The sequence below is a fragment of the Streptomyces sp. NPDC001480 genome (assembly GCF_042894725.1).
GTDB lineage: Bacteria > Actinomycetota > Actinomycetes > Streptomycetales > Streptomycetaceae > Streptomyces.
Genome location: NZ_JBIAVX010000007.1, coordinates 228632 through 285663, shown reverse-complemented (window position 1 = coordinate 285663; position 57032 = coordinate 228632). Strand labels below are relative to the sequence as shown.

Here is a 57032-nt window from a genome sequence, read left to right as displayed (position 1 = left end):
GTCATCCCCGCGCACCTCGCGTACGGCGACCGGGGTGCCGGTGGCCGGATCGCCCCGGGCGAGACGCTGATCTTCGTCTGCGACCTGGTGGGCGTTGCCAAGCGCTGACCGATCCTGGTCGAACGAGGGCCCGTGCTGTCCGCATGGGCCCTCGGTCTTGCATCGGCTTTTGCCGCGACGCTCCGGAGCGGTACGGTCATCGGTTGGAACCACCATAGGGAAGGCGAAGGGCGTCGATGGCCATTGCCAAGGCCGAGCGGCTGATGAACCTGGCGCTGTGCTTGCTGGGTACACGCCGGCCGCTCAGCAAGCGCGAGCTGCGTGACTCCATCGAGGCCTACGTCGAGGCGGGGAGGCCGGACAAGGGCGCGGCGGGATCCGACGACTCCTTCAGCCGGATGTTCGAGCGCGACAAGGACGACCTGCGCGAGCTGGGGCTGGTGATCGAGACCGTCGAGAACATCGACGGTGAGGTCGGCTACCTGGCCCGCCGCGACAGCAACCGTCTGCCGCCCATCACCCTGGACGCCGAGGAGGCCGCCGCCCTGGGTCTGGCCGCCAAGGTCTGGCAGCAGGCCCGGCTGGCCGGCGCGGCCAGCGGCGCCCTCCAGAAGCTGCGCGCGGCCGGCCTGCCCGAGGACGTCGACCCGTACGAGGCGCACGGCGCCCTGGAGCCGCGCATCCCGGTGCACGAGGCCGCCTTCGAGCCGCTGATGCTGGCCTGCCGCGACCGCCGCCCGGTCGTCTTCGAGTACCGCAAGGCCTCCGCGGCCCACCCGGAGCCCCGGCTTGTGGAGCCGTGGGCGCTGGAGTGCTGGCGCGGCCACTGGTACCTGGCGGGATGGGACCGCGACCGGGGCGCCGAGCGCGTGTTCAGGCTGTCCCGGATCACCGGGAAGGTGCGTACCCGGGGCAACGGTTTCACCGCCCCGGTCCCCGACGTGGTCACCGTCCGCGAGACCGTGGCGAGCTGGGCGGGCGAGATCGCCGATCGCACGGCCCTGATCCGGCTGCGTTCGGACGCCGGTTACCCCCTTCGGGCGAAAGCCACCTCGGTGCGGGAACTCGGGGACGGCTGGGACGAGTTGGAGATTCCGTACGGGCACGGTCTGGACGCCTGGCTGGTGGAGTTCGGTCCGGACGTGGTGGTCCTGGAGCCCGCCGAGCTGCGGGCCGACGTGGTGGACCGGCTGCGTGCCGTGGCCAAGGGCTGAGGGGGAGCGGAACAGTGGCAGGCAAACCGGTCAGGTCCGTGAACGCCATCGACCAGACCCGGCGGATGCTCTCCCTGGTGACGTATCTGCGTGAGCGTCCCGGTGCCCGGGTCGCGGACGTGGCGCGCGCCTTCGGGATCACCGAGGACGAGCTGGTCTCGGACCTCGACGTGCTGCCCATGTGCGGCACCAGTTTCCGCGGTGGCGACCTGCTCGACATCGACACCGACGGCGAGCGCATCTGGTGGCACAACCCCGCGGCGCTCGGCGCGGAGGCCGCGGAGCCGCTCAGGCTCGCCGCCGACGAGGCCACCGCCCTGCTGGTGGCCGCCCGGGCCGTCGCCACCCTGCCCGGTCTGCGGGAGGGCGACCGGCAGGCGTTGCTGCGGGCGACGGCCAAGGTGGAGGCCGCGGCCGGCGAGGCGGCCGGCGCCAGTGCCCGGCTGTCGGTGACGTTCGAGTCCGAGGGCGGTGTCTTCGCCGACGTCGACCGGGCGATCTCCGAGCGCCGCCGGCTGTGGATCCGCTACTACTCGCCCGCCCGGGACGAGGTCACCGAGCGCGAGATCGACCCCATCCGCCTGGTAAGCGTCGGCCACACCTATGTCGAGGCCTGGTGCCGCCGCTCCGAGGCCCGGCGTACGTTCCGGCTCGACCGGGTCGCCGAGATCAGGATTCTCGACGAGCCGTCGGCGCCGCCCGAGATAGAACTGCGGGACCTGTCCGAAGCGCTGGTGCAGCCCGCCGCCGAGGACCCGGAGGTCGTCGTCGAGGTCGGCCCCGGCGGCCGCTGGGTGGCCGAGTACTACCCGCACGACAGCGCGGATGAGCTTCCCGACGGCGGACTGCGTATTACCTTGCGCACCCCCGATCCGGCATCGCTCAGACGCCTGGCGCTGCGGCTGGGCCGCGACGGCCGGATCGTGTCGCCGCCCGAGCTGGCCGCCAGCGCCCGCCAGGCGGCGACCGAGGCGCTCGTGGCGTACGACGCGCCGCAGGCGTGACGAGTGCTGTTCTTGGCGGACCACCAGGAAAAGAGGAGCTGGGGCTTTGAGCGAGTCTGCGGGGTCCGGTGCGCGGGACATGACGGTCGCGGCGGCGTTCGCCGGGATGAAGAGAGTGGTCCCCGTGGTGTTCAAGGCGGGCTGCCCGGACTGCCGGGGCCGCTTCGAGCTCGCCGCGAGCGCCCTGCGCCTGGCGATCGGCGCCAGCAGCCGTACGACGTTCTACTCCTTCACCTGCCCCGAGTGCGGCGTGTCGGTCCGCAAGCCCGCGGGGGAGCGCATCGTCGAGCTGCTGACCGGGGGCGGGGTCAGGACCCTGCGGCTGCACTCCACCGTCTAGGCTCGGCGTCATGTTCTGGCCGATGTTCGCGGTAGCTGTGGGTTTCCTGGGACTTGCCGTCCTCGGTGTGCTGGCGGTCCGGGTCTTCCTGGAGGCGCAGCGCCTCGGCAGGCAGGTCACGGACTCCGCGAGCCGTATCAACAGGGCCGCCGAGGACCTGGAGCGGGCGTCCGCGAGCGCCGCCCGCGCTGTCGACTCGCTGTGAGGGCCGCTGTGGCGGTCCTGTGAGTGTTGAGACGCAAGCGTTTTGGGTCAGTTCGCCCTGTCACGCGGACGGCTGCGGCAGGTACCCTGCTGGTCGTGGTCCGGCTACGAGGCACGGTCCGCAGAGCAGGAATACGCACGGGGATTGTTCCACGTTCACCCCCGGGCGTTACGATCGCTGTCAGCACGATGTTCGGACATGTGTCCGACTGGTCGGACAGGCCCGTCGCCCCGCCTCGGTGAGAAGGTGAAGATTTATGTTCCGCAACGGACTTGAGCCGTGGCACCTGCTGATCCTCGTTGTGGTCATCCTCCTCGTGTTCGGTTCCAAGAAGCTGCCGGACATGGCGCGCTCGCTGGGCAAGTCCGCCCGCATCCTGAAGAGCGAGGCGAAGGCGATGAAGGAGGAGGGCAAGCAGTCCTCCACCGCCGAGTCCGCCGAGGAGCCCGCTCCCGCCCAGCGCACGATCCAGGCCGCTCCCGGCGACGTGACCAGCTCCCGCCCGGTCAACGAGCCGACGGACACGACCCAGCGCTGACGCGAGGACCGGGGGATCCGGTCCGTTGCACGAGATGAGGATGTGGGTTGCCCAAGTCCGCCCGCAAAAAGGAGAGGGATCCCGAGGGCCGGATGCCGCTCGCGGATCACCTGCGTGAGCTGCGCAACCGGCTTGCCAAGGGTGTCCTGGCGATCCTCGTTGTCACGATCGTCGCGGCCTTCTTCTACAGGGACATCATCGATGTCATCACCAGGCCACTGCTCGACGAGATCGGCTGTGACCAGTCCTTCGGGGAACTGGCCAAGGTCAAGAACGCGCACTGCGCGCACATCACCGTCAGCGGCCTGCTGGCACCGTTCACCCTGGCCCTGAAGGTCGCCCTGATGGCCGGTGTCGTGCTCGCGTCGCCTGTCTGGCTGTACCAGCTGTGGGCGTTCGTCGCTCCGGGTCTGCACCGCAACGAGAAGAAGTACGCCTACGCCTTCGTCGGCTTCGGCTTCCCGCTCTTCCTCGCCGGTGGCTACCTCGCGTTCCACGTGCTGCCCACCACGGCCAAGGTGATGATCGACCTCACGCCCAGTGGTGCCGAGAACCTGTTGCCGCTGGACGATCTGCTGGACCTGGTCACCCGCATGATCGTCGTCTTCGGTCTCGCCTTCGAGATGCCCCTGCTGCTGGTCATGCTCAACCTCACCGGCGTGCTGTCCGGGAGCCGCATGCTGGGCTGGTGGCGCGGCATGGTCATCGGCATCACCGTCTTCGCGGCCGTGGCCACACCCAGCCCCGACCCGATGACGATGCTGGCGCTGGCGGCGCCGATCTGGGGGCTCTACTTCATCGCCGTGGCCATCGCGCTGCTCAACGACCGGCGCCGGGCGCGACGCGAGGCCGCGGGACCGGGCGACGACGAGGCCTCCGAGCTGGACCTCACCCCGGAGGACATCGGCGAGGTCGAGCCGGTCTCCGCGGGCCGGGCGGTGCCCGAGCAGGCCGGCCCGGACCGGGTCAACGGATATGACGACGTGACCTGACCTGCCTTCACCGGCTCACGAGCGGTGCCCGCGTCCTCAGGGGACGCGGGCACCGCTCGTTGTGGTTGTCCCACGTTCCGGATAATGATCGTCCTGTTGTCAGTGGGGCCCGGTAACCTCGAATGCACGATGACAGAGGACCTCTCACCGGCCGAGCGGTACGCGGCAGCCCGCAGGCGGGCAGCCGAGCAGGCCACCGCACTCGCGTCCTTCCGCGAGATGTACGACTTCGGCCTCGACCCCTTCCAGATCGAGGCCTGCCAGGCACTCGAGGCGGGGAAGGGCGTGCTGGTGGCCGCCCCCACCGGCTCGGGCAAGACGATCGTGGGCGAGTTCGCCGTCCACCTCGCCCTCCAGCAGGGCAAGAAGTGCTTCTACACGACACCCATCAAGGCGCTGTCGAACCAGAAGTACTCCGACCTGTGCCGCCGCTACGGCACACAAAAGGTCGGCCTGCTGACCGGCGACAACAGCGTGAACCCGGACGCCCCGGTGGTCGTGATGACCACCGAGGTGCTGCGCAACATGCTGTACGCGGGTTCGCAGACCCTCCTCGGCCTCGGGTACGTGGTCATGGACGAGGTGCACTACCTCTCCGACCGCTTCCGCGGGGCCGTCTGGGAGGAGGTGATCATCCACCTGCCCGAGTCGGTGACCCTGGTGTCGCTGTCTGCGACGGTGTCGAACGCCGAGGAGTTCGGCGACTGGCTGGACACCGTCCGCGGCGACACCGAGGTGATCGTCTCCGAGCACCGGCCCGTGCCGCTGTTCCAGCACGTACTGGCCGGGCGCCGGATGTACGACCTGTTCGAGGAGGGCGAGGGCCACAAGAAGGCCGTCAACCCCGACCTCACACGGCTGGCCCGCATGGAGGCCAGCCGTCCGTCGTACCAGGACCGCAGGCGGGGCCGCGCCATGCGCGAGGCCGACCGGGAACGGGAGCGCAGGCAGCGTTCGCGGGTGTGGACGCCGGGCCGGCCCGAGGTCATCGAGCGGCTCGACTCCGAGGGCCTGCTGCCCGCCATCACCTTCATCTTCAGCCGCGCCGCCTGCGAGGCGGCCGTCCAGCAGTGCCTGTACGCGGGCCTGCGCCTCAACGACGAGGAGGCGCGGGAAAAGGTGCGCGCCCTGGTCGAGGAGCGCACGGCGTCGATTCCCACCGAGGACCTGCACGTCCTCGGCTACTACGAATGGCTGGAGGGCCTCGAGCGCGGTATCGCCGCCCACCACGCGGGCATGCTGCCGACCTTCAAGGAGGTCGTGGAGGAGCTGTTCGTCCGCGGCCTGGTCAAGGCGGTCTTCGCCACCGAGACCCTCGCGCTGGGCATCAACATGCCCGCCCGCTCGGTCGTGCTGGAGAAACTCGTCAAGTGGAACGGCGAGCAGCACGCCGACATCACCCCGGGCGAGTACACCCAGCTCACCGGCCGCGCCGGTCGCCGTGGCATCGACATCGAGGGCCACGCGGTCGTGCTGTGGCAGCGCGGCATGAGCCCCGAGCACCTGGCGGGCCTCGCGGGCACGCGCACCTACCCGCTGCGCTCCAGCTTCAAGCCGTCGTACAACATGGCGGTCAACCTGGTCGAACAGTTCGGCCGGCACCGCTCGCGCGAACTGCTGGAGACCTCCTTCGCGCAGTTCCAGGCCGACAAGTCGGTCGTCGGGATCTCCCGGCAGGTGCAGCGCAACGAAGAGGGCTTGGAGGGCTACAAGGCCTCCATGACCTGCCACCTCGGCGACTTCGACGAGTACGCGCGGCTGCGCCGCGAACTGAAGGACCGGGAGACCGAACTGGCCCGGCAGGGCGCGTCCCAGCGACGTGCCGAGGCCGCCGTCGCCCTGGAGAAGCTCAAACCGGGCGACGTCATCCACGTGCCGACGGGCAAGTACGCGGGGCTGGCGCTGGTGCTCGACCCGGGCCTGCCCGCCGGGCGGTCCAACGGCCACCGCGGCTTCGAACACCACGACGGTCCGCGCCCGCTGGTGCTGACCGCCGAGCGGCAGGTCAAGCGGCTGGCGTCGATGGACTTCCCCGTGCCGGTCGAGCCGCTGGAGCGGATGCGGATCCCGAAGTCCTTCAACCCCCGCTCACCGCAGTCCCGTCGCGACCTCGCCTCCGCGCTGCGCACCAAGGCCGGGCACATCCCGGCGGAGCGCGCCCGCAAGAAGCGCTCGCAGGCCGCCGACGACCGCGAGATCGCACGGCTGCGCACGGCGATCCGCGCGCATCCGTGTCATGGCTGCAACGACCGTGAGGACCACGCCCGTTGGGCCGAGCGGTACCACCGGCTGCTGCGGGACACCTCGCAGCTGGAGCGGCGGATCGAAGGCCGTACGAACACCATCGCGCGGACCTTCGACCGGATCGTCGCCCTGCTGACCGAGCTGGACTACCTGCGTGCCGACGAGGTCACCGAGCACGGCAGGCGGCTCGCCCGGCTGTACGGCGAACTCGACCTGCTGGCCAGCGAATGCCTGCGCGAGGGCGTCTGGGAGGGCCTGGCACCCGCCGAACTCGCCGCCTGTGTGTCGGCGTTGGTGTACGAGGCCAGGGTCGGCGACGACGCGATGGCGCCCAAGCTGCCGTCGGGCAAGGCCAAGGCGGCGCTGGGCGAGATGGTCCGGATCTGGGGGCGGCTGGACGCTCTGGAGGAGGAGTTCCGGATCACCCAGACCGAGGGTGTCGGCCAGCGCGAGCCCGACCTCGGCTTCGCCTGGGCCGCGTACATGTGGGCCAGCGGCAAGGGGCTCGACGAGGTGCTGCGCGAGGCGGAGATGCCGGCGGGGGACTTCGTGCGGTGGTGCAAGCAGGTGATCGACGTGCTCGGGCAGATCTCGGCGGCTTCGCCCGTGGAGGGCTCGACGGTGGCGAAGGCCGCGCGCAAGGCGGTCGATCAGTTGTTGCGCGGCGTGGTGGCCTACTCGTCCGTGGGGTGACGGACCGGCCGGCGGGTGCCGGCCTCTGTACGAGGTGATGTCCCCGGCTTCCTGTGCGCTCGGCTCGCACGGGAAGCCGGGGACATTGCTGTCGGCCTAGCCGGGATTCGTCACCGCTCGGACGGCTCTTCACTCGTTACGGTGAGTTATCTTCGCACGCCTGTCCTTGGCTACGTTCGGTGTGCGATTGTTGGCGCAGAGTGCAAATGGGTCCGAGCGTACTCCTGTGGCGTGGGCGATTTCAGGTGCTCGCCGAATATGACACGGCGATGATCCGGTCGGACTAAGCTCGCCCGCGGCGCACCGAGTTGAGGTGAATTCGTGCGTCTGTTCCCAAAGATGCCGAAGATCCTGACTGCTCCAGGAATCTTCCCTCCGTCATCTCCCCCGACACCCCGCCGATTAGTCACAGAGGCATACATGGTGAGTGTTCAATCCCCTCCCGGTGGCCGCGAACTGTCCTACGTACGCGTGTTGTTGCTGCCGGCCATATCGATGGCCGCGGCGACCGGAGCCGCCGTCGCCGTGGTCGCGGCGCCGGCCCGGACCGCGGTCGGCCTGTGCGGCGCCGTCGCCACACTGCTGGTGATCGCTGCGGCGGTGGAAGCGGTGCGCCGCGGTCGCAAGCTCCGTGAGGCGCGGGCGGAACACGCCCGTCACACCGCGTATCTGGAGCGGCGCCTCGCCGCCCAGGAAGCCGATCTCCTCCGCTTCCGCACGGAGATCGTGCCGACCGCGCTGTACCGGCTGCGCGCCGGTGAATCCCCCAGAGAGGTGGTTCGCAAGGTCCTCGACGCCGACCCGGAACTGCGTCACCTGCCCGACGCCCTGCGCGACCTGCTCAAGGCCCTGCTGAAGGTCGTGGACGAGGAGGAGACGGCACGCGACGCGGCACAGCAGGCGTTCGTGAACATCGCCCGCCGCGTCCAGGCCATCGTCCACCAGCAGGCCAACGAACTCCGCGAGATGGAGGAGGACCACGGCCGCAACCCCGAGGTCTTCGACGACCTGTTGCGCATCGACCACGGCACCGCGCTGATCGGCCGCCTCGCCGACTCCATCTCCGTCCTCGGCGGCGGCCGCCCCGGCCGTCAGTGGCCCAACCCCGTGGCGCTGTACAGCGTGCTGCGCGGCGCCATGTCCCGGATCCTCGAGTACCGCCGGATCGACCTGGCCTCCATCGCCCATGTGAACATCAAGGGCACCTGCGTCGAGCCGGTCATCCACGCCGCGGCCGAGCTCCTCGACAACGCCACCCGCTACTCGCCGCCCCAGACCAAGGTGCACGTCACCGCCACCGAGGTGCAGACCGGCGTCGCCATCGAGATCGAGGACGCCGGGGTCAGCCTCAACGAGGAGGCCCGGGCCCGGATCGAGAACATGCTGGAGGCGGCCAAGGCGGGCGTCGACCTCCAGACCCTCGGCACCACCCCGCGTCTCGGCCTCGCCGTCATCGGCCGACTGTGCTCGACGTACAACATGCAGGTCTCGCTGCGCGCTTCCGCGTACGGCGGCGTCCGCGCCGTCCTCATCGTGCCCAGCAGCATGATGACCACCGAGCCGGCCCCCGGCCTCGCCCACGGCATCGGCGCCACCGCCGTGCCCAAGGCCGAACTCGGCGCACTCGAGGGCCCCAAGCGCGCTCCCAAGAAGCGGCGCCCCACCAGCCCGCGCATCCCCGCCGGGATCTCCATGGAGGACGACGTCCCCGAGGTCACCGAGTGGACCGCCGGCGGCCTGCCGCAGCGCCGCAGCAGGATGAAGATCCCGCTCAGCCAGCGCCTCGCCGAACAGGCCGCCATCGAGCAGGCCGAACGCGAGGGCAAGCCCACCATCTGGTCGCAGCACAAGCCCGGCCCCGAGCCCGAGAAGAAGAAGGACGACCGCGAACCCGGACTGTGGGTCGAGGCCTTCTGGGAGGGGCTCAAGAAGGACAACCCGGGCCACCCGACCGACTTCACGCGGAACCCGACCGCATACCTGCACCTGATCAACGATTCGGCCACCACCCACCACACCGAGGCCGACGAGGAGGGGGACCTCAAGTGATCCAGCAGCGAGCGAACTTCGACTGGATGCTCAAGGAGCTCGCCGACGGCGTACCGGGCATCGAGATGATCGTGGTGCTCTCCGCCGACGGCCTGCGCATCGCCCGCTACGGCGGCGACCCCGACGCCGCTGACCGCGTCGCCGCGGCCTGCGCGGGCGTGCAGAGCCTGGCCGGCGCCGTTGCCCAGGAACTCCCCGGCAGCGACGGCGACATGAAGCTGGTCGTCATCGAGATCGACGGCGGCTACTTCTACCTGATGGCCGCGGGCGCCAACGCCTACCTCGCGGTCCTCGCCGACGTCGTGTGCGAGCCGGGCCGGATGAGCGGCATGATGCGCGACCTCGTCGTCCGCATCGGCGCCCATCTCACCAGTCCGCCCCGGCGGAACGGGCAGACCGTATGACTCCTCCGCGACGCAGACGGCGACTCCCGCAACCGGAACCACTGCCGGAACCCCCCGAGGCGGGCGAGCCGACGGGGGCCAAGAAGAACCCCGAGCGGTTGTACGTCATCACCGGCTCCGCCGACGGGGGACGCGCCGAGCTGGACCTGGTGACGTTAATCGTGGCGCGCGCCGACCCACCGCCCTCCGTCCCGCCCGAGCAGGCGGCGCTGCTCCGGCTCTGTACCGCCCCCCTGTCCGTGGCCGAACTGTCGGCCTACCTCAATCTGCCCTTCAGCGCGATGACCGTACTGATCACCGAGATGATCACGGCCGAACTGGTGCAGGCGCGCGTTCCGATCGTCCGCCAGGCGCTGCCCGACCGTTCACTCCTCGAAGCGGTGATGCATGGACTTCAAAAGCTCTGACACCATCCCGGGCCCACGGACCGCGGATCATCTGCCGCACACGGCCCAGGCCGCGGTGAAGATCGTGATCGTCGGCGGCTTCGGAGTCGGCAAGACCACCATGGTCGGCTCGGTCAGTGAGATCAAACCGCTGACCACCGAGGAGACCATGACCCAGGCCGGCATCGGTGTCGACGACAACTACGGCTCCGAGACGAAGACGGCCACCACCGTGGCCATGGACTTCGGCCGCATCAGCATCACCGACAAGCTGGTGCTCTACCTCTTCGGCACGCCCGGCCAGGAGCGCTTCTGGTTCCTGTGGAACGGCCTCTTCGAAGGCGCCCTCGGCGCCGTCGTGCTCATCGACACCCGCCGGCTGGAAGTCAGCTTCGACGTCATAGGGCGACTGGAGGAGCGCGGCGTGCCCTTCGTCGTCGCCGTCAACTCCTTCCCCGACGCACCCCGTTACCCCGTCGATGAACTGCGCACCGCGCTGGACCTGCCGCCGGAGATCCCCATCATCGAGTGCGACGCGCGCCGCCGGGCCTCCAGCCGCGACACGCTGATGACCCTCATGCGCTTCCTGCACTCGCTCGCCATGACCGGCGCCCTCACCTGACCCCCTTGCGACTTTCCCCACCCCCGGATCCATCCCTCGGAGCGACCACTGTGACGCCTGAACCCCACTCCCCGGCCGGCACGGACGATCCCACGCTCGGCCCGCCCCCCGGCTGCCCCGCGCACGGCGTCGGGCCCGGGGGACTGCACCGGCTGTACGGCCCGGACGCGGACGACCTGGGCGAGCTGTACGACAAGCTGCGGGCGGACTACGGCCCCGTGGCACCGGTGCTGCTGCACGACGACGTGCCGATGTGGGTGGTCCTCGGACACGCCGAGAACCTGCACATGGTGCGCAGCCCCTCGCAGTTCACCCGGGACAGCCGCATCTGGACCCCGCTGGCGGAGGGCATGGTCAAGCCCGACCACCCGCTGATGCCGCACATCGCCTGGCAGCCCATCTGCTCGCACGCCGAGGGCGACGAGCACCAGCGACTGCGGGCGGCCGTCACCGGCGCCATGTCGACCATCGACCACCGCGGCATCCGGCGCCACATCGGCCGCTACACCCAGGTGCTGGTCAACGAGTTCTGCGGGGAGGGCCGCGCCGACCTGGTCGGCCAGTTCGCGGAGCACCTGCCGATGGCCGTGATGTGCGAGATCCTCGGCATGCCCGAGGAGTACAACGGCCGCATGGTGCAGGCCGCCCGCGACGCGCTCAAGGGCACCGAGACCGCCATCGCCAGCCACACCTACGTCATGGACGCGCTCAGCAGGCTCACCAGCCGCCGCCGTGCCCGGCCGGACGAGGACTTCACCAGCCACCTCATCACCCACCCGGCCGGGCTGACCGACGACGAGGTCCGGGAGCACCTGCGCCTGGTGCTCTTCGCCGCCTACGAGGCCACCACCAACCTGCTCGGCAACGCGCTGCGCATGGTCCTCACCGAGCCGGGCTTCCGCGCCCAGCTCAACGGCGGGCAGATGACGGTGCCCGAAGCGGTCGAACAGTCCCTGTGGGACGAGCCGCCGTTCAGCGCCGTCCTCGGCTACTTCGCCAAGCAGGACACCGAGCTGGGCGGCCAGCGCATCCGCCGGGGCGACGGGCTGCTGTTCGCCCCCAGACCGGGCAACGTCGACCCGCGGGTACGCCCCGACCTGTCCGCCAACATGCAGGGCAACCGCTCCCACCTCGCCTTCGGCGGCGGCCCGCACGAGTGCCCCGGCCAGGACATCGGCCGTGCCATCGCCGACGTCGGCGTCGACGCACTGCTGACCCGGCTGCCGGACGTCCAGCTCGACTGCGCCGAGGAGGAGCTGCGCTGGCGGTCGTCGATCGCCTCACGGCACCTGGTGGAACTGCCGGTGCGCTTTGAACCGAAGCCGCAGCAGGACGTGATGCTCAAGCCCAGCCCCGCGCCGATCCCGCCGCAGCGCGCCACCTGGCAGGTCGGCACCACCCGTACCGAGCCCGTACCGGCCCCCGCCCCCGAAGCCGAAGTGCCGACCCCGCCGCAGCCGGCTCCCGCGCCCGCCGAACCGGCCCGCCGGGACGGCGTGTGGCAGCGCCTCAAGAGGTGGTGGCGCGGCCACTGACCGGCCTACCCGGCGGCCCACTCGGCGGGCGACGACCAGGCTCGCAGCACCCGGCCGCTGACGAAGCGGTGCTCCGTCCCCGTAACCGGATCGGTGAACTCCAGCCTCCGCGCGAGCAGTTGCAGCGGACGCCGGAAGTCGCCGGCCGGTACGGGGCCGGTCACCTCCGGGTACAGCGGATCGCCGAGGAGGGGCACGCCCAGGGAGCTCATGTGCACCCGCAGCTGATGCGTCTGGCCGGTGGCAGGGACCAGCCGGTACCGGCCCAGCCCGTCCCGCTCACGGTGCTCGGCCAGTTCCACCAGGGTCACCGCGTTCGGCTCGCCCGGCACCTCTTGCGCGGCCGGGATCCCGCGCTCCTTGACGATCCGGCTGCGCACGGTCCGGGGCAGGGCCAGCCCGGGAACGTACGGGGCGACCGCCTCGTACTCCTTGCGCACCTGCCGGTCGCGGAACAGCGACTGGTAGGCGCCGCGGTCCGCGGGCCGTACCGTGAACAGCACCAGCCCTGCCGTCAGCCGGTCCAGACGGTGCGCCGCCGTCAGCGTCGGCAGGCCGAGTTCACGCCGGAGGCGGGCCAGGGCGGTCTCGGCGACATGACTGCCGCGCGGGGTCGTGGCGAGGAAGTGCGGCTTGTCCACGACGACGATCCGCTCGTCCCGGTACACGACCTCCAGCGGGAAGGGCACGGGAACCTCGTCGGGCAGCTCGCGGTGGAACCACACGTACATCCCCGGTTCGTACGGGGCGTCTGCGGCCACCGGCCGACCGTCCGCATCGACGACCAGTCCCGCGTCCAGCATCCCCGCGACCATCCCGGGGGCGGCCCCGCTGAGCCGCTCGACCAGATGCTCACCCACGGTGGCCCACGCCCCGTCGAGCGGCAGCCGCACCCGCACCGGATCCACCCCGTTACGCTGCGGCAGGGGCGAGGGCGGGGTGCGGGTCTTGCGTCTCATCAGGGCACCAGCGTAGGCGCCGGCCCCGGACGCCGGGTCCCCGCCTGCCGCCGCCACTCGCGAGGCGTCCGGCTCAGGCCGCGGCCGCGCCGCCCTCCTGCTCGGCCTCGATGCGCGCGTTCCAGTCGCGCTTGGAGGCCTGCCAGCCGTCCTCGTTGTGGCCCAGACGCCAGTAGCCGGAGATCGACAGGTCCTCGCGCGGGACGGCGAGTTCGACGCGCAGCAGCCGGCGCAGCTCCTTCACGAAGGCCGCCTCGCCGTGCACGAAGGCGTGCATCCGCCCCTCGGGGAACTCCAGCGCCCGCACCGCCTCGACCAGCGCCGCGCCGACCGGCCGGTCGCCACGGTGCAGCCAGACGACCGCCACGTCGGAGTCGATCTTCTGCTCCTCCTCGGGTCCGGAGACCTCCACGAAGGCGTGGGCCCTGACGCCCTCGGGCAGCGCCTCCAGGGAGCGGGCGATCGCCGGCAGGGCGCTCTCGTCACCGGCGAGCAGATGCCAGTCGGCACTCACGTCCGGCGCGTACGCCCCGCCAGGACCCATGAAGCGCACGGTCTCGCCCGGCTGGACGCGCGCCGCCCACGGCCCGGCCAGGCCCTCGTCGCCGTGGATCACGAAGTCCAGGGCCAGCTCGCGCTGTTCGGGATTCCAGGCGCGCACCGTGTACGTCCGGGTCACCGGCCACTGTTCGCGCGGGAACTCCGCACGGATCCGCTCCACGTCGAAGGGCTCGGGATAGGTCACGCCCTCGGCGGGGAACAGGAGCTTCACATAGTGGTCGGTGCAGGTGTCCGCGGCGAAGTCCGCCAGACCCTCACCACCGAGCACCACCCGCTGCATGTGCGGGGTCAGTCGCTCGGTGCGCACGACCTGGGCGGAATAGGGCTTCCGCGGCTTGCGTCCCGGACGTTCTGCCATGACGGCCTCCCGGCTCCACTGGTTGGGCGCTCCATTGGTTAGGTTCGCCTAAGTTAGCATCCGGGGCAAGTAAACACCCCCTCCTTCAGACCAGGATGAGAGGGCACCCCCGGCAGGCCGAGGCCGTCGTGCGCGTCAGGCCCCGAGCGTCGTCAGCAGCCGCTGGAGGGAACCGCCCAGTCCCCAGCGCGCCGACAGCTCCTCCAGCCCCGCCGCGTCGCGTGGCGCGCGCGGCAGTTCCGTGTCGACGTCCGGCAGAGGGACGTCGGCGGCGACCCGGACGACCGTCGGCGCGACGGCGACGTACGGGCGGGCCTCATCCAGTCGCTTGCGCTGCGACGGCGTGAGCCTGGCCCCGGGGTCGTCGACCGCCGCCATGATCCCGGCCAGGTCGCCGAACTCGGCGAGCAGCTTGGCGGCCGTCTTCTCCCCGATGCCGGGCACGCCCGGCAGGCCGTCGCTCGGGTCGCCGCGCAGCAGCGCGAGATCCGCGTACCCGCTGCCGTCCACCCCATACTTCTGGCGCAGCCACGCCTCGTCGGTCAGCTGGAGCGTGCCGACGCCCTTGAGCGGGTACAGCACCCGCACCCCGCGGGCGTCGTCCACCAGCTGGTACAGGTCGCGGTCGCCGGTGACGATGTCGACCGGGCCCTCGGCGCGCGCGGTGAACGTGCCGATGACGTCGTCCGCCTCGTACCCCTCGACCCCGACCCGCGCGATGCCGAGCGCGTCCAGGACGGCCTCGATGACCGGCACCTGCGGGGAGAGCGTGTCCGGGACCTCCTCCTCGTCCGGCCCGGCCTCGTGCACCTCGGCGACCCGGTGCGCCTTGTAGGAGGGGATGAGGTCGACCCGCCACCGGGGCCGCCAGTCCGCGTCCATGCACGCCACCAGGCGGTCCGGCCGGTGGTCCTTCACCAGCCGGTCGATGAAGTCCAGCAGCCCGCGCACGGCGTTCACCGGCGTGCCGTCCGGTGCCTTCACCGAGTCCGGCACGCCGAAGTAGGCGCGGAAGTAGAGGGAGGCGGTGTCGAGGAGCATCAGTCGTCCGGTCACGCCTCGCCATCATGCCGTACCGGGCGGGCGGGTCTGTGAACTGGGCCACTGTTGTGTTTGCCTCCGGGGCACTTGGGCAGGCGCCGCCTCCGAGCGGAGATAGTTGCTGTTTTCAACGAGAGGTACGTGTGTCAGCCAGCCTTGAGGCCGAGCATCTGTACAAGGTGTTCGGCAGACGACCGGACCAGGCAGTGGAAAGACTGCGGCGGGGAGCCGACCGGGAGGAGCTGCGCGCCGACGGCACCACCGCCGCCGTGATCGACGCCTCCTTCACCGTGGACTCCGGTCAGATCTTCGTGGTGATGGGCCTGTCCGGATCCGGCAAGTCCACCCTGCTGCGGATGCTCAACGGTCTGCTGGACCCGACCGCCGGGCAGGTCCGCTTCGGCGGCCGGGACCTGACCGCGCTCACCGACCGCGAACTGCGCGAGGTCCGCGCACGGAAGATCAGCATGGTCTTCCAGCACTTCGCGCTCTTCCCGCACCGCAGCGTCCGCGACAACGCCGCCTACGGCCTCGCCGTGCAGGGCGTGCCCCGCGCCGAGCGCGAGCGCCGCGCCGACGAGGCGCTCGCCCTGTGCGGCCTGGCCGGCTGGGAGGACTCCTGGCCGGACGAGCTGTCCGGCGGCATGCAGCAGCGCGTCGGCCTGGCCCGCGCGCTCGCCACCGACGCCGAGCTGCTGCTGATGGACGAGTCCTTCAGCGCGCTCGACCCGCTGATCCGACGCGACATGCAGGACCAGCTGCTGACGCTCCAGCAGACCCTGAAGAAGACGATCGTCTTCATCACCCACGACCTCAACGAGGCCATGCGCCTGGGCGACCGGATCGCCGTCATGCGCGACGGCCGGATCGTGCAGACCGGCACCGCCGAGGACATCCTGATCCGTCCCGCCGACGACTACGTGGCCTCCTTCACCAAGGACGTGGACCGCTCCCGCGTCCTGACCGCCGCCGCCGTCATGGACACCGAGCTGCGCGGCGACGAGGCCGACTGCGGCTGTCCGTCCGCCACGCCGGACACACCGTTCACCGAGCTGTGCGCGCTCAGCGCCCGCCTCCCGCACCCGGTCGCGGTCCGCGACGACGCGCGCACGCTCGTGGGCGTCGTACCGAGGCAGCGCCTCGTCGGCTTCCTCGGCGACGCGTTCGACGAGCGGGACGAGATCACCGTCTGCGGCGGCGGGCAGGACGAGACGAAGAAGGTGACCGCCGGTGCCTAGGCTCCACCTCGGTGACTGGGTCGACTCCGGCGTCGACTGGCTGGTCGCCCATCTGTCCTGGCTGTTCGACGCGATCCGCGCGGTCGTGGAGGGCATGTACGACGGCATCGACGCCGTCCTGACCGCACCCGAGCCGCTGCTCCTGGCGGGCATCCTCGCGGTGCTCGCCTGGTGGCTGCGCGGGCTGGTCGCGGGAGTCCTCGCCTTCGCCGGGTTCGCGCTCGTCGACTCGCTCGACCTGTGGGACCGGGCGATGTCCACGCTCGCCCTGGTCCTCGTCGCCACGGTGATCGCCCTGGTGATCTCCGTCCCGCTGGGCATCTGGGCCGCCCGTTCCAAGGCGGTCAGCGCGGCCGTGCGCCCCGTCCTGGACCTGCTCCAGACCATGCCGTCGATGGTGCTGCTGATCCCGGCCATCCTCTTCTTCGGCCTGGGCACCGCCGCCGGCGTCATCGCCACGCTGATCTTCGCCCTCGCGCCCGGTGTCCGCATGACCGAGCTGGGCATCCGGCAGGTCGACGCCGAGCTGGTGGAGGCGGCCGAGGCGTTCGGCACCTCGCCCCGCGACATCCTGCTGCGCGTCCAGCTGCCGCTGGCGCTGCCGACCATCATGGCCGGCGTCAACCAGGTGATCATGCTGGGCCTGTCGATGGTCGTGATCGCCGGCATGGTCGGCACCGGCGGCCTCGGCGGCGCCGTCAACGAGGCCATCGGCCGGCTCGACATCGGCTTCGGCTTCGAGGCGGGCGTCGGCATCGTCGTCCTCGCCATCTACCTGGACCGCGTGACCGGTGCCCTCGGCACCCAGCTGTCCCCGCTCGGCCGCCGCGCCGCCGCGAAGGCCCGCGCGGCCACCGGCACCCGGGTCTGGGCCCACCGCCCGCGCCCGGCGGTCGCGGTCGTCGGCGTGGTCGTGCTGGCCCTGGTGGCCGGCGGCATGGGGGTCTTCGGCTCCTCCGGCACCTCCCAGGCCTCCGGCACGGACGTCGGCAGGGGCAAGGAGATCCGGATCGGCTACATCCCCTGGGACGAGGGCATCGCCTCCACGTACCTGTGGAAGGAGATCCTGGAGGAGCGCGGCTTCAAGGTGACCACCACCCAGTACGCCGCCGGCCCCCTCTACACCGGCCTCGCCACCGGCCAGCTCGACTTCCAGACCGACTCCTGGCTGCCCACCACCCACGCCGAGTACTGGAAGAAGTACGGCAAGCAGCTCGACGACCTCGGCAAGTGGTACGGCCCCACCTCGCTGGAGCTGACCGTCCCGTCGTACGTGAAGGACGTGAACTCCCTGGCGGACCTCAGGGCGCACGCCTCAGAGTTCGGCGGGAAGATCATCGGCATCGAGCCCAGCGCCGGCATGATGGGCCTGCTCAAGAGCAAGGTTCTCAAGGAGTACGGCCTGACGGGCGCGTACGAGGTCGTCGACGGCTCGACCCCCGCGATGCTCGCCGAACTCAAGCGCGCCTACGCGAAGAAGCAACCGGTCGTCGTCACCCTGTGGTCGCCCCACTGGGCGTACAGCGACTACGACCTGAAGAAGCTCCAGGATCCCCGGGGCGCCTGGGGCAAGGGCGACGGCGTGCACACCATCGCCCGCAAGGGCTTCGCCGCCGACAACCCCGAGGCCGGCAGGTGGCTGCGGAACTTCTCCATGACGGAGCAGCAGCTCACCGGCCTGGAGGCGCAGATCCAGAAGGCCGGCAAGGGCGAGGAGCAGGACGCCGTCCGCACCTGGCTGAAGCAGCACCCCGGGCTGGTCGACAAGTGGGCCCCGGTCGCCGGCCAGGGGACGAAGAGCCGGGCGGCCGGGTGACCTGACAGCACCCGGATCCGCTCGCGCGAGGGGTGGGCAGCACCGTTCCGGTGCCGTCCACCCCTCGTGGCGTACACGGCGCGGTGGACGGAACGAGCCCGGGCCCACCTACGGAAAGAATCCGGCCAACCACACAGCGCTACGGCCTTGCCCAAACCTCACCGTCCTCCCGGCCCGCGCCCCGGATGCGCCACCGTCGGCCAACTCTGCACCGCACCCCGGGACTTCACCATCCGGAGGCATGCTCCCGATCGAAGGCCGGCGGGGGCTCGTGCGCTGGCGCGATCTATGGGGGTGACGCCGACCCCGGATGACATCGATGTGACGGCCGCATGAAACGGTTTGCCGAACATGCGTAGGGTGCAGAGAAGTCATCAGAAGTGGTGCGCCCGATGCGGGGCACCCGGTCGGAATCGCGGCTAGCGAAGGAGGGAGCCGGAGCGATGGGCGACCACAAAGAACAGCAGCCCCTCCGGGTGGGCGCGGCCGTCCGGCGGCGCCGCCGCGCGCTGGAGCTCACCCTCGCCGTCGTGGCCGAGCGCAGCGGCCTGTCCGTCCCCTTCCTGAGCCAGATCGAGAACGACCGGGCACGCCCCAGCAGAAGCTCCCTGGAGAAGGTCGCCGACGCCCTGCGCACCACCGCCGTCGAGCTGCTCGCCGCCGCCGACCCGGCGTGCAGCGTGGACGTCGTCCGCGCCGAGGACACCGAGAACGGCTTCGACCCGCGGGTGCGCTCGCTGGTCCGCGGTCACCACCAACTGCACGCCTCGGAATTCACCGGAGACCACGACGCCGGCCGCGAATTCCAGCACCGCAACGACGAGTTGATGTACGTCGCCGACGGAGCCGTGGAGATCGAGGCGGAGGGCCGCGCCTACCGCCTCGGCCGTGGCGACACCCTCTACCTGACCGGTGGGGTGCGCCATCGCTGGCGGGCCACGGTCCCCGACACCCGGGTGATCGTCGTCGCGGTGGCGGAGCACATCGAGGCGGTCAAGGACCGCACCCGTTAGGGTTCGCCGCGTGCGGGTCGTCTCCCTCGTGCCGTCCCTCACCGAGGCGGTGGCCGTCACCCTGCCCGGCGTCCTCGTCGGCGCCACGGACTGGTGCGGCCATCCGGCGGACCTCGGGGTCACCCGTGTCGGCGGCACCAAGAATCCCCGGCTCGACCGCATCACCGCCCTCGCCCCCGACCTGGTGATCGCCAACGAGGAGGAGAACCGCGCGCCCGACCTCGACGCCCTGCGCGCGGCGGGCTCGACGGTCCTGGTCACCGAGGTGCGGGACGTACCGCAGGCCTTCCGGGAACTGGAGCGGGTGCTGACCGCGTGCGGGGCGCGGACCCGGCCGCGCTGGCTGGCCGAGGCCGAGGCGGCCTGGGCGGCGCCGCCGGTGCCGGCCCGCCGCACGACGGCGGTCGTGCCGATCTGGCGGCGCCCCTGGATGGTGCTGGGCCGGGACACCTTCGCGGGCGACGTGCTGGCCCGGCTGGGCGTCGACCACCTGTACGCCGGCCACCCCGACCGCTACCCGCGCATCCCCCTCGACGAACTGCGGGCCGCCGGCCCCGACCTGGTCGTCCTCCCCGACGAGCCGTACCGCTTCACGGCGGACGACGGACCCGAGGCGTTCACCGGCCTGCGCTGCGCGCTGGTCAGCGGACGACACCTGACCTGGTACGGGCCGTCACTGGCCGAGGCGCCACGGGTGCTGGCCGGGGCCCTGCGAGCAGCCGTCCGCTGACCAGCCCGCGCACCGTGCCGGCGCCCGCCACGAGCCACGCCGCGACGAGCAGGGCGTACAGGCCGACCGCGAGGGCCTCGTAGGCGGCGAGCCCGGTGTGCCGGGCCAGGACGGCGGAGCCGGTGACGCAGGTGCCCACGGGGAAGGTGAACGCCCACCAGGTCATCGCGAATCCCATGCCCTGCCGCCGGGCCCGCACGACGTGCGCGGTGGCGAGCGCCAGCCACAGCAGCGCGAAGCCCATGACGGGCACCCCGTACAGGACGGCGAGGGCGACGAAGCCCCGGCCGTAGGGGGCGGGCAGGACCCCGGGCGCGAGACCGGCGATGTTGCCGACGGCGGTGGTGGACTGCCCGAGCGGCCCCAGCACCAGGAACAGCGTCGGGGTCAGCGGGAGGGGGAGCGGCCCGGCGGTGACCAGCCGGGCGAAGACCAGCGGCAGCATCAGCAGCGTCGCGAGCAGGCTCAGCCCGAACAGCGCGAAACAGGCGAGCAGCAGCGTCTGGCGGGGCCGGCCCGGCGGCAGATGCGGCACCAGCTGCGGCCCGACCGCGGCCGACACCATGGGCGCGACCAGCGGCAGCAGCCACACCGGGGTGGCCTGACCCGGCTCGACGCGGTGGCGTACGGCCATGAGGTACGGCACGGCGACGGCGGCCGCCAGCCCGACGGCCGTCCCGGCCGCGAACAGCACGGCGTCGAGGGTGGCCGCCCGCTCGGTGCCGATCCACTCCCGGCCGGCCGCCAGGGCACCGCCGCCGACCGCCAGCAGGGCCATCGCGAGGCAGCCGTAGAACGGGACCGTCGCCGGGTCGAGCAGGTGGGCGCGGGCCTGGTCGCCGTGGTGGGCCCAGTGCAGGGCGCGGGCGGCGAGGAGGACCACCAGCATGACCAGCGAGAGGACCCAGACGCCGGCGCACAGCGGGCGCAGGCCGTCGACGTGGACGGGGAGCGCGGCACCGGCGGTGCCCACCACCGCGGTGCCCATCACGGAGGCGTACCAGTTGGGGCCGAGGTGGCGGACTGCCGCTGCGGTGACCATGGACCCACGGTCGCGTGAGCGGACGGCGACGACCAGGGAGTTCGCCCCTATGGGGGCATAAGCTGGTCTTATGAGCGAGGCGGGCGAGGCGAGCGGCACGGCGGAGGAACGACGAGGGGCTGGATCACTGGCGTACCGGGTGCCCGACCTGGGCGCGCTGGAACTGCTGCTGGCGGTCGCACGGCTGGGCAGCCTCGGGGCGGCGGCCCGGGAGGTCGGCATCACGCAGCCCGCGGCCAGCAGCCGGATCCGGTCCATGGAGCGCCAGCTCGGCGTGGCCCTCGTGGACCGCTCGCCGCGCGGGTCCCGCCTGACGGACGCGGGCGCCCTCGTCACCGACTGGGCGCGGCGGGTGGTGGAGGCGGCGGAGGCCTTCGACGTGGGCGCGCAGGCGCTCAGGGACCGCCGGGACTCACGGCTGCGGGTGGCGGCCAGCATGACCATCGCCGAGTACCTGCTGCCGGGCTGGCTGATCGCGCTGCGCGCCCGGCGGCCCGACACCGCGGTGTCGCTGCTCGCCGGGAACTCGGCCGCGGTGGCCGAGCGGCTGCTCGCGGACGAGGCCGACGTCGGCTTCGTGGAGGGGCTCTCGGTGCCGTCCGGCCTGGACTCCGTGGTGATCGCCCACGACCGGCTGATCGTGGTGACGGCACCCGGCCACCCCTGGGCGCGCCGCCGGCGCCCCCTCGCGGCGCAGGAGCTGGCGTCCACCCCGCTGATCCTCCGGGAGAAGGGCTCCGGCACCCGTCAGGTCCTGGACGCCGCCCTGGGCGGCCTGGCCCGCCCGTTGATCGAGCTGTCCTCCACCACCGCCGTCAAGGCCTCGGCGGTCAGCGGCGCCGGCCCCGCGGTACTGAGCGAACTCGCGGTGGGCGACGAGCTCTCCCTGCGCCGCCTCGTGAGCATCCCGGTGGACGGCATCGCGCTCCGGCGTGACCTGCGAGCCGTCTGGCCGACGGGCCACCGCCCGGCGGGCCCCGCCCGCGACCTCCTCACCCTGACCCGCTCCCGGCCCGACCACCCGGCCTGAGAGCCCGACCACCTCCCCGGCCCCGTGCGCAGCGCCCGGAACGCTCGGCGTCGCACGGGCGCACGACCCTCGCCGAGCGCGCTCCGGCTTCACCCGGCGGTGATGCTGGCGTGCGTGCGGCCCGGGGCGGGCGGGCCGGATCCGGAGGGGGCGGGCGCCGGGGGAGGCGGGCGTCGGAGCGGCTCGGGAAGCGGCTCGCCGCCGGGTCAGGAGCGGTTCGGGGCTGCCGCGCCGGACGCCGCCCGGACCAGCGCCCGCACGATCCGGAGGTCCTCGCCCATCTCCGGGTGCCACTGCACGCCCAGGACCCAGTCGGCGGACGGCAGTTCCACGGCCTCCACCGTGCCGTCGGCCGCGTACGCCGAGGGGACGAGACCCTCGCCGAGGCGGTCCACGGCCTGGTGGTGGTAGGTGGGCACGGTCGCCTCCTCCGGCACGATGTCGCCGTACAGGGTGCCCGGGACCGGCTTGACCGGGTGGCCGCCGAACACGCCGACCACCTCCGCGTGCCCGTCGAGGTGCTGTACGAGCGTGCCGCCGAGGGCCACGTTCAGCAGCTGCATGCCGCGGCAGATGCCGAGCAGCGGGACGCGCGCGGTCAGTGCCGCGTCGATCAGGGCGAGTTCCCAGGCGTCCCGCTCGGGCGCGGGCGGGCCAGTGCGCGGGGAGCGTTCGGCGCCGTAGCGGGCGGGGTCGACGTCGGGGCCGCCGGCGACGACCAGGCCGTCCAGCCGGGCCACCGTGGCCGCCGCGTGCGCGGGGTCGTCCGGCGGGAGCATCGCGGCCAGCCCGCCGGCCCGCTGCACCAGACGCGGATAGGCGGCGGGCAGCAGGGCGGCCTCCAGCTCCCAGACGCCCCAGCGCGCGCCCGTCTCCAGGTACGTGCTCACACCGATCAGCGGTCGTCCGGTCACGTGGGCCTCTCAGCCATAGAATGGTTCATTGCCATACCTTTGCAGAGCCTGTTCAGGCCAGGAAGCCCCGCAGCAGCGCCGCCGTCCCCGCGCAGTGCTCCCGCATCATCTCCCGCGCGCCGTCCGCGTCCCCGTCCAGCACCGCCTCGACCAGCGCGGTGTGCTGCCGCTGCGAGTGCTCCAGGTTGCGGACCAGCAGCGGGATGCAGTCCAGCAGGTCGTTCACCGTCGCCCGGACCGCCGCGTACCGCGCGGTCAGCGTCGGCGAGCCGCACAGCTCGGCCAGCGTGAGGTGGAGCAGGGTGTCCAGACGGCGGTAGTCGGCGAGTGGCGCGTCGTGCGTGCGGGCCAGCGCCCCGCGCAGCCGGTCCGCCTGCTCGCCGGTCAGCCCGTGCGCCGCGCACAGCCCGGCCGCGCCCACCTCCAGCACCTCACGGAAGCGGAGCACGTCCTCGATGTCGACCTCGGCGATCCGGCGCCGCAACTCGTCCTCGCCGCCCGCGTCCGTGCGCGGCAGCACGAACGTGCCGCCGTACCGCCCGCGCCGGGACTCCACCAGGCCCTGGTCCTGGAGCACCTTCAGCACCTCGCGCAGCGTCACCCGGCTGATGCCCAGCCGCTCCGCCAGCTCCCGCTCGGCGGGCAGCCGCCCCCCGCCCGGCACCAGGCCGAGCCGCACCACCTGGAGGATCTGCTCCAGCGCCTCCTCGAAGCCGTTGCCCGCCCGCACCGGCCGCAGCACCGGCGTGAGCCGGTCGCCGAGACCGCCGTCGGCATCCAGTGACATCCGGACGCGCCCCCTTCCCAAGCAATGGTTCTCGGCAATACCTTATGGTTCCCGGCCCGGCCGGAAAAGCGCGAAGAAGCGTGAAGAAGCCGAAGGAGGCTCTCCCGTGGCAGACCGCACACCCCCGCTCGGCGTCGAGGAACTGCACGCCCTCGTCGCAGGCGGTGAGATCGACACTGTCGTCCTGGCCTTCCCCGACATGCAAGGGCGGCTCCAGGGCAAGCGGTTCGCCGCCCGCTTCTTCCTCGAAGAGGTCCTCCAGCACGGCACCGAGGGCTGCAACTACCTCCTCGCCGTCGACACCGAGATGAACACCGTCGACGGCTACGAGATGTCCTCCTGGGACCGCGGGTACGGCGACTTCGCCATGCACCCCGACCTGTCCACCCTGCGCCGCGTCCCCTGGAACGAGGGCACGGCCATGCTGATCGCCGACCTCGCCTGGAACGACGGCTCCCCGGTGGTGGCCGCCCCCCGCCAGATACTGCGCCGGCAGCTGGAGCGGCTCGCCGAACTCGGCTACACCGCCCAGGTCGGCACCGAGCTGGAGTTCATCGTCTTCAAGGACACCTACGAACAGGCCTGGGACGCCGGCTACCGGGGCCTCACCCCCGCCAACCAGTACAACATCGACTACTCCGTCCTCGGCACCGGCCGCATCGAGCCGCTGCTGCGCCGCATCCGCAACGAGATGGCCGGCGCCGGCCTGACCGTCGAGTCCGCCAAGGGCGAGTGCAACCCCGGCCAGCACGAGATCGCCTTCCGCTACGACGAGGCCCTCGTCACCTGCGACCAGCACGCCGTCTACAAGACCGGCGCCAAGGAGATCGCCGCCCAGGAGGGCATGTCCCTCACCTTCATGGCCAAGTACAACGAGCGCGAGGGCAACTCCTGCCACATCCACCTCTCGCTCGCCGACGCCGACGGCACCAACGCGATGGCCGGACCCGAGGGGATGTCCGAGGTCATGCGCCACTTCCTCGCCGGACAGCTCGCCGCGCTCCGCGACTTCTCCCTGCTCTACGCCCCGAACATCAACTCCTACAAGCGCTTCCAGCCCGGCTCCTTCGCCCCCACCGCGGTCGCCTGGGGCCACGACAACCGCACCTGCGCCCTCAGAGTCGTCGGCCACGGCCGCTCCCTGCGCTTCGAGAACCGCCTGCCCGGCGGCGACGTCAACCCCCACCTGGCGGTCGCGGGACTGGTGGCGGCCGGCCTGTACGGCATCGAGCAGAAGCTGGAACTGCCCGACGCCTGCCCCGGCAACGCCTACACCGCCGACTTCGCACACGTGCCCACCACCCTGCGGGAAGCCGCCGACCTCTGGGAGAACAGCCCGATCGCCCGGGCCGCCTTCGGCGACGAGGTCGTCGCGCACTACCGCAACATGGCGCGCGTCGAACTCGACGCCTTCGACGCCGCGGTCACCGACTGGGAGCTGCGCCGCTCCTTCGAACGCATGTGAAAGGTCATCACGTGTCCGACCCGCACGAGCTGAAGGTCCTCAACCCCGCCACCGAGGAGGTCGTCGCCACCGTCCCCGCCGCCACCGCCGAGGACGTGGACGCCGCCGTCGCACGCGCCGCGCGGGCCCAGACGAAGTGGGCCGCCCTCCCGCCCGTCGACCGGGCCCGGCAGCTGCGCCGCTTCGCCGACACCGTCGACGCCCATGTGGAGGAACTGGCCCGGCTGGAGGTCCGCGAGGCCGGCCACACCGTCGGCAACGCCCGCTGGGAGGCCGCCAACGCCCGCGACCTGCTGCTGTACGCGGCCGGCGGCGCCGAACGCCTGCTCGGCAAGCAGATCCCGGCCCCCGGCGGCTGGGACGTCACCTTCCACGAACCCCTCGGCGTCGTCGGCGTGATCGCCCCCTGGAACTTCCCCATGCCCATCGCCGCCTGGGGTTCCTTCCCGGCCCTCGCCGCAGGCAACGCCGTCGTCCTCAAACCCGCCGAGACCACCCCGCTCACCGCCCTCCGCCTGGCCGAACTGGCCCTGGACGCGGGCCTGCCCGAGCACCTCCTCCAGGTGCTCCCCGGACACGGCCACACCGCCGGACGCGCCCTCGTCGACCACCCCGACGTCGCCAAGATCGTGTTCACCGGCTCCACCCGCACCGGCCGCGAGGTCATGGAGCGCTGCGCCCGGCTGGTCAAGCCGGTCACCCTGGAACTCGGCGGCAAGAGCCCGAACATCGTCTTCGCCGACGCCGACCTCAAATCCGCCCTGGACCCCTTCTCCTTCCTGGACAACTCCGGCCAGGACTGCTGCGCCCGCACCCGCGTCCTCGTCCAGGAGACGGTGTACGACGCGGCCCGCGACTTCCTCGCCGACGCGCTGGCCGCCGTGACCGTGGGCGACCCGGCCGACGAGAAGACCCAGATGGGCCCGCTGATCTCCCGTCAGCAGCTGGACCGCGTACGGTCCTACGTCCCCGAAGCAGCCCCGGCCCTGCGCGGCAGCGCACCTGACGGACCCGGCTTCTGGTTCCCGCCGACCGTGCTCACCGGCGAACGGCCCGACTCCGCCGCGGCCCGAGAGGAGATCTTCGGCCCGGTCGCCGTCCTGCTGCCCTTCACCGACGAGGAGGACGCCATCCGCCTCGCCAACGACACCCCGTACGGCCTCTCCGGCTCCATCTGGACCCGCGACATCGGCCGCGCGCTGCGCGTCTCCCAGGCCGTCCGCGCCGGCAACCTGTCCGTCAACTCCCACTCCAGCGTCCGCTACTGGACCCCCTTCGGCGGCTTCAAGCAGTCCGGCCTCGGCCGCGAACTCGGCCCCGAGGCCCTGACCGCCTTCACCGAAACCAAGAACGTCTTCATCAGCACGGAGGCCTGAGCCGCACATGACTGCCGAAAACATCTGCCGCCGCCTGGTCGGCCGCACCGCCGTCGTCACCGGAGCCGGCAGCGGCATCGGCCTCGCCACCGCACGCCGGCTCGCCTTGGAGGGCGCGCACGTCGTCTGCGGCGACGTGGACGAGGTCCGCGGCAAGGCCGCCGCCGAGGAGGTCGGCGGGCTCTTCGTGAAGGTCGACGTCACCGACCCCGAGCAGGTCGAGGCGCTCTTCAAGACCGCCCACGACACCTACGGCAGCGTCGACATCGCCTTCAACAACGCCGGCATCTCCCCGCCCGACGACGACTCCATCCTGGAGACCGGACTGGAGGCCTGGAAGCGCGTCCAGGAGGTCAACCTCACCTCCGTCTACCTGTGCTGCAAGGCCGCCATCCCCTACATGCGCCGCCAGGGCAGGGGCTCCATCATCAACACCGCGTCCTTCGTCGCCCGCATGGGCGCGGCCACCTCGCAGATCTCCTACACCGCATCCAAGGGCGGCGTCCTCGCCATGTCCCGCGAACTGGGCGTGCAGTTCGCCCGGGAGGGCATCCGCGTCAACGCCCTCTGCCCGGGCCCGGTCAACACGCCCCTGCTCCAGGAGCTGTTCGCCAAGGACCCCGAGCGGGCGGCCCGCCGCCTGGTGCACATCCCGGTCGGCCGGTTCGCCGAGGCCGAGGAGATCGCCGCCGCCGTCGCCTTCCTGGCCAGCGACGACTCCTCCTTCGTCAACGCCACCGACTTCCTGGTGGACGGCGGGATCTCGGGCGCGTACGTCACCCCGCTCTAGGCGGCCCCGGCGGCTCGCGGCGTACCGGGGCAGGGGCCGGTCACAGGAACGTGTGGCCCTCGCCCCGGTACGTCGGCACCGTCGCCGTCACCGCGTCCCCCTCGATCAGGTGCAGGACGTCGAACCGCTCGCACAGCTCACCGGCCTTCGCGTGCCGGAACCACACCCTGTCGCCGATCAGCAGATCGTCGGCGGGCGCGCCGAGCAGCGGGGTCTGCACCTCGCCGGGCCCCTCCTGGGGGTCGTACCGCAGCCCCTCCGGCAGGTACGGCACCGGCAGCCGGTCGCGGCCGGGGGCCCCGGAGGCGGGATAGCCGCCGCCGAGCACGGTGACGACGCCCACGCCCGGCCGCCGCACCACGGGCATGGCGAAGAGGGCGGCGGGGCGGCCGGTGAACGACGTGTAGTTGTCGAACAGGCGCGGCACGTACAGGCCCGAACCGGCCCCGATCTCCGTGACGGAGGACTCCGCCGCGGTGTGCTGCACACTGCCCGTGCCGCCGCCGTTGACGAACTCCAGCTCGGGCGCCACCGCCCGGACCGCCCGCACCACCGCGGCCCGCCGCTCGGCCAGTTCCCGGCGGGCGGTGGCCTGCATCAACCGGACGGCGCGGGAACGGAAGGGGCGGCCCGCGATCGCGTCCCCGACCCCGGCGATGTGCCCCTCGTACGCCATGATCCCCACCAGCCGGAAACCCGGCCGGCGGCTCACGGCCCGCGCCACGTCGGCCACCTGGGCGGGGGAGTGCAGCGGCGAACGACGCGCTCCCACCCGCACCCGCCCGCCCAGCAGCTTCAGCGAGGTGTCCAACTCCAGGCAGACCCGTACCACTTCACGGCCACCGGCACGGGCGGCGTCGATCAGGTCCAGCTGGGCGAGGTCGTCGATCATCACCGTGACGGCGGCGGCGAGCTTGGGATCGGCCGCCAGCTCCGCGTAGCCGGCCCGGTCGACGGACGGGTACGCGAGCAGCACGTCGTCGAAGCCGGAGCGGGCGAGCCACAGCGACTCGGCCAGCGTGAACGACATGATGCCGGCGAACCCGTCCTTCGCCAGCACCCGCTCCAGCAGGGCACGGCAGCGCACGGACTTGCTGGCCAAGCGGATCGGCTTGCCGCCGGCCCGCCGGACGAGATCGTCCGCGTTGGCGTCGAAGGCGTCCAGGTCCACGATCGCGAGAGGGGCGTCGAGGTGGGCGGTGGCCCTGTCGTAACGGGCCCGGTCGGAGGCGCGCGCAGTCATGCACGAAGCCTGCCAGACAGGATTACCGCAGGGTAGGGGGACGTTCCGGGCAGATGCCCCGGGCTCGTGGACTGGTTCCCGTTCGACCGTGGTCAAGCCGTAGAGTGACGCGCACACGCACAGTGGAACCACCCCGGCCGCTTGCTCAGCGCCGGGATGCCGGTCCGCGCGTGCGGGTATGCGTAATGGCACGAGGAAGCGGGGGGTGCATGAGCACGGAAGCGCGGCACGCCCCCGTCCCGCCACGCCCCTCCCACAACCCCACCCCGCCGGGCGGCGACGCCCCGGAAGGGGAGCCGCGGCCGGCGGGCGCACGGGAGAACGGTCCCACGCCGGGCCCCACCCCGACCCCGCCCCACCACCGCACGGCGCCGACCGGCACGGCCCCCGACCGCACCGAGCCCGGCGCCACCCCTCCGGCCCCGCGTCCGGCGGGCGGCGGCACTTCGCCCGGTCCGCGTCCGGCGGGCGATGGCACTTCGCCCGGTCCGCGCCCGACGGGAGATCGCGCTACGTCCGGTTCGCGTCCGACGGGCGGCGTGATGCCCCTGGGCTCCCGTCCGGCGGGCGGCGGTGCTTGCGAGGCCGGGCGTCCGGCGGCAGGCGATGCTTCGTCGTCGGGTGCGCGTGCGGCGGAGGGCGGGGGACCCTCGGGTTCCCGCCCGATGGGCGGCAGGGCTTCCGCGACCGGGCGTTCGACGGTCGGAGACGGCCCCTCCGCTTCGCGTCCGGCGGGGGGCGGCGCTCCGTCCGGTTCGCGTGCGGTGGACGGGAGCGCGTCTTCCGGTTCGCGTCCGGCGGGCGGTGGCGCCAGTGCTTCCGCCGGGTCGCGTACGGCGGCCGGCGACGGTTCCTCCGGCACGCGTACGGCGACCGGCGGGACGGGTGTCGGCTCGCGTCGGCCGAGTCCGTCGGTGCGGCCGAACTCCGGTGCGCCGGGGACCCGCAGCACCGGGGACGGGAAGGCCACGCGCCCCGGCTCGGGCGGCCCGGCTCCGCGGTCGGACTTCCCCTACGTCCGTCCCGCCTTCGCGGCGCGCAACCCCAGCCCGGCGGCGCCCGCGGCCCCGGCGGCCCCCGCGCCCCCCACGGCCCCGCCGCCACCCGCCTCGGCCCGTTTCCCCGACGCCCCGCCGACCGTAGGGCGTGAGCCGCGCAAGCCCGGCACACCCGCGGCGGACCGGATCCCGCCCAGGCCTGCTCGCCCCCCGGCCGAAACGCCCGCGGAGACGACCGCCCGGCTGCGCCGGCTCCTGTCGGCGACTCAGCCCGACGCGGCCGCCCGGAACACGCGCACCCCGACCGCCACCCCGACCGTCACCGCGCCCGTGCCGACCCCCGACCCCGCCCTCTCCTGGAGCGCGGCGGTGCCGCCCGTCGTGACCTTCGGGCAGGCCGAGGGGTACGACGAGCGCGGCCGACCCCGGCCGCTGGGCGCTCGGGTGCGCCCCCGCACCGCCGCTGCCGCCGCCTGCGTCGTGCTCGGACTCGGGCTCATCGGCGGTGCGGTGACCGGGAGTTGGCTCACCGGTGACGGCGGGGGCACCGGCCCCGCGAACGGCTACACCGCGGCCGCCGACCTGTGGCACAGCGTGCCCGTCGACCAGCTCTTCCCGCCCACCGTGGAGGGCACCGGCGCGGGCCCCGGCGGCGCCGACCGCACCTGGATACGGATCGCCGTCGCCCCGGACAGCGGCTGCGCGAAGGCCTTCGACCCGCTTCTCGAAAAGGCGCTCGCCCCCGTCGGCTGCCGGCGGCTGCTGCGTGCCACCTACATCGACGTCACCCAGAGCCACGTCACCACCGTCGGCCTGCTCTTCACCAAGGCCGACACCGCCGCCATGAGCTCGCTGGCCCGCCGCTTCCAGAGCGAGGGCCTCGGCGCCCGGACCGACCTGATGCCCCGTCCGTACGCCGCGAAGGGCACCGCCGCCGCGGCCTTCGGCGACAAGCAGCGCGCCTCCTGGACCATCTCCGTCCTCACCGACGCCCCGGTGGTCGCCTACGCCGTCTCCGGCTGGGCGGACGGCCGTACCGTCGACGACCCGCAGCCCGCGGCGCAGGCCATACGCTCAGGTGCCACCTCGGCCCCCGCCCAGGCGGGACTCGGCAACGAGGCGCAGGGCCTGGCCGACCGCATCGAACGGAGCCTGCGCAAGACCGTCAGCTCGGCCACGGAGAGCCCCTCATGAACCGTACGACCGGCGGCGCGGCCCTGAGTCTTCTCCTCGCCGGCTCGATCGCCCTCCTGCCGTCCACCGCGGCGTACGCCGACGGCATCCGCGCCCAGCAGTGGGCCCTTTCGGCGATGCACACCCAGGAGGCCTGGCGCACCACCAAGGGCAAGGGCATCACCGTCGCCGTCCTGGACACCGGCGTCGAGGACGACCACCCGGACCTGGTGGGCAACGTCCTGCCCGGCAAGGACATGATCAACTTCGGCGCCCAGCGAGGCGACCGCACCTGGGCCCGGCACGGCACCGCGATGGCCGGCATCATCGCCGGCCACGGGCATGGCGCCGGCGACGGCGACGGCGTCATGGGCATCGCCCCCGAAGCGAAGATCCTCCCCGTCCGCGTGATCCTGGAGGACGGCGACTCCGCCCGCGGCAAGGCCCGCGCCACCCGCGGCAACGCCCTCGCCGAGGGCATCCGCTGGGCCGCCGACCAGGGCGCCGACGTCATCAACCTGTCCCTCGGCGACGACTCCGCCTCCGCGCATCCCGAACCCAGCGAGGACGAGGCCGTCCAGTACGCCCTGAAGAAGGGCGCCGTCGTCGTCGCCTCGGCCGGCAACGGCGGCAAGAAGGGCGACCACATCTCCTACCCGGCCGCCTACCCGGGCGTCATCGCCGCGACCGCCGTCGACCGCTACGGCACCCGCGCCGACTTCTCCACCCGCCGCTGGTACGCCACGGTGAGCGCCCCCGGCGTCGACGTCGTCATCGCCGACCCGGACCACAAGTACTACGAGGGGTGGGGGACGAGCGCGGCCTCCGCCTTCGTCTCCGGCGCCGTGGCGCTGATCAAAGCCGCCCACCCCGGCCTGACCCCGGCCCAGATGAAGAAGCTCCTGGAGGACACCGCCCGGGACGCGCCCAGCGGCGGCCGCGACGACTCGCGCGGCTACGGCATGATCGACCCGGCCGCCGCCATCAAGGCCGCCGCCCGCCTCGAACCCGAGGGCATCCGGACCGCGTCCCACGGCGAGAAGTACTTCGGCTCCGGCCCGGACACCGTCGAGGCCACCGGCGGCGCGTCGGGCTGGGCGGGACCGCTGGCCGGCAGCACCGGCGGAGTGCTCCTGGTGGCGGCGGGCGTCCTGTGGCGGCGGCGCCGCGAGGAGCGGGGGCCGGACGGCTACTGAGGCCGCCGCCCGTCACCCCTGCCCGGACGCGGTGGACGAGGCCGACGACGTGGCGTCGTCCCCGGTGAACACCGACACCGTCGCCTTCGCCGCCGCCTCGACCAGCGAGATGCCCGTCGCCTGGCCGGCGTTGCCGTTCGACAGCACGGCGACCAGGTAGTCGTCGCCGCCCGCCGTGACGCGCCCGATGCTGTTGACGTCCCACAGGCCGGTCGTGCTGCGGGCCAGCCAGCCGTTCTTCAGCGCCCACGCGGAGCCGTCGGCCGCCGCCGAGACACCCCAGTCCTGGTCCGGCTCGATGGTCTTCATCAGCCCCTGGACATACGCCCGCGAGGCCTCACTCAGCTTCGAGTCGTCCCCGAACACCTGCTGGAGCAGCACGAGTTGGTCCGCCGCGGTGGTCTGGGTCAGCCCCCACAGCTCGCCTTCGCCGCCCGTGGTGTCCGTGAGCCCGAACCGCTTGTTCGCCGCGTCGAGCCCGTCCGCCGTCCCGATGGTGTGCCACAGGGCCGTCGCGGAGTCGTTGTCGCTGTTCTCGATCATCTTCGTGGCGTAGGCCTTCTCCGCCGCCGTGAGATGCCGGCCCGCGTCCTGGGCCTGCAACAGCAGCGTCGCCAGGATGTCGACCTTGACGATGCTCGCCGTGTCGAAGAGGGCGTCGCCGTACCTGGCGCTCGCACCGGAGTCGAGGTCCAGCACGGCCGTCGACACCTTCGCGCCCGACGGCACGGTGACCGCCTCCATGGCCTGCGCCAGCAGCGCCTCGCGGTCCGCCGACGGCTCCGCCACGGGTTCCACCGATGCCTCCCCACCCGCCGGGGCCGAGGAGGAGGCCGGCGGTGACGCCGCCGAGGATACGGGGCCGGTGTGCGCCCGCGCCTTCACGTACACGGTCCCCGCGGCCGTGCCGCCGGCTATCGCGACGGCGGCGAGCGCGGTGCAGAGGAGCGGACGACGCCGGGACGGGCGAGCGCGGCGGCGCCGGCTGGCTCTGGAAGACTCCATGCCCGCGATGCTCGGGGTGGGGGCTGTGCGCTCCGTTGGACGGAAGTGAGAACCGCGTCAGGGAAAACTGAGATTCCTGTGAAAGCCGTGAACCGCGGGGCCGCGGGGGCCGCTCAGCCGCGGCGGCTTCCCCCGGATAGGGTCGGTGACCGTGGCGAACAAGAACATTCCCGACCCCGGCTTCTCCGACGACGACGGCTCCGCCGACCCCCGGCTGAGCGCCGCGCTGGCCGCGTGGGCCGAGGACCGCACCGCCGTCGGACCCGTCCTGGAGGCGCTCAAGGGCGCGCGGCTGCTGGTTCCGGTCGTGGCGGTACTGGGGGAGGTCGAGGAGGACGAGAACGGGCTGCGCCGCGAGAAGACCAGCGACATGGCCGTGCCGACCCTGAAGGCCGGTTCCCGCACCGCCCTGCCCGCGTTCACCTCCACCGACTCGCTGGCCCGCTGGGACGCGGGGGCCCGGCCCGTCGCCGTGCCCCTGCACCAGGCACTCCAGGCCGCCGCGCACGAGAAGGCGGACACGATCGTGCTGGACATGTCCGGTCCGGTGCCGTTCGAGCTGACGGGCCCCGCGCTGCTCGCGCTGGCGGAGGGCCGTACGACGACCGACCCGCTGGCCGACCCGGCCGTCGTCGAGGCCGTACGGGCCGCCGTGGCCGCCGAGCCCGCCGTGCTCCGCGCCCACCTCGGCCCCGGCCGGGCGGACGGCACGCTCGCGCTGGTGCTCGACCCGGCCGCCGCCCCCGACGAGGCCGCGGGCGCGGTGGCGCGGCGCCTGGCCGCCGACGACACACTCAGGGCCCGCCTGGTGCGCGGTCTCGACCTGGCGCTGCTGCCGGCCGGGACGACGCCTCCGGGCGAGCCCTTGTACGTACGAGAGGGGCAGTAAATTTACTGGCCCTCGGCTAGCCGTAGACGGGCCCGGTGTACTTCTCGCCCGGCCCCTGGCCCGGCTCGTCGGGGACGATCGACGCCTCGCGGAACGCCAGCTGGAGCGACTTCAGGCCGTCGCGCAGCGGCGCGGCGTGGAAGGAGCTGATCTCGGTGGTACTCGCGTCCAGCAGACCGGCGAGGGCGGTCACCAGCTTGCGGGCCTCGTCCAGGTCCTTGTGCTTGTCGCCCTCCTCGGTCAGGCCCAGCTTCACTGCGGCGGCGCTCATCAGGTTGACGGCGACCGTCACGATCACCTCGACCGCCGGGACCTCGGCGATGTCGCGGGTCATCTCGTCGAAGTCGGGCTGCTCGGCGGGGCCGGAGGGGGAGGTCTCACTCATGCCCACACGATAAGCGGTCGCGTGCGGCGCCTTCCCGATTAGCCCTTCCTCGCCCTTGCTGCTAACCTTGTGTAACGACCGGCTGGACACTTGCGTGTCCGGCCCACAAGTGGAGGCTCCGATCTCCCACCCGACCGTCCCCCGGACGGCGGGTCACCCCGGTCAGGCGGCCACCATCGTTCCGTACGGACGATGGAGTCGCCCGAAAGTGCGCCCCGCGTTCACCGCGGCGGTGCTCCGGTAGTCATTGGAGCCCCGCCTGTGATCGGCCGGGGCATTTTTTGTGCTTCGGCGCGGTTAGGTCTTAACGCTAAAGACGTTACGCGGCTGTCCGCCAGACCGTCGCGTGGTGCTACCGAGGAGGATCCATCAGCGCCGAGCCCCGCATCAACGACCGGATTCGCGTTCCCGAGGTGCGACTTGTCGGTCCCAGTGGCGAGCAGGTGGGCATCGTCCCCCTGGCCAAGGCACTGGAGCTTGCGCAGGAGTACGACCTGGACCTGGTCGAGGTCGCGGCGAACGCCCGTCCGCCCGTGTGCAAGCTCATGGACTACGGGAAGTTCAAGTACGAGTCGGCCATGAAGGCCCGTGAGGCGCGCAAGAACCAGGCGCACACGGTCATCAAGGAGATGAAGCTCCGGCCGAAGATCGACCCGCACGACTATGACACCAAGAAGGGTCACGTCGTCCGGTTCCTCAAGCAGGGCGACAAGGTCAAGATCACGATCATGTTCCGCGGCCGCGAGCAGTCCCGCCCCGAGCTGGGCTACCGACTGCTCCAGCGTCTCGCGGAGGACGTCCAGGACCTCGGTTTCGTCGAGTCGAACCCGAAGCAGGACGGCCGAAACATGATCATGGTTCTCGGTCCGCACAAGAAGAAGACCGAGGCGATGGCCGAGGCCAGGCAGGCGCAGGAAGCCCGCAAGGCGGAAGCGAAGGCCAACCCCGGTCGGTCGCAGAACCCTGCCGAGGCCGAGGCAGAGGCCGAGGTCGAGGCGCCGTCCGAGGCGCCTGCCGAGGCGTGATCCCGGGGGACGCGAGTCCCCAGGATGTAACCGATACAAGAGCGACGCTCCGCCGTGCCCGGTTTTCGCGACCGGGCATCGGAGCGCCACCCGACGAGGAGAGAACGGCGCTATGCCGAAGAACAAGTCGCACAGCGGTGCCAGCAAGCGCTTCAAGGTCACCGGCTCCGGCAAGGTGCTCCGTGAGCGCGCCGGCAAGCGCCACCTGCTCGAGCACAAGTCGTCCCGCGTGACGCGTCGCCTCACCGGCAACGCCGAGATGGCCCCGGGCGACGCCGCGAAGATCAAGAAGCTTCTCGGCAAGTGACGCGGCGGCGCCGACCGAGCGCCGTGCGTCTGGACCGGGACCCAATCGTTTCCGGGTCGTGTGAGTACTCCCACGACCCCGCTACAAGGAGTTAACAAGTGGCACGCGTCAAGCGGGCAGTCAACGCCCACAAGAAGCGCCGGGCGATCCTCGAGCAGGCTTCCGGCTACCGCGGTCAGCGTTCGCGCCTGTACCGCAAGGCCAAGGAGCAGGTCACCCACTCGCTGGTCTACAACTACAACGACCGCAAGAAGCGCAAGGGTGACTTCCGTCAGCTGTGGATCCAGCGCATCAACGCCGCTGCCCGCGCCAACGGCATCACGTACAACCGCTTCATCCAGGGTCTGAAGGCCGCGAACGTCGAGGTCGACCGCAAGATCCTGGCGGAGCTGGCCGTCAACGACGCCAACGCGTTCGCCGCGCTCGTCGAGGTCGCGCAGAAGGCGCTGCCGTCGGACGTCAACGCGCCGAAGGCCGCGTGACGCTGCGCTGGCTTCAGCCGACGTGACCAAAGGACCCGCAGGCTGAGAGCCTGCGGGTCCTCCTGCTGTTGCCAGCGGCACCCGGCCGGCGCCGGTGAGCGTCACCCTGCGGTGACCTCAACCCGCTGCGCGTCGCAACGCCGAGTGCGGCACCGCCGAGAACCACCGTCGTGGCGGAGTGCCGCCGCGGCGGACAGAGGTTGCTGCGACTGACAGGGATCTCGCGGGCCTCCATGCGCCCGGACAACGACATCGGACCCCGAAGGTGAACCCATGCCCCCCGCCACCCCCGAGCTGATCTCACCCCGTTCCGCACGTGTGGCTGCCGCGCGGCGGCTGGGGAAGCGGAACTTCCGGGGGAAGGACCGGCTGTTCCTCGCGGAGGGGCCGCAGGCCGTCAGGGAGGCCGCCGGGCATCACGTGGTCGGCACCCCCACACTGGTCGAGCTGTTCGCCACGGTCGAGGCCGCGGAGCGGTACGCCGACATCGTCGGAGCGGCCCGGGACGTCGGGGCCCGTGTGCACCTCGCCGCCGAGGACGTCATCGCCGACATCTCCACCACCGTCACCCCGCAGGGGCTCGTCGGGGTCTGCCGGTTCCTGGACACGCCCTTCGAGGACGTCCTCGCCGCCGAGCCCAAGCTCGTCGCCGTGCTCGCCCATGTGCGCGACCCGGGGAACGCCGGGACCGTACTCCGGTGCGCCGACGCGGCCGGCGCCGAGGCCGTGATCCTCACCGACGCCTCCGTCGACCTGTACAACCCGAAGGCCGTCCGCGCCTCCGTGGGCTCGCTGTTCCACCTGCCCGTCGCCGTCGGCGTGCCCGTCGAGCAGGCCGTGGCAGGGCTGAAGAGCGCCGGCGTACGCATCCTCGCCGCCGACGGCGCCGGCGACCGCGACCTCGACGACGAGCTCGACAAGGGCACCATGGGCGACCCCACCGCTTGGGTGTTCGGAAACGAGGCCTGGGGGCTCCCGGAGGAGACCCGCGCGCTCGCGGACGCCGTCGTGCGCGTCCCGATCCACGGAAAGGCCGAGAGTCTGAACCTCGCCACGGCCGCCGCCGTATGTCTCTACGCGTCAGCCCGTGCACAGCGCGCCTCCGGAGGGTGCCGCTCCGTCACCCACAGCTAGTAGGGTGACCAGCTCGGGGCCCTGCGCCGTCTGAGAGGTGGGGTACGGGGATGAGTGTCGTCGGCACCAGCAAGGCGCCGGAAGGGCGGGACGTGCGACGCACACCCGCGTCCCGGCACGCCGACCCCGCCGAGCTCGGCATCGACCCGGACGACCTGCCCGACGGTCTCGTCGTCGCCGACGAGGACGGCCGCGTCACCTGCTTCAACGCCGCCGCCGAGCGCATCACCGCGGTCCGTGCCGCCGACGCCCTCGGGCAGCGCCTGGAGAAGGCCCTGCCCTTGGAGGACCTGGAGGGACGGCGCTGGTGGCAGCTCACCGACCCCTACGGCGGGCTCGCCATCCGGGTCCGGCAGCCCGAACGCAACCTGCTGCTCCCCGGCGTCCGGGAGGTCCTCGTCTCGGTCCGCTACGTGCGCGCCGAACCCACCGGACCGGTCCGCCGCGTCGTCGTCACCCTCCGCGACACCGAGGCCCGCCGCCGCACCGAACGCAGCCACGCCGAGCTGATCGCCACCGTCGCCCACGAGCTGCGCTCCCCGCTCACCTCCGTCAAGGGCTTCACCGCCACCCTGCTGGCCAAGTGGGAGAGGTTCACCGACGACCAGAAGCGGCTGATGCTGGAGACCGTCGACGCGGACGCCGACCGTGTCACCCGGCTCATCGCCGAGCTGCTCGACATCTCGCGCATCGACTCGGGGCGCCTGGAGGTCCGCCGCCAGCTCGTGGACATAGGCGCCGCCGTCGGACGGCACATCCAGGCCTACGTCGCCGCCGGACAGCCCGCCGACCGCTTCCTGCTCCGCATCGAGCAGCCGCTGCCCGCCCTGTGGGCCGACCCCGACAAGGTCGACCAGGTGCTCAGCAACCTCATCGAAAATGCCGTGCGGCACGGCGAGGGAACCGTCACCATTGACGTGACGCCCTCGGCATCCCCGCGGGAGGGCGAGGAAACCGGCACGTCGGTCACGGTGAGCGACGAGGGGCCCGGCATCCCGGAGGAGTCCATGAACCGCGTCTTCACCCGCTTCTGGCGGGGCAGCAAGCGCGGCGGCACAGGCCTCGGGCTCTACATCGTCAAGGGCATCGTCGAGGCCCACGGCGGCACCATCACGGTCGGCCGCGCCCCCGGCGGCGGCGCCGAGTTCCGATTTACGTTGCCCGTGGGGGCCCCGGCCTGTCTGGCCTGAGCCGCCCGCGGGCGCATTCGCGTTCCCCGGCCCCGTTAGACTCGGCCATTGGCACCTTTGTGTCCAAAACCAGAGACGGACCGTCCAGGTCCGGGTCCGGGTCGAAGACGGGGCACACCAGCCAGCCAATCGGAAGCACGGGAAGAGATGTCGGCACCGAATAAGTCGTACGACCCTGTAGAGGTCGAGGCGTTGAAACCGGAAGAGATCGAGCGCATGCGGGACGAGGCGCTCGCCGCCTTCGCCGCCGCGGACTCCCTCGACGCGCTCCACGAGGCCAAGGTCGCCCACACCGGCCCCGCCTCCCCGCTGGCCCTCGCCAACCGCGAGATCGGCGCCCTGCCCCCGCACGCCAAGGCCGACGCCGGCAAGCGCGTCGGGATGGCCCGCGGCGCCGTGAACAAGGCGCTCGCCGGCCGCCAGAGCGAGCTGGAGGCCGAGCGCGACGCCCGGGTGCTGGTGGAGGAGGACGTCGACGTCACCCTGCCCTACGACCGCGTCCCGGCCGGCGCACGCCACCCGCTGACCACGCTGTCGGAGCGGATCGAGGACATCTTCGTGGCCATGGGCTACGAGGTCGCCGAGGGCCCGCAGGTCGAGGCCGAGTGGTTCAACTTCGACGCCCTCAACATCGGCCCCGACCACCCGGCGCGCGGCGAGGCCGACACCTTCTTCGTGCAGGGGCCCGACGGCGGCACCGAGTCCGGCGTCGTACTGCGCACCCACACCTCGCCGGTCCAGATCCGCTCCCTGCTGGAGCGCGAACTGCCGGTCTACGTGATCTGCCCGGGCCGCGTGTACCGCACCGACGAGCTGGACGCCACGCACACGCCCGTCTTCCACCAGGTCGAGCTGCTCGCCGTCGACGAGGGCCTGACCATGGCCGACCTCAAGGGCACCCTGGACCACATGGTCCAGTCGCTGTTCGGGGCGGGCATGAAGACCCGGCTGCGGCCGAACTTCTTCCCGTTCACCGAGCCGAGCGCCGAGATGGACATGCTCTGCTACGTCTGCAAGGGCGAGTCCGTCGGCAACCCCGACCGGCCCTGCCGCACCTGCTCCAGCGAGGGCTGGATCGAGCTGGGCGGCTGCGGCATGGTCAACCCGCGGGTGCTCACCGCCTGCGGCGTCGACCCGGAGAAGTACAGCGGCTTCGCCTTCGGGTTCGGCATCGAGCGGATGCTGATGTTCCGCCACAACGTCGAGGACATGCGAGACATGGTCGAGGGTGACGTCCGGTTCACCCGGCCGTTCGGGATGGAGATCTGATGCGGGTCCCGCTTTCTTGGCTGCGGGAGTACGTCGACCTGCCGGCGACGGAAACCGGCCGCGACGTCCAGGAGAAGCTCGTCTCGGCCGGCCTCGAGGTCGAAACCGTCGAGCAGCTCGGCGCCGACCTCAAGGGGCCGCTGGTCGTCGGCCAGGTGCTGACCATCGAGGAGTTGGAGGGCTTCAAGAAGCCGATCCGCTTCTGCACCGTCGACGTCGGCCAGGCCAACGGCACCGGTGAGCCCCAGGAGATCGTCTGCGGCGCCCGCAACTTCGCCGTCGGCGACAAGGTCGTCGTGGTCCTGCCGGGCGCCACCCTGCCCGGCGGCTTCTCCATCGCCGCCCGCAAGACGTACGGCAAGACCTCCCACGGCATGATCTGCTCCGGCGACGAGCTGGGCATGGGCGACGACGGCAGCCACGGCATCATCGTGCTGCCGCCGGAGACCGAGGTCGGCAAGGACGCCATCGAGCTGCTCGAGCTGGTCGACGAGGTCCTCGACATCGCCGTCACCGCCAACCGCGGCGACTGCCTGTCCATCCGCGGTGTCGCCCGCGAGACGGCCATCGCCTACGGCCTGCCGCTGAGCGACCCGGCCCTGATCGACGTACCGGCCCCGAACGCCTTCGGCCACCCGGTCCAGGTCTCCGACCCGATGGGCTGCGACCGCTTCACGGCCCGCACGGTCACCGGCCTGAGCCCCGAAGCGCGCTCCCCGATCTGGCTCCAGCGCCGGCTCCAGAAGGTCGGCATGCGCCCGATCTCGCTGGCCGTCGACGTCACCAACTACGTGATGATGGAGCTGGGCCAGCCCCTGCACGCCTACGACCGGCAGCTGGTCCAGGGCACCATCGGGGTGCGCCGGGCCGAGGAGGGCGAGAAGCTCGTCACCCTCGACGGCGTCGAGCGCAAGCTGCACGCCGAGGACCTGGTCATCACCGACGAGCGCGGTCCCATCGGCCTCGCCGGTGTCATGGGCGGCGCCAACACGGAGATCGCCGACCACGAGGCCACCGAGAACGGTACGAACGCGTCCACCGACGTGGTCATCGAGGCGGCCCACTTCGACGCCGTGTCGATCGCGCGTACGGCCCGCCGCCACAAGCTGCTGTCGGAGGCGTCCCGTCGCTTCGAGCGCGGCGTCGACCCGCAGGCCGCCGCTGCCGCCGCCCAGCGCACCGTGGATCTGCTGGTGCTGCTCGCCGGCGGCACCGCCGAGGCGGGCGTCACCCAGGTCATCGCGCCCTCCGCGCCGCACACCATCACCGTCCCGGCCGACCACCCGGACAAGGTCGCGGGCGTCGTCTACGGCCGCGAGACGGTCGTACGCCGCCTCCAGGACGTCGGCTGCGACGTCTACGGGCAGGACGAGCTGATCGTCACCGTCCCGTCCTGGCGGCCCGACCTCGCCGAGCCCAACGACCTGGCCGAGGAGGTCATCCGTCTGGAGGGCTACGAGAACCTGCCCTCCACGCTGCCCAAGCTCCCCTCGGGCCGCGGCCTGACGCACCGCCAGCGGCTGCACCGCCGGGTCGGCCGGGCGCTGGCCGGCATCGGCTACGTCGAGGCGCCGAACTACCCCTTCGTCGCCGAGCAGATCCTCGACCAGCTGGGCCTGGCGGCCGACGACCCGGCCCGCCGCGTCGTGAAGCTGGTCAACCCGCTCAGCGACGAGGAGCCCGCGCTCCGCACGACGCTGCTGCCGGGCCTGCTGGGCGCCCTGCGGCGCAACGACGGCCGGGGTTCGCACGACCTGGCGCTGTTCGAGACGGGCCTGGTCTTCCACCCGCGTGAGGAGCAGCGCGTCGCCGGGCACCTGCCCGTCGACCGGCGCCCCACCGACGAGGAGCTCGCGCGGCTCGACGCCGCGCTGCCCGCGCAGCCGCGGCACGTGGCCGTCGTCCTCGCCGGGGCCCGCGAGCAGGCCGGCTGGTGGGGCAAGGGCCGCCCCGCCGACTGGGCCGACGCCGTCGAGGCCGCCCGCACCGTCGCCCGCGAGGCCGGTGCCGAACTCAGCGTCCGCAAGGGGCAGTACGGCCCCTGGCACCCGGGCCGCTGCGCCGAGCTCGCGGTCGTGGTGGACGGCACCGAGCGGGTCGTCGGCCACGCCGGTGAGCTGCACCCGCGGGTGCTGAAGGCGCTGGGCCTGCCCGAGCGCAGCTCCGCCATGGAGATCGACCTGGACGCCCTGGAGGCGGTCGGCGACGGCACCCCGCAGGCGCCGCGCATCTCCACCTTCCCGGTCGCCACGCAGGACGTCGCCCTGGTGGTCGACAAGCCCGTCCCGCACGCGGACGTCGAGGCCGCGCTGCGCGAGGGCGCCGGTGAACTCCTGGAGTACATCCGCCTGTTCGACGTCTACGAGAACGCCGAGCAGCTGGGCGAGGGCAAGAAGTCCCTGGCGTACGCGCTGCGGTTCCGTGCGGGTGACCGGACGCTGACCGTGGACGAGGCCTCCGCCGCCCGCGACGCGGCGGTCGCTCTCGCCGGCGAGCGCACCGGGGCGGTGCTGCGGAGCTAGCCGTGCAGCGCCCCCCACGGGGCGCTTCACCTGCATAAATGCAGGAGTCCGCCGAGTGCTCACTCATTCGGGTGAGAACTCCGGGCGATCCGGCCCTCCAGGGCCACGGCGTCGACAGAATCGGACCGGCCTCTCGGGGCCGGTCCGATCTGCTCCGTCAGGGCCTGCATGGGGGGCCATCGGCATGATCCGTATCAAGGCACGCGCACCCACCCACCAGGGGCACGTACACCGGCCCGACCGTCGGCCGCTGCGCCGCGCGCTGATGCTGCCCACGATCTGGGGCGCCCTTGCGGTCGGCTACAAACTGACCTGCCCGCTCGCCCAGCAGGACAGGCTCGGTGCCCGGATCGCCACCAGCGCCGTGTTCTTCGCGGTCGGCACCGGCCTGATCCTCCACGTCCGCCGGACGCTGCTGCGCGAGCTCAGTCAGGCCCGCCGGGTCGCGGGTGCCGCGCAGAGCGTGCTGCTGCGGCCACCGCCGCCGCGCGTGGACGGCCTGAGCGTCGCCGCCGCGCAGCTCTCCGCCGACCGCGGGGCGGCCATCGGCGGCGACCTCTACGAGGCGGTGGCCACCGAGCACGGCGTACGCGTGGTCATGGGCGACGTGCGCGGCCACGGCCTGTCCGCCATCGGCACCGTCGCCGCCCTCCTGGGCAGCTTCCGCGAGGCCGTCCACGACGAGCCCGCCCTCGACCAGGTCCTGCGGCGCCTGGACCGCGCCCTGGCCCGTCACCTCCGCGAGCGGGCCCGGACCGAACACCCCTCCAGCGGGCTGGATCCGGACACACCCGTCGCCGAGGAGTTCGTCACCGTACTGCTCCTGGAAATCACCCACGACGGCGAGATCCACGCCCTGAACTGCGGCCATCCGTGGCCGTACCTGCTCAGCGGGGCCCGGATCGAGCCCCTCGTGCGAGCGGACCCCCTCCCGCCGCTCGGCCCCTTCCCGCTCCCGTCCGACCTGCCCGCGCTGCACTGCGGCCGTCTGCTTCCCAGCGAGACCCTGGTCCTCTTCACCGACGGCGCGGAGGACGCACGCGACGCGGGGGGCCGGTTCTTCTCCCTGCCGACGGTGCTGGCGGAGGCCGCGGGAGGTCACTGCGTGACACCGCAGACGATCCTGCGCAAGGTCTTCACAGCCCTGCTCCGCCACACGAACGGCACGCCGACGGACGACGTCGCCCTGCTCGTACTGCGCAACGACCGCCCACCCCGTCCCTGGGCCGCGGGTGCCGACGCCGACGGCCAGGCCACCGCTTGTCGAGGGGGAGCCGGCGGCCCGGCCGGCCTCTTGCGAGGCAGTTAAGTCAACCGGCCGGACACACTGAGCGACACCGTGCACACAGCCCGGATTCGCGCACTCCGTTCACACCCCGTGTGAAGACGGACCCACTACCCTGACGAAGGTGGCGCTCACCGAGCCATCCGGGGGGCCTTGATGCAGCCCAACACTCTGCTCGACGCGATCCTCGACGAGGCCGGGATCTCGCACGCCGGTCTCGCCGCCCACGTCAACCAGGCGGGCCGGGCGCGTGGTCTCGCGCTCCGGTACGAACACACCGCCGTCGCACGGTGGTTGAAGGGCCAGCGGCCACGCGGCCAAGTGCCCGACCTGATCTGCGAGGTGCTCGCCGTCCGGCTGCAACGGCCCGTCACCCTCGACGACATCGGCCTCGGCGTGCCGGGCGAACCGAGCGTCCCGCACGGCACCTCGCTCTCCGGCTTCGTCGAACGCGCCACCGCCCTGTGGCGCTCCGACGAACAGCAGCGCCCGCACATCCTCGGCGCTCCCGCGGTCACCGGCACGCCCGCCGTGATGCCGGTGTGGGAGTGGGAGAACCCGCCGGAGGACGTGGACGTCTCCCGCGGCGGTCGGCACCGGGTCACCCCGGCCGACCTCGAGATGCTGCGCGCCGCCCGCGCCCACTACGAGCAGATGTACCGCAAGGCCGGCGGCATAGCGACCCGCACCCGCATCGTAGGCTTCCTGAACGCCGAGGCGGCCCCGCTGCTGCGCGGCAGCTACACCGACGCCACCGGCCGCCAACTGCACCGGGCCACCGGCGGGTTGGTGGCCATCGCCGGCATCTGCGCGTACGACTCCGACGCGCACGGGCTCGCCCAGCGCTACTTCCACCAGGCGCTGAGGCTGGCGAAGGCCAGCGGGGACCGGGGACTCGGCGCGTACGTGATCGCGCTGCTGGTCAACCAGGCGCTGTTCATGCGGGAGTACCGGCAGGCCGTCGCCTTCGCGGAGGCCGCGCTGCGCGCCGCCGGCCGGCACATCACCCCCGCCCTCGCCTCGGACCTGTACGCGATGCAGGCGAAGGCGTACGCCCACCTCGGCGACGGCACGAGCGCCCTGTCCTGCATCCGGCGGGCGGAGACGGCCGCCGAACGCATCCGGCGGGGGTACGAGCCCGATGAGACGGGCTATGTCCAGCCGGGCCTGGTCAACGTGCAGGTGGCCGAGGCGCTGCTCAGCCTGGGGGAGCTCGCCGCCGCCCGGGAGCACGCGGCGGCGGCCGTGGACAACCCGGCCCACGACCGGGGCCGGGTGCACCGGCTCGCCATGCTCAGCACCATCGAGGTCCGCCAGGGCAACGCGGACAAGGCGGTGGCCACGGCCGTGCAGATGGCCGAGCAGGCCCGGGGCATGGAGTCCCAGCGGCTGCGGGACAGACTGCGCGCGGTACGCGAACACCTCGTGCGCAGTGGCTGCGCGGGCACCGCCGAGGCCGCCGAACTCATCGACGGGGCACTGCGCGTACCGCTGTAGGTTCAGGAGACACGCTGCTGCGATATTGCCACTTACTCGGCGGAAGGTGGCAGAACCGTGCAGTGGACGAAACAGAACGAACAAACTGTGTACGCAAACCGCTGGTTCAGCGTCAATCTCGCAGATGTCGAGCTGCCGGACGGCCGGCACCTCGACCACTTCCTCATACGGCTGCGGCCCGTGGCCGTGGCCACGGTGGTCAACGAGGCCAACGAGGTGCTCCTGCTGTGGCGCCACCGCTTCATCACGGACAGCTGGGGGTGGGAATTGGCCGCGGGGGTGGTCGAGGACGGCGAGGACATCGCGTGCGCGGCCGCCAGGGAACTCGAGGAGGAGACCGGCTGGCGGCCGGGACCCCTGCACCACCTCATGAGCGTGGAGCCGTCCAACGGCCTCACGGACGCCCGGCACCACATCTACTGGGCCGACGAGGGCGAGTACGTCGGACATCCCGTGGACGACTTCGAGTCGGACCGCAGGGAGTGGGTCCCCCTCAAGCTCGTTCCCGACATGGTCGCCCGAGGGGAGGTCCCGGCCGCCAACATGGCGGCCGCGTTACTGCTGCTGCATCACCTCAGGCTCGCCGATGATTAGTGGGCCAGCGTCTGCCAGATCGTCACGACCAGGGCCCCCAGGGCCGTGAGCGCGGCGATCGAGGGCAGGGGCCAGCGTGCGTGTTCCAGCGAGATCATGCGGGTGTTCAGCTCGTCGAGTTCCTTGGCGGTCTCCTCGGTGCGGTGACTGAGCAGGGCAAGCCCGCCCTCCACACGGGCGTAGGCGACGTCCAGGCGGCGACGTAACTCTGCGAGTTCTCCATGGACCACGGGATGCTCCGGATCGGCGGTCACGGATCCACTCCTTTCCGTAGTCGAACGTGGTGTTTCCGCATCCCTTGCATGCGCATGATGAGTGAACTCGCCTGGTGGGCGCGTGGGGAGCGTGTGCGACGGGCATATGCGTGCCCGGCGCGCACACGGGGAGTGAAACGGATGGGCCCGGCACCGAACCAGGTGCCGGGCCCACAGGGCGTCGCTCGGGGTAATCAGCCGTACGTGTAGAAGCCTGACCCCGTCTTCCGGCCCAGCCGGCCCGCCTCGACCATGCGCTGGAGCAGCGGGGGAGCGGCGTACAGCGGCTCCTTGTACTCCTGGTACATCGAATGGGCGATGGAGACGATGGTGTCCAGGCCGATCAGGTCGGACAGCTTCAGCGGACCCATCGGGTGCGCGCAGCCCATCTCCATGCCGTTGTCGATGTCCTCGCGGCTCGCGATGCCCGACTCGAACATGCGGATCGCGGACAGCAGATAGGGCACCAGCAGCGCGTTGACGACGAACCCGGAGCGGTCCTGGGCGCGGATGGAGTGCTTGCCGAGCACCTTCTCGGCGAAGAGCTGGGCCCGGCCGAGCGTCCCCTCGGAGGTGGTCAGCGCCGGGATCACCTCGACGAGCTGCTGCACCGGGGCCGGGTTGAAGAAGTGGATACCGATGACGTGGTCCGGGCGCGAGGTGGCGACCGCGAGCTTCACCAGCGGGATGGAGGAGGTGTTGGAGGCGAGGATCGCGTCCGGCCGGGTCACCACCTGGTCGAGCACCTGGAAGATCTCGGTCTTCACCTGCTCGTTCTCGACGACGGCCTCGATCACCAGGTCCCGGTCGGCGAACTCGCCGAGATCGGTGGTGAAGCTCAGCCGCGCCTGCGTGGCGTCCCGCTCCTCCTCGCTGATCTTGCCGCGCTCGGCGGCCTTGGCCAGCGAGTTGAACAGCCGGGTGCGGCCGATCTCCAGGGCCTCGCCGGTGGTCTCGGCGACCTTCACGTCCAGTCCGGCGCGGGCGCACACCTCGGCGATGCCCGCTCCCATCTGGCCGCAGCCCACCACCCCGACCCGCGCAATGTCTCCGGCGATGTCCGTCACGTCGTCCCCTTCGCTGCTCAACGGCTGAGGCAGGTGCTCCGGGTTCCGCTCCTGCTCCGATCGTGCACGTTACTCCCAAGTATCGATGATCGATCGTGCGGGTGGGGGCATCCTTGGCCCCGAGACGATCCGTGACGGAGCGGATCCGCAGCGTATGGGGGTACCTCCATGGGGTCCATGAGGCAGGTGTCACGGCGCGCGTTCGCGCTGGCGGCGCTGTCCACGCTGACGATGGCGCAGGGCGCGTCGGCGGCACCGCGCCGCCGTCACGCGGCCGGCGAGATGCGCGGCGTGTGGCTGGCGACGGTCAGCAACCGCGACTGGCCCTCGCGCCCGGGCCTCACGGCGGCCGAACAGCGCGCGGAACTGCTCGCCCACCTCGACCGGGCCGTCCGCGACCGCCTCAACACCGTGGTCCTCCAGGTGCGGCCCACCGCGGACGCCCTGTGGCCCTCGCCCTACGAGCCCTGGTCGCAGTACCTGACCGGCACCCAGGGCAAGGCACCCGGCTGGGACCCGCTGGGCACCGCCGTCGCCGAGGCGCACGCGCGGGGGCTGGAACTGCACGCCTGGTTCAACCCGTACCGGATCGCCAACCACACCGACCCGACGAAGCTCGCCGCCTCGCACCCCGCCCGCCGGCACCCGGACTGGGTCGTGCCGTACGGCGGCAAGCTCTACTACAACCCGGGCCTGCCCCGGGTGCGCGCCTTCGTCGAGGACGCCATGCTCGACGCGGTCGCGAAGTACCCGGTCGACGCCGTCCACTTCGACGACTACTTCTACCCCTATCCGGTGGCCGGGCAGACCTTCGACGACGACGCCGCGTACGACGCGTACGGCGGGGACTTCGACAACCGGGCCGCCTGGCGCCGCGACAACATCGACCGGCTGGTGCGGGAGACCGCGGCCCGGATCAAGAAGGTACGGCCCGGCACCCGGTTCGGGATCAGCCCGTTCGGGGTGTGGCGCAACGCCACGACCGACGAGCGGGGCTCGGACACCCGGGCGGGCGTGCAGACCTACGACGACCTGCACGCGGACACCCGCAAGTGGGTCCGCGAGCACTGGATCGACTACATCGTGCCGCAGCTGTACTGGAACATCGGCTTCGCCGCCGCCGACTACGCCAAGCTCGTCGCCTGGTGGGCGGACGTCGCCAAGGGCACGAAGACACACCTCTACATCGGCGAGGCGCTGTACAAGGCGGGGGCCGCCGGGCAGCCCTCGGCCTGGCAGGACCCGGTCGAGCTGTCCCGGCACCTGACCCTCGCCGCCGGGTACGCGCGGGTGCGCGGCCACGTCTTCTTCGCCGCGCAGGACGTCGCGAACGACCCGATCGGGGCGATGGCGCGGGTGGTCGCCGACCACTACGGACAGCCGGCGAAGCCACCGCGCTGAATCCCTACTGCTGTGTCTGGCGTTCCTGTTCCCGGTGCCGGACCTGGCAGTCCGGGCCGGGGGACATCACGGCCTCGTGACCGTCCGGGAAGCGGACGCGGTACGGCGGGGTGCCCTCCGTACCCATCACCTCGACGACTTCCGAAACCTGGTCGTGCTGGCCAACCACCCTGCCGTGCTGGACAAGCTGGTCGCCCACGGATGCGCGCATCTGCGGGTCCTCCTCACGATCGCGACCGTTGGGTGACGGCGATGCACACGAGCACGGCGGCGGCCGTCAGCGGAGCGGCCGCCGTAAGGTGCTCGCCCAGCAGCAGCACCGACCACACCAGTGTGAGCAGCGGCTGCGCCAACTGCAACTGGCTGGCCCGCGGGATCCCGATGGCCGCCATGCCCCGGTACCAGACGACAAGGCCGAGGAACTGGGAGCCCGCCGCCACCCACAGCACCCCGGCCATGCCGTGCGCGGTCAGGTGCACGGCTTCGTACGACAGCGCCAGCGCGGCGGCCGGAACGGTGAGCGGCAGGCAGAGCACCAGCGCCCAGCCGATCACCTGCCAGCCCGGCATCACCCGGGCCAGCCGGCCGCCCTCGGTGTAGCCGGCCGCGCACACCAGCAGCGCGGCGGCCAGGTAGCCGTCGGCCGCCGTCAGCGCGCCACCGCTCTGCTGCACGGTGAAGGCGAGGACCGCGCACGCGCCCGCGAGGGCCGCCGCCCAGAAGGTGCGGGAGGGGCGGGTGCCCATCCGCAGCGCGGAGAAGAGCGCGGTGGTCAGCGGGAGCAGGCCGACGACCACGGCGGCGTGAGCGGTGGTGGAGGTCTGGAGAGCGAGGGTGGTCAGCAGGGGGAAGCCGAGCACCACTCCGGTGCCGACGACGGCGAGACCCGGCCAGTGCCGGCGGGCGGGCGGGGGCACGCGCAGGGCCAGCAGGCAGGTGCCCGCGATGGCGGCCGCGAGCACGCTGCGCACCGCCACGAGCGACCAGGGCCCGAACCCCTCCAGGCCCCAGGCAGTGGCCGGGAAGGTGAGGGAGAAGGCGAGCACACCGAGTGCGGCCTGGAGGGTGCCGCCGAGACCGAGCCGCTGCCGACCAGTGGTGACCGCTATCGTAGGTTCGGCGGTAGCGCTACTGTGTACTCTCATGCAACAGCGTAGCAGCGTCGCCGAACTGGTCAATCAACTGCGACGGGAACTCGACCGCTACTCATCAGGTGGAAAGCTCCCGTCGAGCCGGGCCCTGGTCGAGCGCTACCGGGTGAGCCCGGTGACCGTCTCTCGCGCGCTGGCACAACTGGTCGCCGAGGGCCTGGTCGTCACCCGGCCCGGCGCCGGAGCCTTCCGCGCCCCCTCACGCGGCGCGCCCCCGGCCACCGGGGACACCTCCTGGCAGGAGGTCGCGCTCAGCGCCGACGGCGCCGCCGAACTCGTACCGCGCACCGTCGACGCCTCGGGGGTCACGGTCTCCCTGGCCGCCCCGCCGCCGGGCGTGCTGGAGTTCAACGGCGGCTATCTGCACCCCTCGCTCCAGCCGGAGCGGGCGATGGCCGAGGCCCTGGCCCGCGCCGGGCGGCGCCCCGGCGCCTGGGGCCGCCCGCCGCTGGAGGGGCTGCCCGAACTGCGGGAGTGGTTCGCGCGCTCCATCGGCGGGGCCGTCACCGCCGCCGAGGTGCTGATCGCGGCGGGCGGTCAGTCCGCGCTGGCCACCGCGCTGCGCGCGCTCGCCACGCCCGGCGCGCCGGTACTCGTCGAGTCGCCCACCTACCCGGGCATGCTGGCCATCGCCCGCGCCGCCGGACTGCGCCCGGTGCCCGTACCGGTGGACCCCGACGGGGTGCGGCCGGAGCTGCTCGCCGACGCGTTCCGGGCGAGCGGCGCCCGGGTGTTCGTCTGCCAGCCCCTGTTCCAGAACCCCACCGGAGCCGTGCTCGCCCCCGCGCGGCGCGCGGAGGTGCTCGGCATCGCCCGGGAGGCGGGCGCCTTCGTGGTCGAGGACGACTTCGTACGGCGCCTGGTGCACGCGGACGCGGGCCCGCTGCCGCGCCCGCTGGCCGCCGACGACCCCGACGGTGTCGTCGTGCACGTCGGCTCGCTGACCAAGGTGACCTCGCCCAGCTTCCGGGTCAGCGCCCTGGCCGCCCGGGGGCCGGTGCTGGAACGCCTGCGCGCGATCCAGGTCGTCGACTCCTTCTTCGTGCCCCGCCCGATGCAGGAGGCGGCCCTGGAGCTCGTCGGCTCGCCCGCCTGGCCCCGCCATCTGCGCACCGTCGCGACCGAGCTGAAGGCCCGCCGGGTCGCGATGACCACCGCCCTGCGCCGCGACCTGCCCGAACTCGCCCTGCCGCACATCCCCTCGGGCGGCTACCACCTCTGGCTCCGCCTCCCCGACGGCGCCGAAGAGTCCGCCCTCACGTCCGCCACCCTCCGCGCGGGCGTCGCGATCACCCCCGGCCGCCCGTACTTCAGCGCCGAGCCCCCGGCGGCCCACCTCCGGCTGAGCTTCGCGGCGGTCGCCGGGACGGGGGAGATCGCGGAGGGGGTACGGCGACTGCGGACGGCGTGCGACGAGGTGCTGTAGCGCGGGCCGTGCCGCTGTGCCACCAGGGGAAAACCGGTTCGACACCGGCGGCCCCGGCCTGGAAGTCTCCCGGCATGACCGACACACCCGCCCTGCCCGAAGGCTACGAGTTCTCCGCCGACTCCGGACGCGTCGACGTCGACCGCGTCCACGGCTGGCTGTCCACCGACACGTACTGGGCGACCGACCGCCCCCGCGAGACGCACGAGCGCGCGATGGCCGCCTCGCTGAACTTCGGGGTGTACGACACGGCCTCGGGAGAGCAGGTGGCGTACGCGCGCGTGGTGACCGACGAGGCGCTGTTCGGCTGGCTCGCGGACGTGTACGTCGACCCGTCGGTGCGGGGCAAGGGCGTCGGAACGGCGATGGTCGGCGCCATCCGCGAGCACCTGCGGCCGTACGGGCTGCGCCGCCTCCTGCTCGCCACCAGCACCGCCCACGGCGTCTACGAGAAGGTGGGGTTCCGGCCGCTGGACCGTCCTGACCAGTGGATGGTGCACAGCTTCGTCCAAGGTCCCGCAGGCCCTCGGTAACTCCCGGGTAACGCCCCCTTGACCTGCTTACTTACGAGGCCCACCATCACCGCATGCAACTTCGGGTCACGTTCGTCGCCGCAGCGCGCAGCGCCCCCCTGCTCGCGGAGCGCTTCGAGGACGACCGGCCGCTGGACCAGGCCGGATGGGACGAGGTGCAGCGGGTCGCGGGGGAGTTGCTGCCGCTCGCGGCGGCCGAGCTGCGCTACTGCTCGCCGACGCCGCGCAGCCGCGCCACCGGTGACGCGCTGGGGTACGCCCCGCTGGTGCAGCTCGCCCTGCGGGACTGCGACATGGGCCGCTGGCGCGGGCTCACCCTGGGCGAGGCGATGGCCCGGGAGCCGGAGGCGGTGGACGCCTGGCTCGCCGACCCGCGCTCCACTCCGCACGGCGGCGAGTCACTGCTGGCCTTCATCTCCCGCGTCGGCGGCTGGCTGGACACCCGCCCCGCCGACGACGGCGGCCGCATCGTCGCCGTCGCCGAGCCCGCGGTGATCCGCGCCGCCCTGGTATACGCCCTGAAGGCACCGCCCTCGACCCACTGGAACATCGACGTCCGCCCCCTGTCCACCGTCACCGTCATAGGTCACGCCGGCCGCTGGAACCTCCGCTTCGACGGCGCGTCCCCCCAACGCCTCGGCATCCCCTGACCCGCCGCACCCGGCCCCTGCCTCGCCGGACGGGCCGGATTGTGCGGGCCGGGGCTGAGAGCCGCTGCCGGAAACTCCGTCGCCACCCCGTCCGGGCTCAGCTCACGCGTGTGTACTCCGTGGTGAGGACGAGGTCCTTCGCGGGGCCACCCACCCGCCACACCGTCCGCCAGTGGTCCGCGTCCCGGACCGTGAACTCGCCCCGGTAGAGGTCCGCCGCGCAGGGATGCCCGGTGACGTGGTGTCCGGACGTCAGGTCCAGGTCGTGGAAGGGCCGCCCGTCGGCGAACCGTACGTCGGCCGTGCCCGGCGCCGCGCCCGGCAGGAAACGCAGGGTGCGCTCGGCCGGCCGCGGGACGCCCTGCCAGGTGAAGGTGCCGGACTCCTCGTGCAACAGGCCGCCGCCCTCCAGCGGGCCGAAGACGGTGACCCCCTGGAACACCCCCTCGTCACCGCTCGCCAGGTCCCGCACGGTGCGCTCCACCCGCCACCGCCCGGCCAGATGCTCCAGCACGTCAGGCACGGGCCAGAACTCGCCCATCGTCGTCCCCGCTTCGGCCGCCGACGTATCCATGATCTCGACGATACGTCCCGGCCCATTGACGCGCTCATGCCTCCTGCCTATCTTGCCGTTCGAAGTGCTGACCACTGCTCGATATTTCGAACGTCTGCAACGACCGCAACGATCCCAGAGCCGCGGAGTATCCATGTCACGCACCACCCGCAATCGCCTCAGACTCGGCCTAGGGGCAAGCGCTTTCCTCCTGGCCGTCGGCCTCGTCCCCGCCCCCGCGCACGCCGAGGACGTCACCGACTACGCGATCACAGTCGACCCGGGCGCCAAGGGCGCCAAGATCGACGACACGATGTACGGCGTCTTCTTCGAGGACATCAACCGCGCCGCCGACGGCGGCCTGTACGCCGAACTCGTCCAGAACCGGTCCTTCGAGTACTCCACCGACGACAACAAGTCGTACACCCCCCTGACCGCCTGGACGGTCACCGGCACCGCTCAGGTCGCCAACGACTCCGGCCGGCTCGACGAGCGCAACCGCGACTACCTCTCCCTGGGCGCCGGTTCCTCGGTCACCAACTCCGGCTACAACACCGGCATCGCCGTCGCACAGGGCGAGAAGTACGACTTCTCGGTGTGGGCCCGCGCGACGGGCGGCACCACCCTCACCGTCACCCTCCAGGACGCCGACGGCACGCTCGCGACCGCCCGCAAGGTGGCCGTGGAGGGCGGCTGGGCCCAGTACAAGGTCACGTTCAAGGCGACCCGCACCAGCACCACCGGCCGCCTGACCGTCGCCTCCTCCGGCGCCGCGGCCCTCGACATGGTGTCCCTGTTCCCGCGCGACACCTACAAGCACGAGCCGAACGGCCTGCGCAAGGACCTCGCCGAGAAGATCGCCGCCCTGCACCCGGGCTTCGTGCGCTTCCCCGGCGGCTGCCTGGTCAACACCGGCTCCATGCAGGACTACAGCGAGGCCTCCGGCTGGCAGCGCAAGCGCTCCTACCAGTGGAAGGACACCATCGGTCCGGTCGAGACGCGCGCCACCAACTCCAACTTCTGGGGCTACAACCAGAGTTACGGCCTCGGCTACTACGAGTACTTCCGCTTCGCCGAGGACATCGGCGCCATGCCGCTGCCCGTCGTCCCCGCCCTGGTGACCGGCTGCGGCCAGAACAAGGCCGTCGACGACGACGCGCTGCTGGGGCGGCACATCCAGGACACCCTCGACCTCGTCGAGTTCGCCAACGGCCCGGTGACCTCCACCTGGGGCAAGAAGCGCGCCCAGATGGGCCACCCCAAGCCCTTCCACCTCACCCACATCGAGGTCGGCAACGAGGAGAACCTCCCCGACGAGTTCTTCGCCCGCTTCAAGCGGTTCCGCGCCGCCGTCCAGGCGAAGTACCCGTACATGAAGGTGATCTCCAACGCCGGCCCGGACGACTCCGGCTCCACCTTCGACACGGCCTGGCAGCTCAACCGGGACGCCAAGGTCGACATGGTCGACGAGCACTACTACAACAGCCCGCAGTGGTTCCTCCAGAACAACGACCGCTACGACTCCTACGACCGCAGCGGCCCCAAGGTCTTCCTCGGCGAGTACGCCTCGGGCGGCAACGCCTTCAAGAACGGTCTCGCCGAAGCCGCGTACATGACCGGCCTGGAGCGCAACGCCGACGTCGTGAAACTCGCCTCCTACGCCCCGCTGTTCGCCAACGAGGACTACGTCCAGTGGAGCCCGGACATGGTGTGGTTCAACAACCACGCCTCCTGGGGCTCCGCCGACTACGAGGTCCAGAAGCTCTTCATGAACAACGTGGGCGACCGGGTGGTGCCCTCGAAGGCGACGGGCACACCGTCGCTGCTCGGCCCCGTCACCGGCGCCGTGGGCCTGTCCACGTGGAACACCAGCGCCGCCTACGACGACGTCAAGGTCGCCGACGCCGACGGCAACACGCTGCTCACCGACGACTTCTCCGGCGACGCCGCGAAGTGGACGCACACCGGAACCGGCAGCTGGAGCGTCCAGGACGGGAGTTACGTCCAGACGGACACCGCCGCCGAGAACACCATGGTCACAGCCGGCGACCCCGCCTGGCACGACTACGACCTGCACGTGAAGGCCACCAAGAAGTCCGGCAAGGAGGGCTTCCTCGTCGCCTTCGGCGTCAAGGACACCGGCAACTACTACTGGTGGAACCTGGGCGGCTGGAACAACACCCAGTCCGCCGTCGAGCAGGCCGTGGACGGCGGCAAGTCCACGCTGATCTCCAAGGCGGGGTCGGTGGAGACGGGCCGTGCCTACGACGTCGACGTGAAGGTGCGCGGCCGCCAGGTCACCCTCTACCTCGACGGCCAGGAGTGGGGCAGCTTCACCGACGACAAGCCGGCCGAGCCCTTCCGGCAGGTCGTGACCCGGGACGCGAAGACCGGTGACCTGATCGTCAAGGTGGTCAACGCCCAGTCCTCGGCGGCGCGTACGGCCATCGACCTGGGCGGCGCCAAGGTGTCGCACAAGGCCCGCGTGACCACGCTGGCCGCCGCCCCCGACGCGGTGAACACGGAGACGGCCACCCCGGTCGCCCCCGTCACGTCCACCTACCGGGGGATCGCCGGCAAGTTCACGTACACCTTCCCGGCGAACTCCGTCACCTTCCTGCGGATCAGGCAGAAGTAGCCGCGGTCCCGCCCGCGGGCTGCTGCCCCACCGGCAGCAGCCCGCGCTCGGCGAAGACCTTCTTCGCGGCGAAGGTCGCGTTCAGCGCCCGCGGCATGCCGCAGTACACGGCCGAGTGCAGCAGCGCCTCGACTATCTGCTCGGGCGTGAGCCCCACGTTGAGGGCCGCGTTGACGTGCACGTCCAGCTGGGCCTCGCAGCCGCCGAGCGCGGTGAGCACGCCCAGGGTCACCAGCTGTCGGTCGCGCGGGGCGAGTCCGGGGCGGTCGTAGATCTCCCCGAAGGCCCAGGTGACGACCTGGTGGCCCAGTTCGGGACTGATGTCGGCGAGCGAGTCGACGACCCGCTGACCGGCCTCGCCGTCGACCCTCTTCAGGACCTCCAGGCCGTGGGCGAAACGCTCTTCGCGGGTGGTGCTCTCGCTCATGTCGAGTCATCCGTTCCGTCGGCCCGGCCCGGCGCGGGGCTCGCGCGGGGATCACCGGCCGACCCGCTCGAACGGTAGAACCTGGAGCGCACTCCAGGTCAAGCGGCGCCGCCGACGGCACCGGCCGAGGCATTAACCCCCTCATCATTTGCCGGACGGCTTTTATTCACCTGAAGGTCGGAAACCCTTCGAAAAGCCCTTCCCTGGGTCTTCGTCGACATATTCGGAATTCCTCTGACCACTTTTCGGTGATGACACAACCATTCGCGAATTCGGCCCGTCTGAGGGGGCGGATCAACGAATTCTGGGGGGGTTTCCGAGAATGCGACGCATCATCCTGCCCGGGGGCGCCGGCAGTGTCCGGAAGGCCGCCTCCCTGCTCGCGGCGGCCCTCACCGTCACCGCGATATGTGCCGGCGACATCATCGCCCGAAGCTACCCGTTCGGCCCCCGGACCCGGAGCGTCAACGACCTGGGCAACCAGTACGTGCCCTTCCACGCGCACCTGTGGGACCTGCTGCACGGACGCGCCGACGGCGGGCTCCTCGTCAACTGGCAGTCGGGCTTCGGCTCCGGTTTCCTGCCCGACTTCGGCACCTACCTCAGCAGCCCGTTCGCCCCGCTGGTGGCGGTGTTCCCGCGCGACCGGATCGACCTCGCGGTGTACGTGATCACCGTGCTGAAGACCGGCTGCGCGGCCGCCGCCATGGCCTTTCTGTTGCTCACGCTGCGCCCGGGCCGCTGGTGGGCCGCGGGACTGCTCGGCGCCTCCTACGCCCTGTGCGGCTGGAGCGTGGCGGCCGCCTCGTACAACCCGATGTGGCTCGACGGACTCATCGCCCTGCCGCTGCTGTGCCTGGCCGGCGAATGGACGCTGACCGGACGGCGGCCGCTGCTCGGGGTGCTGGTCGTCGCGGCCGCCTGGATCGCCAACTTCTACACCGCCTACATGGCCACCGTCGGCGCCGTGCTGGTGCTGCTGCTCCGGCTGTTGCTCGCCGGACTGCCCCGTCGGCGGGCGCTCGCGGTGGCGGGCCGCGCCGGCCTCACCTTCGCCCTCGGCGTGGGCCTGGCCGCACCGCTGGTGACGGTGGTGTACTTCGGCTCCAAGCACGCCTCCCCGGGCAGGTTCCAGGAGTTCGTACCGGCGACGGGGGAGGACCTGGCGGCCCGCCTGCTGCCGACGACCTACAGCTTCGGCACGCCCGCCGTGTACGTGGGCACCACGGCACTGCTGCTCGCCCTGGCCCTGCCGTTCCACCGGGCGGTGCCCCCGGCCGTGCGCACCGGGTGGACGGTGCTGGTGGTCGCGGTGACGCTGTCGATGCAGTGGAACCCGACCCACCTCGCCTGGCACGCCTTCACCGCACCGCAGGGCAGTCCGTACCGCCA

Annotated in this window: 55 protein-coding genes (2 of these 55 running past the window's edge); 40 read left to right on the top strand and 15 right to left on the bottom strand. The window is 72.1% G+C overall.

What is annotated here, in order from left to right; translation table 11 throughout:
* The 13 genes from ACFY01_RS19470 to ACFY01_RS19410 all read left to right on the top strand — a co-directional run.
* On the top strand, positions 1–108 hold the 3' end of the coding sequence (locus tag ACFY01_RS19470) for an FKBP-type peptidyl-prolyl cis-trans isomerase (protein ID WP_355930588.1). Its footprint begins 273 nt before the window's first position; 108 of the gene's 381 nt are visible here — the last part of the coding sequence; the start codon falls outside the window, past its left edge; its stop codon occupies positions 106–108.
* Between the two features lie 128 nt (positions 109–236).
* Positions 237–1214 (top strand): helix-turn-helix transcriptional regulator, encoded by a 978-nt coding sequence (locus tag ACFY01_RS19465; protein ID WP_390736940.1) that lies wholly within the window; start codon positions 237–239, stop codon positions 1212–1214.
* A gap of 14 nt (positions 1215–1228) precedes the next feature.
* A complete protein-coding gene (locus ACFY01_RS19460; RefSeq protein ID WP_390736939.1) occupies positions 1229–2218 on the top strand; it encodes a helix-turn-helix transcriptional regulator in 990 nt (329 codons plus the stop codon).
* 46 nt (positions 2219–2264) lie between these two features.
* Positions 2265–2558 (top strand): hypothetical protein, encoded by a 294-nt coding sequence (locus ACFY01_RS19455; RefSeq protein ID WP_390736938.1) that lies wholly within the window; start codon positions 2265–2267, stop codon positions 2556–2558.
* A 10-nt stretch (positions 2559–2568) separates the two neighbouring features.
* The gene (locus ACFY01_RS19450; protein WP_390736937.1) at positions 2569–2763 is read left to right on the top strand and encodes a hypothetical protein; all 195 of its coding nucleotides are present in this window, start codon (positions 2569–2571) and stop codon (positions 2761–2763) included.
* Between the two features lie 256 nt (positions 2764–3019).
* Positions 3020–3301, top strand: coding sequence for a Sec-independent protein translocase subunit TatA (gene tatA, locus ACFY01_RS19445; RefSeq protein ID WP_390736936.1), 282 nt, complete (start codon positions 3020–3022; stop codon positions 3299–3301).
* A gap of 47 nt (positions 3302–3348) precedes the next feature.
* A complete protein-coding gene (gene tatC, locus ACFY01_RS19440) occupies positions 3349–4293 on the top strand; it encodes a twin-arginine translocase subunit TatC (protein ID WP_390736935.1) in 945 nt (314 codons plus the stop codon).
* 84 nt (positions 4294–4377) lie between these two features.
* Positions 4378–7230, top strand: a complete 2853-nt coding sequence (locus ACFY01_RS19435) for a DEAD/DEAH box helicase (protein WP_390736934.1) — start codon at positions 4378–4380, stop codon at positions 7228–7230.
* A 420-nt stretch (positions 7231–7650) separates the two neighbouring features.
* Positions 7651–9279 (top strand): ATP-binding protein, encoded by a 1629-nt coding sequence (locus ACFY01_RS19430; RefSeq protein ID WP_390736933.1) that lies wholly within the window; start codon positions 7651–7653, stop codon positions 9277–9279.
* Positions 9276–9683, top strand: coding sequence for a roadblock/LC7 domain-containing protein (locus ACFY01_RS19425; RefSeq protein WP_132853723.1), 408 nt, complete (start codon positions 9276–9278; stop codon positions 9681–9683). Before ACFY01_RS19430 ends, ACFY01_RS19425 begins: the two co-directional genes overlap by 4 nt.
* Positions 9680–10090, top strand: coding sequence for a DUF742 domain-containing protein (locus tag ACFY01_RS19420; protein ID WP_390736932.1), 411 nt, complete (start codon positions 9680–9682; stop codon positions 10088–10090). Before ACFY01_RS19425 ends, ACFY01_RS19420 begins: the two co-directional genes overlap by 4 nt.
* On the top strand, positions 10071–10691 hold the full coding sequence (locus ACFY01_RS19415) for an ATP/GTP-binding protein (protein WP_390736931.1): 621 nt from the start codon (positions 10071–10073) through the stop codon (positions 10689–10691). Before ACFY01_RS19420 ends, ACFY01_RS19415 begins: the two co-directional genes overlap by 20 nt.
* A gap of 50 nt (positions 10692–10741) precedes the next feature.
* On the top strand, positions 10742–12226 hold the full coding sequence (locus ACFY01_RS19410; RefSeq protein ID WP_390736930.1) for a cytochrome P450: 1485 nt from the start codon (positions 10742–10744) through the stop codon (positions 12224–12226).
* Between the two features lie 5 nt (positions 12227–12231).
* On the opposite strand, the gene ACFY01_RS19405 is transcribed toward ACFY01_RS19410, so the two are convergent.
* From ACFY01_RS19405 to ACFY01_RS19395, 3 genes are all read right to left on the bottom strand, one after another.
* Positions 12232–13185, bottom strand: coding sequence for an RluA family pseudouridine synthase (locus tag ACFY01_RS19405; RefSeq protein WP_390736929.1), 954 nt, complete (start codon positions 13183–13185; stop codon positions 12232–12234).
* Between the two features lie 73 nt (positions 13186–13258).
* The gene (locus tag ACFY01_RS19400; RefSeq protein ID WP_390736928.1) at positions 13259–14104 is read right to left on the bottom strand and encodes a siderophore-interacting protein; all 846 of its coding nucleotides are present in this window, start codon (positions 14102–14104) and stop codon (positions 13259–13261) included.
* Positions 14105–14239: 135 nt separating this feature from the next.
* A complete protein-coding gene (locus tag ACFY01_RS19395; RefSeq protein WP_390737105.1) occupies positions 14240–15145 on the bottom strand; it encodes a 5'-3' exonuclease H3TH domain-containing protein in 906 nt (301 codons plus the stop codon).
* Between the two features lie 143 nt (positions 15146–15288).
* On the opposite strand from ACFY01_RS19395, the gene ACFY01_RS19390 reads away from it, so the two are divergent.
* The 4 genes from ACFY01_RS19390 to ACFY01_RS19375 all read left to right on the top strand — a co-directional run bounded on the left by ACFY01_RS19390 (position 15289) and on the right by ACFY01_RS19375 (position 19942).
* Positions 15289–16383: a glycine betaine/L-proline ABC transporter ATP-binding protein gene (locus tag ACFY01_RS19390; protein ID WP_390736927.1), complete on the top strand. Its 1095-nt coding sequence runs from the start codon at positions 15289–15291 to the stop codon at positions 16381–16383.
* Positions 16376–18199, top strand: coding sequence for an ABC transporter permease/substrate binding protein (locus ACFY01_RS19385; RefSeq protein WP_390736926.1), 1824 nt, complete (start codon positions 16376–16378; stop codon positions 18197–18199). Before ACFY01_RS19390 ends, ACFY01_RS19385 begins: the two co-directional genes overlap by 8 nt.
* A gap of 443 nt (positions 18200–18642) precedes the next feature.
* Positions 18643–19212: a helix-turn-helix domain-containing protein gene (locus ACFY01_RS19380; protein WP_390736925.1), complete on the top strand. Its 570-nt coding sequence runs from the start codon at positions 18643–18645 to the stop codon at positions 19210–19212.
* 10 nt (positions 19213–19222) lie between these two features.
* The gene (locus ACFY01_RS19375; protein WP_390736924.1) at positions 19223–19942 is read left to right on the top strand and encodes a helical backbone metal receptor; all 720 of its coding nucleotides are present in this window, start codon (positions 19223–19225) and stop codon (positions 19940–19942) included.
* Here the strand turns inward: ACFY01_RS19375 and ACFY01_RS19370 are convergent.
* Positions 19854–20984 (bottom strand): TDT family transporter, encoded by a 1131-nt coding sequence (locus ACFY01_RS19370; RefSeq protein WP_390736923.1) that lies wholly within the window; start codon positions 20982–20984, stop codon positions 19854–19856. The genes ACFY01_RS19375 and ACFY01_RS19370 overlap by 89 nt on opposite strands.
* 70 nt (positions 20985–21054) lie before the next feature.
* On the opposite strand from ACFY01_RS19370, the gene ACFY01_RS19365 reads away from it, so the two are divergent.
* Positions 21055–22014, top strand: coding sequence for a LysR family transcriptional regulator (locus tag ACFY01_RS19365; protein WP_390736922.1), 960 nt, complete (start codon positions 21055–21057; stop codon positions 22012–22014).
* 206 nt (positions 22015–22220) lie between these two features.
* Here the strand turns inward: ACFY01_RS19365 and ACFY01_RS19360 are convergent, their stop codons facing one another.
* Both ACFY01_RS19360 and ACFY01_RS19355 read right to left on the bottom strand, forming a co-directional pair.
* Positions 22221–22928 (bottom strand): gamma-glutamyl-gamma-aminobutyrate hydrolase family protein, encoded by a 708-nt coding sequence (locus tag ACFY01_RS19360; protein ID WP_390736921.1) that lies wholly within the window; start codon positions 22926–22928, stop codon positions 22221–22223.
* Between the two features lie 52 nt (positions 22929–22980).
* Positions 22981–23715, bottom strand: coding sequence for a FadR/GntR family transcriptional regulator (locus tag ACFY01_RS19355; RefSeq protein WP_390736920.1), 735 nt, complete (start codon positions 23713–23715; stop codon positions 22981–22983).
* 106 nt (positions 23716–23821) lie between these two features.
* Between ACFY01_RS19355 and ACFY01_RS19350 the strand changes: the two genes are divergently transcribed.
* Genes ACFY01_RS19350 through ACFY01_RS19340 form a run of 3 tightly spaced genes read left to right on the top strand, consistent with a single transcriptional unit; the run spans position 23822 to position 27346 of the window.
* Positions 23822–25180, top strand: a complete 1359-nt coding sequence (locus ACFY01_RS19350) for a glutamine synthetase family protein (protein ID WP_390736919.1) — start codon at positions 23822–23824, stop codon at positions 25178–25180.
* An 11-nt stretch (positions 25181–25191) separates the two neighbouring features.
* Positions 25192–26556: an aldehyde dehydrogenase family protein gene (locus ACFY01_RS19345; RefSeq protein WP_390736918.1), complete on the top strand. Its 1365-nt coding sequence runs from the start codon at positions 25192–25194 to the stop codon at positions 26554–26556.
* 7 nt (positions 26557–26563) lie between these two features.
* Positions 26564–27346 (top strand): 3-oxoacyl-ACP reductase, encoded by a 783-nt coding sequence (locus ACFY01_RS19340; RefSeq protein WP_390736917.1) that lies wholly within the window; start codon positions 26564–26566, stop codon positions 27344–27346.
* 40 nt (positions 27347–27386) lie between these two features.
* Here the strand turns inward: ACFY01_RS19340 and ACFY01_RS19335 are convergent, their stop codons facing one another.
* Positions 27387–28589, bottom strand: coding sequence for an amino acid deaminase/aldolase (locus ACFY01_RS19335; protein ID WP_390736916.1), 1203 nt, complete (start codon positions 28587–28589; stop codon positions 27387–27389).
* A 914-nt stretch (positions 28590–29503) separates the two neighbouring features.
* Here ACFY01_RS19335 and ACFY01_RS19330 point away from each other — a divergent pair.
* A complete protein-coding gene (locus ACFY01_RS19330) occupies positions 29504–30781 on the top strand; it encodes a hypothetical protein (RefSeq protein ID WP_390736915.1) in 1278 nt (425 codons plus the stop codon).
* A complete protein-coding gene (gene mycP, locus ACFY01_RS19325; RefSeq protein WP_390736914.1) occupies positions 30778–31956 on the top strand; it encodes a type VII secretion-associated serine protease mycosin in 1179 nt (392 codons plus the stop codon). Before ACFY01_RS19330 ends, mycP begins: the two co-directional genes overlap by 4 nt.
* 12 nt (positions 31957–31968) lie before the next feature.
* Here the strand turns inward: mycP and ACFY01_RS19320 are convergent, their stop codons facing one another.
* Positions 31969–32961, bottom strand: a complete 993-nt coding sequence (locus ACFY01_RS19320; protein WP_390736913.1) for a serine hydrolase — start codon at positions 32959–32961, stop codon at positions 31969–31971.
* Between the two features lie 151 nt (positions 32962–33112).
* Here ACFY01_RS19320 and ACFY01_RS19315 point away from each other — a divergent pair, with 151 nt between their 5' ends.
* Positions 33113–33850: an SseB family protein gene (locus ACFY01_RS19315; protein WP_390736912.1), complete on the top strand. Its 738-nt coding sequence runs from the start codon at positions 33113–33115 to the stop codon at positions 33848–33850.
* A gap of 16 nt (positions 33851–33866) precedes the next feature.
* Here ACFY01_RS19315 and ACFY01_RS19310 read toward each other — a convergent pair whose 3' ends face one another.
* Positions 33867–34235 (bottom strand): DUF1844 domain-containing protein, encoded by a 369-nt coding sequence (locus tag ACFY01_RS19310; RefSeq protein WP_132853700.1) that lies wholly within the window; start codon positions 34233–34235, stop codon positions 33867–33869.
* Positions 34236–34603: 368 nt separating this feature from the next.
* On the opposite strand from ACFY01_RS19310, the gene infC reads away from it, so the two are divergent.
* The 10 genes from infC (at position 34604) to ACFY01_RS19260 (ending at position 45540) form a co-directional block, all read left to right on the top strand.
* Positions 34604–35260, top strand: coding sequence for a translation initiation factor IF-3 (infC, locus tag ACFY01_RS19305; RefSeq protein ID WP_390737104.1), 657 nt, complete (start codon positions 34604–34606; stop codon positions 35258–35260).
* Positions 35261–35372: 112 nt separating this feature from the next.
* Positions 35373–35567, top strand: coding sequence for a 50S ribosomal protein L35 (rpmI, locus tag ACFY01_RS19300; RefSeq protein ID WP_004933563.1), 195 nt, complete (start codon positions 35373–35375; stop codon positions 35565–35567).
* A gap of 98 nt (positions 35568–35665) precedes the next feature.
* On the top strand, positions 35666–36049 hold the full coding sequence (gene rplT, locus ACFY01_RS19295) for a 50S ribosomal protein L20 (RefSeq protein ID WP_006141703.1): 384 nt from the start codon (positions 35666–35668) through the stop codon (positions 36047–36049).
* Positions 36050–36322: 273 nt separating this feature from the next.
* The gene (locus ACFY01_RS19290; RefSeq protein ID WP_390736911.1) at positions 36323–37183 is read left to right on the top strand and encodes a TrmH family RNA methyltransferase; all 861 of its coding nucleotides are present in this window, start codon (positions 36323–36325) and stop codon (positions 37181–37183) included.
* Positions 37184–37233: 50 nt separating this feature from the next.
* Positions 37234–38373, top strand: a complete 1140-nt coding sequence (locus tag ACFY01_RS19285) for an ATP-binding protein (RefSeq protein WP_390736910.1) — start codon at positions 37234–37236, stop codon at positions 38371–38373.
* Between the two features lie 147 nt (positions 38374–38520).
* Complete coding sequence (pheS, locus tag ACFY01_RS19280) at positions 38521–39642, top strand: phenylalanine--tRNA ligase subunit alpha (protein ID WP_390736909.1); 1122 nt, start codon at positions 38521–38523, stop codon at positions 39640–39642.
* Positions 39642–42164, top strand: coding sequence for a phenylalanine--tRNA ligase subunit beta (gene pheT / locus ACFY01_RS19275; protein WP_390736908.1), 2523 nt, complete (start codon positions 39642–39644; stop codon positions 42162–42164). The genes pheS and pheT overlap by 1 nt, the downstream gene beginning before the upstream one ends.
* A gap of 184 nt (positions 42165–42348) precedes the next feature.
* Positions 42349–43473 carry a PP2C family protein-serine/threonine phosphatase gene (locus ACFY01_RS19270; protein ID WP_390736907.1) on the top strand — a complete coding sequence of 375 codons (1125 nt, stop codon included), beginning with the start codon at positions 42349–42351 and terminating at the stop codon, positions 43471–43473.
* Between the two features lie 132 nt (positions 43474–43605).
* On the top strand, positions 43606–44946 hold the full coding sequence (locus ACFY01_RS19265; RefSeq protein ID WP_390736906.1) for a transcriptional regulator: 1341 nt from the start codon (positions 43606–43608) through the stop codon (positions 44944–44946).
* 57 nt (positions 44947–45003) lie between these two features.
* Positions 45004–45540 (top strand): NUDIX hydrolase, encoded by a 537-nt coding sequence (locus ACFY01_RS19260; protein ID WP_132853692.1) that lies wholly within the window; start codon positions 45004–45006, stop codon positions 45538–45540.
* Here the strand turns inward: ACFY01_RS19260 and ACFY01_RS19255 are convergent.
* Complete coding sequence (locus ACFY01_RS19255) at positions 45537–45794, bottom strand: hypothetical protein (protein WP_390736905.1); 258 nt, start codon at positions 45792–45794, stop codon at positions 45537–45539. The genes ACFY01_RS19260 and ACFY01_RS19255 overlap by 4 nt on opposite strands.
* Before the next feature lie 194 nt (positions 45795–45988).
* Positions 45989–46861, bottom strand: a complete 873-nt coding sequence (locus tag ACFY01_RS19250) for a 3-hydroxybutyryl-CoA dehydrogenase (RefSeq protein WP_390736904.1) — start codon at positions 46859–46861, stop codon at positions 45989–45991.
* 177 nt (positions 46862–47038) lie between these two features.
* Between ACFY01_RS19250 and ACFY01_RS19245 the strand changes: the two genes are divergently transcribed.
* Positions 47039–48262: a glycoside hydrolase family 10 protein gene (locus tag ACFY01_RS19245; protein WP_390736903.1), complete on the top strand. Its 1224-nt coding sequence runs from the start codon at positions 47039–47041 to the stop codon at positions 48260–48262.
* Between the two features lie 4 nt (positions 48263–48266).
* Here the strand turns inward: ACFY01_RS19245 and ACFY01_RS19240 are convergent, their stop codons facing one another.
* Together ACFY01_RS19240 and ACFY01_RS19235 are read right to left on the bottom strand one after the other, a co-directional pair.
* Positions 48267–48473, bottom strand: coding sequence for a DUF1918 domain-containing protein (locus ACFY01_RS19240; protein ID WP_390736902.1), 207 nt, complete (start codon positions 48471–48473; stop codon positions 48267–48269).
* A gap of 13 nt (positions 48474–48486) precedes the next feature.
* Positions 48487–49407, bottom strand: a complete 921-nt coding sequence (locus tag ACFY01_RS19235) for a DMT family transporter (protein ID WP_390736901.1) — start codon at positions 49405–49407, stop codon at positions 48487–48489.
* Here ACFY01_RS19235 and ACFY01_RS19230 point away from each other — a divergent pair.
* The 3 genes from ACFY01_RS19230 (at position 49406) to ACFY01_RS19220 (ending at position 52022) form a co-directional block, all read left to right on the top strand.
* A complete protein-coding gene (locus ACFY01_RS19230; RefSeq protein WP_390736900.1) occupies positions 49406–50839 on the top strand; it encodes a PLP-dependent aminotransferase family protein in 1434 nt (477 codons plus the stop codon). The genes ACFY01_RS19235 and ACFY01_RS19230 overlap by 2 nt on opposite strands.
* 74 nt (positions 50840–50913) lie before the next feature.
* On the top strand, positions 50914–51372 hold the full coding sequence (locus tag ACFY01_RS19225; protein ID WP_390736899.1) for a GNAT family N-acetyltransferase: 459 nt from the start codon (positions 50914–50916) through the stop codon (positions 51370–51372).
* A gap of 53 nt (positions 51373–51425) precedes the next feature.
* Complete coding sequence (locus tag ACFY01_RS19220) at positions 51426–52022, top strand: histidine phosphatase family protein (RefSeq protein ID WP_390736898.1); 597 nt, start codon at positions 51426–51428, stop codon at positions 52020–52022.
* A gap of 97 nt (positions 52023–52119) precedes the next feature.
* Here the strand turns inward: ACFY01_RS19220 and ACFY01_RS19215 are convergent, their stop codons facing one another.
* On the bottom strand, positions 52120–52563 hold the full coding sequence (locus tag ACFY01_RS19215) for a DUF6314 family protein (protein ID WP_390737103.1): 444 nt from the start codon (positions 52561–52563) through the stop codon (positions 52120–52122).
* A gap of 166 nt (positions 52564–52729) precedes the next feature.
* Between ACFY01_RS19215 and ACFY01_RS19210 the strand changes: the two genes are divergently transcribed.
* Complete coding sequence (locus tag ACFY01_RS19210; RefSeq protein ID WP_390736897.1) at positions 52730–55213, top strand: alpha-L-arabinofuranosidase C-terminal domain-containing protein; 2484 nt, start codon at positions 52730–52732, stop codon at positions 55211–55213.
* Here the strand turns inward: ACFY01_RS19210 and ACFY01_RS19205 are convergent.
* Positions 55200–55640 (bottom strand): carboxymuconolactone decarboxylase family protein, encoded by a 441-nt coding sequence (locus ACFY01_RS19205; protein WP_390736896.1) that lies wholly within the window; start codon positions 55638–55640, stop codon positions 55200–55202. The genes ACFY01_RS19210 and ACFY01_RS19205 overlap by 14 nt on opposite strands.
* A 322-nt stretch (positions 55641–55962) precedes the next feature.
* Between ACFY01_RS19205 and ACFY01_RS19200 the strand changes: the two genes are divergently transcribed.
* Positions 55963–57032: the beginning of a YfhO family protein gene (locus tag ACFY01_RS19200; protein WP_390736895.1), read on the top strand. The gene runs 1600 nt beyond the window's last position; 1070 of the gene's 2670 nt are visible here — the first part of the coding sequence; its start codon is at positions 55963–55965; its stop codon lies off the right edge, out of view.

Coding starts and splice junctions, on each gene's coding strand:
- ACFY01_RS19210 (WP_390736897.1), top strand. CDS start 52,730: ATGTCACGCACCACCCGCAATCGCCTCAGACTCGGCCTAGGGGCAAGC.
- ACFY01_RS19310 (WP_132853700.1), bottom strand. CDS start 34,235: ATGAGTGAGACCTCCCCCTCCGGCCCCGCCGAGCAGCCCGACTTCGAC.
- ACFY01_RS19405 (WP_390736929.1), bottom strand. CDS start 13,185: ATGAGACGCAAGACCCGCACCCCGCCCTCGCCCCTGCCGCAGCGTAAC.
- ACFY01_RS19215 (WP_390737103.1), bottom strand. CDS start 52,563: ATGGGCGAGTTCTGGCCCGTGCCTGACGTGCTGGAGCATCTGGCCGGG.
- ACFY01_RS19245 (WP_390736903.1), top strand. CDS start 47,039: ATGAGGCAGGTGTCACGGCGCGCGTTCGCGCTGGCGGCGCTGTCCACG.
- ACFY01_RS19420 (WP_390736932.1), top strand. CDS start 9,680: ATGACTCCTCCGCGACGCAGACGGCGACTCCCGCAACCGGAACCACTG.
- ACFY01_RS19380 (WP_390736925.1), top strand. CDS start 18,643: ATGGGCGACCACAAAGAACAGCAGCCCCTCCGGGTGGGCGCGGCCGTC.
- ACFY01_RS19435 (WP_390736934.1), top strand. CDS start 4,378: ATGATCGTCCTGTTGTCAGTGGGGCCCGGTAACCTCGAATGCACGATG.
- pheT (WP_390736908.1), top strand. CDS start 39,642: ATGCGGGTCCCGCTTTCTTGGCTGCGGGAGTACGTCGACCTGCCGGCG.
- ACFY01_RS19340 (WP_390736917.1), top strand. CDS start 26,564: ATGACTGCCGAAAACATCTGCCGCCGCCTGGTCGGCCGCACCGCCGTC.
- mycP (WP_390736914.1), top strand. CDS start 30,778: ATGAACCGTACGACCGGCGGCGCGGCCCTGAGTCTTCTCCTCGCCGGC.
- ACFY01_RS19465 (WP_390736940.1), top strand. CDS start 237: ATGGCCATTGCCAAGGCCGAGCGGCTGATGAACCTGGCGCTGTGCTTG.
- ACFY01_RS19355 (WP_390736920.1), bottom strand. CDS start 23,715: ATGTCACTGGATGCCGACGGCGGTCTCGGCGACCGGCTCACGCCGGTG.
- ACFY01_RS19395 (WP_390737105.1), bottom strand. CDS start 15,145: ATGCTCCTCGACACCGCCTCCCTCTACTTCCGCGCCTACTTCGGCGTG.
- rpmI (WP_004933563.1), top strand. CDS start 35,373: ATGCCGAAGAACAAGTCGCACAGCGGTGCCAGCAAGCGCTTCAAGGTC.
- ACFY01_RS19320 (WP_390736913.1), bottom strand. CDS start 32,961: ATGGAGTCTTCCAGAGCCAGCCGGCGCCGCCGCGCTCGCCCGTCCCGG.
- ACFY01_RS19205 (WP_390736896.1), bottom strand. CDS start 55,640: ATGAGCGAGAGCACCACCCGCGAAGAGCGTTTCGCCCACGGCCTGGAG.
- ACFY01_RS19370 (WP_390736923.1), bottom strand. CDS start 20,984: ATGGTCACCGCAGCGGCAGTCCGCCACCTCGGCCCCAACTGGTACGCC.
- ACFY01_RS19400 (WP_390736928.1), bottom strand. CDS start 14,104: ATGGCAGAACGTCCGGGACGCAAGCCGCGGAAGCCCTATTCCGCCCAG.
- ACFY01_RS19240 (WP_390736902.1), bottom strand. CDS start 48,473: ATGCGCGCATCCGTGGGCGACCAGCTTGTCCAGCACGGCAGGGTGGTT.
- ACFY01_RS19230 (WP_390736900.1), top strand. CDS start 49,406: ATGCAACAGCGTAGCAGCGTCGCCGAACTGGTCAATCAACTGCGACGG.
- ACFY01_RS19430 (WP_390736933.1), top strand. CDS start 7,651: ATGGTGAGTGTTCAATCCCCTCCCGGTGGCCGCGAACTGTCCTACGTA.
- ACFY01_RS19265 (WP_390736906.1), top strand. CDS start 43,606: ATGCAGCCCAACACTCTGCTCGACGCGATCCTCGACGAGGCCGGGATC.
- ACFY01_RS19365 (WP_390736922.1), top strand. CDS start 21,055: ATGAGCGAGGCGGGCGAGGCGAGCGGCACGGCGGAGGAACGACGAGGG.
- ACFY01_RS19225 (WP_390736899.1), top strand. CDS start 50,914: ATGACCGACACACCCGCCCTGCCCGAAGGCTACGAGTTCTCCGCCGAC.
- ACFY01_RS19335 (WP_390736916.1), bottom strand. CDS start 28,589: ATGACTGCGCGCGCCTCCGACCGGGCCCGTTACGACAGGGCCACCGCC.
- ACFY01_RS19235 (WP_390736901.1), bottom strand. CDS start 49,407: ATGAGAGTACACAGTAGCGCTACCGCCGAACCTACGATAGCGGTCACC.
- ACFY01_RS19270 (WP_390736907.1), top strand. CDS start 42,349: ATGATCCGTATCAAGGCACGCGCACCCACCCACCAGGGGCACGTACAC.
- ACFY01_RS19285 (WP_390736910.1), top strand. CDS start 37,234: ATGAGTGTCGTCGGCACCAGCAAGGCGCCGGAAGGGCGGGACGTGCGA.
- ACFY01_RS19450 (WP_390736937.1), top strand. CDS start 2,569: ATGTTCTGGCCGATGTTCGCGGTAGCTGTGGGTTTCCTGGGACTTGCC.
- ACFY01_RS19290 (WP_390736911.1), top strand. CDS start 36,323: ATGCCCCCCGCCACCCCCGAGCTGATCTCACCCCGTTCCGCACGTGTG.
- ACFY01_RS19415 (WP_390736931.1), top strand. CDS start 10,071: ATGGACTTCAAAAGCTCTGACACCATCCCGGGCCCACGGACCGCGGAT.
- pheS (WP_390736909.1), top strand. CDS start 38,521: ATGTCGGCACCGAATAAGTCGTACGACCCTGTAGAGGTCGAGGCGTTG.
- tatA (WP_390736936.1), top strand. CDS start 3,020: ATGTTCCGCAACGGACTTGAGCCGTGGCACCTGCTGATCCTCGTTGTG.
- ACFY01_RS19220 (WP_390736898.1), top strand. CDS start 51,426: ATGCAACTTCGGGTCACGTTCGTCGCCGCAGCGCGCAGCGCCCCCCTG.